The 57671-nt window shown below is 68.6% G+C and carries 51 protein-coding genes (2 of these 51 cut by a window edge); 40 read left to right on the forward strand and 11 right to left on the reverse strand.

Annotated elements, in window-relative coordinates; all coding sequences use genetic code 11:
- The 7 genes from AC6I9V_RS11450 to AC6I9V_RS11480 all read left to right on the forward strand — a co-directional run.
- On the forward strand, positions 1-201 hold the 3' end of the coding sequence (locus AC6I9V_RS11450; RefSeq protein WP_497899538.1) for an o-succinylbenzoate synthase. 852 nt of this gene lie to the left of the window's left edge; 201 of the gene's 1053 nt are visible here — the last part of the coding sequence; its start codon lies off the left edge, out of view; the stop codon is at positions 199-201.
- A gap of 77 nt (positions 202-278) precedes the next feature.
- A complete protein-coding gene (locus AC6I9V_RS11455; protein WP_497900307.1) occupies positions 279-728 on the forward strand; it encodes a DUF6993 domain-containing protein in 450 nt (149 codons plus the stop codon).
- Entirely contained in the window at positions 701-1534 is an 834-nt protein-coding gene (locus AC6I9V_RS11460) for a class E sortase (RefSeq protein WP_497899539.1), read from the forward strand. The genes AC6I9V_RS11455 and AC6I9V_RS11460 overlap by 28 nt, the downstream gene beginning before the upstream one ends.
- Positions 1535-1805: 271 nt before the next feature.
- Positions 1806-3884 (forward strand): PhoX family protein, encoded by a 2079-nt coding sequence (locus AC6I9V_RS11465; protein ID WP_497899540.1) that lies wholly within the window; start codon positions 1806-1808, stop codon positions 3882-3884.
- Positions 3885-4023: 139 nt separating this feature from the next.
- The gene (gene argS, locus AC6I9V_RS11470) at positions 4024-5775 is read left to right on the forward strand and encodes an arginine--tRNA ligase (RefSeq protein ID WP_497899541.1); all 1752 of its coding nucleotides are present in this window, start codon (positions 4024-4026) and stop codon (positions 5773-5775) included.
- 65 nt (positions 5776-5840) lie between these two features.
- A complete protein-coding gene (gene menD, locus AC6I9V_RS11475; protein WP_497900308.1) occupies positions 5841-7502 on the forward strand; it encodes a 2-succinyl-5-enolpyruvyl-6-hydroxy-3-cyclohexene-1-carboxylic-acid synthase in 1662 nt (553 codons plus the stop codon).
- A 115-nt stretch (positions 7503-7617) separates the two neighbouring features.
- Positions 7618-8148, forward strand: a complete 531-nt coding sequence (locus tag AC6I9V_RS11480) for a cation efflux transmembrane domain-containing protein (protein WP_497899542.1) — start codon at positions 7618-7620, stop codon at positions 8146-8148.
- An 87-nt stretch (positions 8149-8235) separates the two neighbouring features.
- On the opposite strand, the gene AC6I9V_RS11485 is transcribed toward AC6I9V_RS11480, so the two are convergent.
- The 4 genes from AC6I9V_RS11485 to AC6I9V_RS11500 form a co-directional block, all read right to left on the reverse strand.
- Positions 8236-9012: an amino acid ABC transporter ATP-binding protein gene (locus tag AC6I9V_RS11485; RefSeq protein WP_349412332.1), complete on the reverse strand. Its 777-nt coding sequence runs from the start codon at positions 9010-9012 to the stop codon at positions 8236-8238.
- Positions 9009-9968: an amino acid ABC transporter permease gene (locus AC6I9V_RS11490; protein ID WP_497899543.1), complete on the reverse strand. Its 960-nt coding sequence runs from the start codon at positions 9966-9968 to the stop codon at positions 9009-9011. Before AC6I9V_RS11490 ends, AC6I9V_RS11485 begins: the two co-directional genes overlap by 4 nt.
- A 35-nt stretch (positions 9969-10003) precedes the next feature.
- Positions 10004-10960, reverse strand: a complete 957-nt coding sequence (locus AC6I9V_RS11495; protein ID WP_349412330.1) for an ABC transporter substrate-binding protein — start codon at positions 10958-10960, stop codon at positions 10004-10006.
- 197 nt (positions 10961-11157) lie between these two features.
- Positions 11158-12516 carry an isochorismate synthase gene (locus AC6I9V_RS11500; RefSeq protein WP_497899544.1) on the reverse strand — a complete coding sequence of 453 codons (1359 nt, stop codon included), beginning with the start codon at positions 12514-12516 and terminating at the stop codon, positions 11158-11160.
- A gap of 87 nt (positions 12517-12603) precedes the next feature.
- On the opposite strand from AC6I9V_RS11500, the gene AC6I9V_RS11505 reads away from it, so the two are divergent.
- The 4 genes from AC6I9V_RS11505 (at position 12604) to AC6I9V_RS11520 (ending at position 17322) form a co-directional block, all read left to right on the forward strand.
- Positions 12604-13389, forward strand: a complete 786-nt coding sequence (locus AC6I9V_RS11505; RefSeq protein WP_497899545.1) for a demethylmenaquinone methyltransferase — start codon at positions 12604-12606, stop codon at positions 13387-13389.
- A gap of 12 nt (positions 13390-13401) precedes the next feature.
- The gene (locus AC6I9V_RS11510) at positions 13402-14742 is read left to right on the forward strand and encodes a geranylgeranyl reductase family protein (RefSeq protein ID WP_497899546.1); all 1341 of its coding nucleotides are present in this window, start codon (positions 13402-13404) and stop codon (positions 14740-14742) included.
- The gene (locus AC6I9V_RS11515; RefSeq protein ID WP_349412326.1) at positions 14739-15839 is read left to right on the forward strand and encodes a polyprenyl synthetase family protein; all 1101 of its coding nucleotides are present in this window, start codon (positions 14739-14741) and stop codon (positions 15837-15839) included. The genes AC6I9V_RS11510 and AC6I9V_RS11515 overlap by 4 nt, the downstream gene beginning before the upstream one ends.
- Positions 15840-16485: 646 nt before the next feature.
- Positions 16486-17322 (forward strand): type IV toxin-antitoxin system AbiEi family antitoxin domain-containing protein, encoded by an 837-nt coding sequence (locus AC6I9V_RS11520; protein WP_497899547.1) that lies wholly within the window; start codon positions 16486-16488, stop codon positions 17320-17322.
- Positions 17323-17821: 499 nt separating this feature from the next.
- Here AC6I9V_RS11520 and AC6I9V_RS11525 read toward each other — a convergent pair whose 3' ends face one another.
- Both AC6I9V_RS11525 and AC6I9V_RS11530 read right to left on the reverse strand, forming a co-directional pair.
- A complete protein-coding gene (locus AC6I9V_RS11525; RefSeq protein ID WP_349412324.1) occupies positions 17822-18250 on the reverse strand; it encodes a hypothetical protein in 429 nt (142 codons plus the stop codon).
- A 14-nt stretch (positions 18251-18264) separates the two neighbouring features.
- Positions 18265-18936, reverse strand: coding sequence for a trimeric intracellular cation channel family protein (locus AC6I9V_RS11530; protein WP_349412323.1), 672 nt, complete (start codon positions 18934-18936; stop codon positions 18265-18267).
- Between the two features lie 61 nt (positions 18937-18997).
- Here AC6I9V_RS11530 and AC6I9V_RS11535 point away from each other — a divergent pair, with 61 nt between their 5' ends.
- The 14 genes from AC6I9V_RS11535 (at position 18998) to AC6I9V_RS11600 (ending at position 34379) form a co-directional block, all read left to right on the forward strand.
- The gene (locus tag AC6I9V_RS11535; RefSeq protein ID WP_497899548.1) at positions 18998-19750 is read left to right on the forward strand and encodes a sirohydrochlorin chelatase; all 753 of its coding nucleotides are present in this window, start codon (positions 18998-19000) and stop codon (positions 19748-19750) included.
- Positions 19751-19808: 58 nt separating this feature from the next.
- Positions 19809-21554, forward strand: a complete 1746-nt coding sequence (locus AC6I9V_RS11540; protein ID WP_349412320.1) for a nitrite/sulfite reductase — start codon at positions 19809-19811, stop codon at positions 21552-21554.
- Positions 21551-22261, forward strand: coding sequence for a phosphoadenylyl-sulfate reductase (locus tag AC6I9V_RS11545; protein ID WP_349412319.1), 711 nt, complete (start codon positions 21551-21553; stop codon positions 22259-22261). Before AC6I9V_RS11540 ends, AC6I9V_RS11545 begins: the two co-directional genes overlap by 4 nt.
- Positions 22258-23406 (forward strand): sulfate adenylyltransferase subunit CysD, encoded by a 1149-nt coding sequence (cysD, locus tag AC6I9V_RS11550; RefSeq protein ID WP_349412318.1) that lies wholly within the window; start codon positions 22258-22260, stop codon positions 23404-23406. Before AC6I9V_RS11545 ends, cysD begins: the two co-directional genes overlap by 4 nt.
- Positions 23406-24833 (forward strand): sulfate adenylyltransferase subunit 1, encoded by a 1428-nt coding sequence (locus AC6I9V_RS11555; protein ID WP_349412317.1) that lies wholly within the window; start codon positions 23406-23408, stop codon positions 24831-24833. The genes cysD and AC6I9V_RS11555 overlap by 1 nt, the downstream gene beginning before the upstream one ends.
- A gap of 97 nt (positions 24834-24930) precedes the next feature.
- Entirely contained in the window at positions 24931-26097 is a 1167-nt protein-coding gene (locus AC6I9V_RS11560; RefSeq protein WP_349412316.1) for an RtcB family protein, read from the forward strand.
- Between the two features lie 221 nt (positions 26098-26318).
- On the forward strand, positions 26319-27485 hold the full coding sequence (locus AC6I9V_RS11565) for an ABC transporter substrate-binding protein (RefSeq protein ID WP_349412315.1): 1167 nt from the start codon (positions 26319-26321) through the stop codon (positions 27483-27485).
- A gap of 44 nt (positions 27486-27529) precedes the next feature.
- On the forward strand, positions 27530-28255 hold the full coding sequence (locus AC6I9V_RS11570) for an ABC transporter ATP-binding protein (RefSeq protein ID WP_146336777.1): 726 nt from the start codon (positions 27530-27532) through the stop codon (positions 28253-28255).
- Positions 28245-29183 carry an ABC transporter permease gene (locus AC6I9V_RS11575; protein ID WP_349412314.1) on the forward strand — a complete coding sequence of 313 codons (939 nt, stop codon included), beginning with the start codon at positions 28245-28247 and terminating at the stop codon, positions 29181-29183. The genes AC6I9V_RS11570 and AC6I9V_RS11575 overlap by 11 nt, the downstream gene beginning before the upstream one ends.
- Before the next feature lie 250 nt (positions 29184-29433).
- Positions 29434-29787 (forward strand): SRPBCC family protein, encoded by a 354-nt coding sequence (locus AC6I9V_RS11580; protein WP_497899549.1) that lies wholly within the window; start codon positions 29434-29436, stop codon positions 29785-29787.
- A gap of 42 nt (positions 29788-29829) precedes the next feature.
- Positions 29830-30126: a putative quinol monooxygenase gene (locus AC6I9V_RS11585; protein ID WP_349412312.1), complete on the forward strand. Its 297-nt coding sequence runs from the start codon at positions 29830-29832 to the stop codon at positions 30124-30126.
- A gap of 234 nt (positions 30127-30360) precedes the next feature.
- Positions 30361-31647, forward strand: a complete 1287-nt coding sequence (cobA, locus tag AC6I9V_RS11590) for a uroporphyrinogen-III C-methyltransferase (protein WP_349412311.1) — start codon at positions 30361-30363, stop codon at positions 31645-31647.
- A 95-nt stretch (positions 31648-31742) separates the two neighbouring features.
- Positions 31743-33221, forward strand: coding sequence for an FAD-dependent oxidoreductase (locus tag AC6I9V_RS11595; RefSeq protein ID WP_349412310.1), 1479 nt, complete (start codon positions 31743-31745; stop codon positions 33219-33221).
- Positions 33222-33389: 168 nt separating this feature from the next.
- On the forward strand, positions 33390-34379 hold the full coding sequence (locus AC6I9V_RS11600; protein WP_349412309.1) for a DNA topoisomerase IB: 990 nt from the start codon (positions 33390-33392) through the stop codon (positions 34377-34379).
- 4 nt (positions 34380-34383) lie between these two features.
- On the opposite strand, the gene AC6I9V_RS11605 is transcribed toward AC6I9V_RS11600, so the two are convergent.
- Positions 34384-35241 carry a DUF1206 domain-containing protein gene (locus tag AC6I9V_RS11605; protein ID WP_349412308.1) on the reverse strand — a complete coding sequence of 286 codons (858 nt, stop codon included), beginning with the start codon at positions 35239-35241 and terminating at the stop codon, positions 34384-34386.
- Between the two features lie 163 nt (positions 35242-35404).
- Here AC6I9V_RS11605 and AC6I9V_RS11610 point away from each other — a divergent pair, with 163 nt between their 5' ends.
- Entirely contained in the window at positions 35405-35941 is a 537-nt protein-coding gene (locus AC6I9V_RS11610) for a hypothetical protein (protein WP_497899550.1), read from the forward strand.
- Positions 35942-36038: 97 nt separating this feature from the next.
- Here the strand turns inward: AC6I9V_RS11610 and AC6I9V_RS11615 are convergent, their stop codons facing one another.
- Positions 36039-37481: a PucR family transcriptional regulator gene (locus tag AC6I9V_RS11615; RefSeq protein ID WP_349412306.1), complete on the reverse strand. Its 1443-nt coding sequence runs from the start codon at positions 37479-37481 to the stop codon at positions 36039-36041.
- A 159-nt stretch (positions 37482-37640) separates the two neighbouring features.
- Here AC6I9V_RS11615 and AC6I9V_RS11620 point away from each other — a divergent pair, with 159 nt between their 5' ends.
- From AC6I9V_RS11620 to AC6I9V_RS11630, 3 genes are all read left to right on the forward strand, one after another.
- A complete protein-coding gene (locus AC6I9V_RS11620; protein ID WP_349412305.1) occupies positions 37641-39071 on the forward strand; it encodes an aminobutyraldehyde dehydrogenase in 1431 nt (476 codons plus the stop codon).
- A gap of 61 nt (positions 39072-39132) precedes the next feature.
- The gene (gene gabT / locus AC6I9V_RS11625; RefSeq protein ID WP_497899551.1) at positions 39133-40488 is read left to right on the forward strand and encodes a 4-aminobutyrate--2-oxoglutarate transaminase; all 1356 of its coding nucleotides are present in this window, start codon (positions 39133-39135) and stop codon (positions 40486-40488) included.
- Between the two features lie 213 nt (positions 40489-40701).
- Positions 40702-41574, forward strand: coding sequence for a universal stress protein (locus AC6I9V_RS11630; protein ID WP_497899552.1), 873 nt, complete (start codon positions 40702-40704; stop codon positions 41572-41574).
- A 30-nt stretch (positions 41575-41604) separates the two neighbouring features.
- On the opposite strand, the gene rarD is transcribed toward AC6I9V_RS11630, so the two are convergent.
- Positions 41605-42663 carry an EamA family transporter RarD gene (gene rarD, locus AC6I9V_RS11635; RefSeq protein WP_497900309.1) on the reverse strand — a complete coding sequence of 353 codons (1059 nt, stop codon included), beginning with the start codon at positions 42661-42663 and terminating at the stop codon, positions 41605-41607.
- A 166-nt stretch (positions 42664-42829) separates the two neighbouring features.
- Here rarD and AC6I9V_RS11640 point away from each other — a divergent pair, with 166 nt between their 5' ends.
- The 9 genes from AC6I9V_RS11640 (at position 42830) to AC6I9V_RS11680 (ending at position 53449) form a co-directional block, all read left to right on the forward strand.
- Positions 42830-44266 (forward strand): FAD-dependent oxidoreductase, encoded by a 1437-nt coding sequence (locus AC6I9V_RS11640; protein WP_497899553.1) that lies wholly within the window; start codon positions 42830-42832, stop codon positions 44264-44266.
- Between the two features lie 110 nt (positions 44267-44376).
- Entirely contained in the window at positions 44377-45783 is a 1407-nt protein-coding gene (locus AC6I9V_RS11645; RefSeq protein WP_497899554.1) for a GAF domain-containing protein, read from the forward strand.
- A 167-nt stretch (positions 45784-45950) separates the two neighbouring features.
- Positions 45951-47474 (forward strand): acetaldehyde dehydrogenase ExaC, encoded by a 1524-nt coding sequence (gene exaC, locus AC6I9V_RS11650; RefSeq protein ID WP_497899555.1) that lies wholly within the window; start codon positions 45951-45953, stop codon positions 47472-47474.
- A gap of 96 nt (positions 47475-47570) precedes the next feature.
- Positions 47571-47978, forward strand: coding sequence for a DUF779 domain-containing protein (locus AC6I9V_RS11655; RefSeq protein WP_497899556.1), 408 nt, complete (start codon positions 47571-47573; stop codon positions 47976-47978).
- A 121-nt stretch (positions 47979-48099) separates the two neighbouring features.
- Positions 48100-49716, forward strand: a complete 1617-nt coding sequence (locus AC6I9V_RS11660; protein WP_497899557.1) for an amino acid permease — start codon at positions 48100-48102, stop codon at positions 49714-49716.
- Between the two features lie 251 nt (positions 49717-49967).
- Complete coding sequence (locus tag AC6I9V_RS11665; RefSeq protein WP_497899558.1) at positions 49968-50954, forward strand: ABC transporter substrate-binding protein; 987 nt, start codon at positions 49968-49970, stop codon at positions 50952-50954.
- On the forward strand, positions 50951-51793 hold the full coding sequence (locus AC6I9V_RS11670; protein WP_497899559.1) for an ABC transporter permease: 843 nt from the start codon (positions 50951-50953) through the stop codon (positions 51791-51793). The genes AC6I9V_RS11665 and AC6I9V_RS11670 overlap by 4 nt, the downstream gene beginning before the upstream one ends.
- On the forward strand, positions 51790-52563 hold the full coding sequence (locus tag AC6I9V_RS11675; RefSeq protein WP_497899560.1) for an ABC transporter permease: 774 nt from the start codon (positions 51790-51792) through the stop codon (positions 52561-52563). Before AC6I9V_RS11670 ends, AC6I9V_RS11675 begins: the two co-directional genes overlap by 4 nt.
- Positions 52553-53449 (forward strand): ABC transporter ATP-binding protein, encoded by an 897-nt coding sequence (locus AC6I9V_RS11680; protein ID WP_497899561.1) that lies wholly within the window; start codon positions 52553-52555, stop codon positions 53447-53449. Before AC6I9V_RS11675 ends, AC6I9V_RS11680 begins: the two co-directional genes overlap by 11 nt.
- A gap of 270 nt (positions 53450-53719) precedes the next feature.
- On the opposite strand, the gene AC6I9V_RS11685 is transcribed toward AC6I9V_RS11680, so the two are convergent.
- A complete protein-coding gene (locus AC6I9V_RS11685) occupies positions 53720-55225 on the reverse strand; it encodes a catalase (RefSeq protein WP_497899562.1) in 1506 nt (501 codons plus the stop codon).
- Between the two features lie 23 nt (positions 55226-55248).
- Positions 55249-55716, reverse strand: a complete 468-nt coding sequence (locus AC6I9V_RS11690) for a Fur family transcriptional regulator (RefSeq protein ID WP_349412292.1) — start codon at positions 55714-55716, stop codon at positions 55249-55251.
- 81 nt (positions 55717-55797) lie between these two features.
- Here AC6I9V_RS11690 and AC6I9V_RS11695 point away from each other — a divergent pair, with 81 nt between their 5' ends.
- Both AC6I9V_RS11695 and htpX read left to right on the forward strand, forming a co-directional pair.
- Entirely contained in the window at positions 55798-57069 is a 1272-nt protein-coding gene (locus tag AC6I9V_RS11695; protein WP_349412291.1) for an MFS transporter, read from the forward strand.
- A 57-nt stretch (positions 57070-57126) separates the two neighbouring features.
- Positions 57127-57671: the 5' portion of a zinc metalloprotease HtpX gene (htpX, locus tag AC6I9V_RS11700; protein WP_497899563.1), read on the forward strand. 328 nt of this gene lie beyond the right edge of the window; only the first 545 of its 873 coding nucleotides appear in the window; it begins with the start codon at positions 57127-57129; the stop codon falls past the right edge of the window.

Here is a 57671-nt window from a genome sequence, read left to right on the forward strand (position 1 = left end):
CTGCTCGCCGCCGACGTCAGCCGGGATTCCCTGGTCCTCGACGACGGCGCCATCCGGCTCCGGGACGTCGCGGTCGACGCCGGGCTGCTGGCCGAGTATGCGGCCCCGCCGGAGCGCGGGGACTGGTGGCTGGACCGGCTCAGGCGGGTTTACGCCGTCATGGCAGCAGGGCAGATCCGGTATGGGAAGATGAAGCCATGACTTCCCGCGGCCCCGTATGGCTTCCCAGGAGGGGTGGCCGTTGGTGCGGAGAGATGGGCGGCACCGCCCTCTTGATCATGATAAGCGTTGCCGGATGTTCGGTTCCCGGCGCACCGGCGTCCCCCGCCGCCTCGAGCGAGGCCGCAACGCCGGAAGTGACGGCGTCATCGTCGGCGTCAGGCCCAGCACAGGACATTTCGGGCACCGGAAACACGGCGTCCGCGGCTGCTTCAGCCCCAGACATCAAGGCCACCGTGCAGGCAGCCTTACGAACATTGGTCGGGTCGGCCCCGCAACCGAGCCGGGAGCAGATCCGGACGAGTCTGGCCGATGCCGGCTTCGCCCCCGCCACGGTAGAGGTTTCCGCCCCGCGCACTCCAACTGGCCTGGCCGTAGATGCAATGGACGTCGGCGTGTTGCGAGGCGGCCAGTGCGTGATGGCGCAGATCCGCTCCGGAAACGTGGAAGCCACTGTATTGCCGGCTCTGAAGAGCGGACGATGCTTTATCGGCAAGGCCAACGGGTAGTGGGGACTCTGCTGACCCGTCGTTCCGAAGTCCGGAAGCGATCGAAACCGGGCCCCCGTCGCCCCCTGCTGCCGATCGTGCAGGTGGTGGGTGAACTCCTCATCACACTGGGGGTGATAGCGCTTCTCTTTGTGGCCTGGGAATTGTGGTGGACCAACGTTGAAGCCGACGCCGCCCAGGGTGCCGCGGTGAAACAATTCGTCCAGGAAAATCCGGTGCCCTCCACCCCTACCGCCGGGACTTCTGCGGGAAGCGCAGCGGCCGCGGGAGGTACGGGGTCCCAGATCCCGGTGGTCGGAACGGCACCCGCCCACGGCAAGGCGATCGGGGTGATCTATATTCCCCGTCTCGGCGCCGACTACAGCCGCCCGATCATCGAGGGCACCAGCCCGGACGTCCTGGACACACTCGGCCTGGGCCACTACGGAGGAACGGCGATGCCGGGGGCCGTGGGGAACTTTGTGCTGGCCGGCCACCGTCAAACCCACGGCGCCGTGCTCGATGCCATCCATACGCTGGTGCCCGGGGATAACATCTACGTCCAGACCGCCGACGGGTTCTACACCTATGTCTTCCGCAACCAGGAAATTGTCTTGCCGGACCGCACCGATGTGCTGGCGCCGGTGCCGACTGAACCGGGCGTAAAACCGGAGCAGGGAATCCTGACTTTGACAAGCTGCAACCCGCGTTTCGGGTCGCAGGAGCGCATCATCGCCTACTCCGTTTTTGATTCGTGGCAGCCGCTCAGTGCCGGGCCGCCGGCCGCCATTGCGAAGCAGCTCGCTGAGCTGCAGGGAAAGGGATAGGCCATGTACGGTTGGATCTTTCGACACCTCCCCGGGCCCCTGTGGGCCCGGGTGGCACTGTCCCTGGTGCTACTTGCGGGGGCCCTGGTGGTGTTGGTTCAGTTTGCTTTCCCTTGGATCGCTGATGTTACAAATCTGACCGGGGCTACTGTCGGACAGAACTGAGAGTCGAGCCTGAGTTAACCGGAACTTCACCGACAGGACCGCTCCGCGTAGTCCGGCGCTGACAGGGTGGCGGGGACGCAACCCCCTGCCTTGGAAGGTCTCTCCCATGTCTGTCCCCACCGGACGCAAGTTCTCCCTGCTGCCCATGCTGGGCCACACGAAGGGCAAGCGCAGCCCCGTGACCTGCGCGCTCAAGTGTGACAACGCCTGCTCGGGCGAGGTCTGCAACAGCAGCTCCAACGACTACTTCCGCGACATTGCCTCCGCCACGATGTCCCGCCGCTCCGCCCTCGGCTTCGGCGCCGCCGGCGCGCTCGCCGTCGTCTTTGGCAACGCCGTGACCTCGGCGCAGCCGGCCACCGCAGGCGGCCCGGGCCTGGCCGCCGCCGCCAAGGACGGCTTTGGCAAGTCCAAGCTGACGTTCACCGCGATCGCGCCGGTTGACGCCGCCGTCGACGCGTTCACCGTCCCGGCAGGGTTCACGTGGCAGCCGATCATCCGCTGGGGAGACCCGCTCTTCAACGATTCGCCCGCCTTCGACGTCGACCGCCAGAGCGCCGCAGCGCAGGCCCGCCAGTTCGGCTACAACAACGACTACACGGACATCCTGCCCCTGGACGACAAGAACCGCCGGGCCGTGCTCTTCACGAACCACGAGTACACGAACGAGAACATCATGGTTCCGGCAGGCTTTGACGCCGCGGAGAAGCGGGCCATCGGCCGCGCCGCCCACGGGCTCACCGTCGTCGAGCTGGAACGCCAGAACAAAAATCAGCCGTGGAGCTACGTCAAGGGCGCGGAACTGAACCGGCGCTTCCTGACCGACACCAGCTACGAACTGACCGGCCCCGCCGCCGGCTCCGCGCTGGTCAGCACCGTGGCCGACCCTGCCGGGCGGACCATTAAGGGCACGCTGGGCAACTGCTCCGGCGGCACCACCCCCTGGGGCACCATCCTCTCCGGCGAGGAGAACTTCAACGGCTACTTCGTGTCCGCCGGCACGTCCGCCACGGACAAGCGCTACGGCCTCACCAGCAAGCCGACCGCCCGGCAGTGGGAGCTCGATGACCCGCGCTTCGATACGCGCAAGGAGGGCTACGCCAACGAAAGCAACCGCTTCGGCTGGATCGTGGAGGTGGACCCCCTCGACCCGAACTCGACGCCGAAGAAGCACTCCGCGATGGGCCGCTTCAAGCACGAGGGCGCCAACGTGATTGTGGCCGCTTCCGGGCACGTAGTTGCCTACATGGGCGACGACGAGCGCTTCGACTACCTCTACAAGTTCGTCTCCAAGGACAAGTACCGCGAAGGCGACCGCAAGCACAACCTGACCCTGCTCTCCGAGGGCGACCTCTACGTTGCCAAGTTCACCGGCGACTCCCCGGCTGCCGAAATCGACGGCTCGGGCAAGCTCCCCGCCGACGGCGCCTTCGACGGTTCAGGTGAATGGCTTCCGCTGGTCGTGGGAGGCAAGCCCATGGTTCCCGGCATGTCGGTCGAGGAGATCCTGGTCTACACCCGCGTTGCCGCGGACAAGGTCGGCCCCACCAAGATGGACCGCTGCGAGGACGTCCAGCCGAGCCCGCACACCGGCAAGGTCTACGTGGTCTGCACCAACAACTCGGACCGCGGCAAGACCGGCAAGGAGGGCGCCACCGAGGTCAACCCGCGCACGCTGAACCGTGACGGCCACATTGTGGAAATCACCGAAACCGGGGACCAGACCTCCACGAAGTTCAACTGGAACCTGCTGATGGTCTGCGGCGATCCGGCCAAGAACACCTCCGCCTACTTCGCCGGCTTCCCGGCCGACCAGGTTTCGCCGATTTCCTGCCCGGACAACGTGGCCTTCGACTCGGTCGGCAACATGTGGATCGCCACCGACGGCGCCCCCTCGAGCATCGGTTACGCGGACGGCCTGTTCAAGGTCACCCTCGACGGGCCGGAGCGCGGCCGCGTGGAGCAGTTCCTTGCCGTGCCGCGCGACGCCGAGACCTGCGGGCCGATCATCCACGACGAGGAACGGCATGTGTTCGTCGCCGTGCAGCACCCGGGCGAGGAGGGCTCGTTCGCGGCCCAGCACTCGGCGTTCCCGGACTACGTGCCCGCCGGCGCGGCGCCGAAGCCGGGCCAGGCCCGGATTCCCCGCCCGTCCGTAGTCCAGGTCTTCCGCACCGACGACTAAGTCCTGACTGCAACGCGGGGTCACTTCGCGTCCATACCGGGGGTCCGGATGGGCGCGAAGTGACCCCGCGTTGCTTTTGAGGGAGCGTCCGGGGCGGCGGGGAACTGATAATTTGAACAGTGTGAATAATCCGGCCGAAATGGTTGTCCCCAGAGTCCAGGCAGCTATTGCCCATGCCTTCGGCGAGGAGTTCCGCCAGACCGACCCGGTGATCCGGCCCTCGCAGTTCGCGGACATCCAGATCAACGCTGCCATGGCGCTGGCCAAGAAGGTCGGGCTGGCGCCGCGTGACGCCGCCGCCAGGATCGTGGAGGCCCTGGACCTCGACGGCGTCTGCAGCCTCGTAGAGATCTCCGGGCCGGGCTTCATCAACCTCACCTTCGACGGCACTTGGATCGAGGAACTGCTCAACACGCCTAAGTCGAAGGGCGGGCAGCCGGAGCCGCTGCACCGCGTCGTCGTCGACTATTCCTCCCCGAACGTGGCCAAGGAAATGCACGTCGGACACCTCCGCACCACCGTCGTCGGGGACAGCATTGTGCGCGTGCTCGAGGCGCTGGGCCACACGGTGATCCGGCAGAACCACATCGGCGACTGGGGCACACCGTTCGGCATGCTGATCGAGCACTGGCTCGAGGTGGGGGAGGACTCGCCGGAGGCCGCCCTGCTGGTCGATGACCCGAGCGCCTTCTACCAGGCCGCGCGGGCGAAGTTCGATGCCTCCGCCGCCGACCCCGACGGCTTCGCAACCCGTGCCCGGCTCCGTGTCGTGGCGCTGCAGGGCGGGGACGCGGACACCTTCGCCGTCTGGCAGCGGCTCGTGGCGCAGTCCAAACGCTACTTCAACGCGATCTACGCGATGCTCGGCATCAGCCTCACGGACGACCACATAGCCGGCGAAAGCTCCTACGACGCGCACCTGGCACAGCTGTGCCAGGAACTTGAGGAGCGCGGCATCGCCCGGATCAGCGAGGGCGCCCTCTGCACCTTCCCGGCCGGCTTTACCGGCCGCGACGGCGACCCGCTGCCACTGATCATCCGCAAGTCCGACGGCGGCTACGGCTACGGCACCACCGACCTCGCCACCATCCGGTACCGGGTCCGGGAGCTGGCCGCCGACCGCGTGCTCTACGTGGTGGGCGCCCCGCAGAACGTGCACCTGCGCATGGTGATGGCCACAGCCCGCGACGCCGGCTGGCTGCCGGACACCGTGGAGGCCACCCACGTCCAGATCGGCAACGTGCTCGGCGAGGACGGCAAGATCCTCAAGTCCCGCGCCGGCAACCCGGTCAAGCTGATGGCGCTGCTGCAGGAGGCCGTGGACCGCGCCCGCGCCGTCATCGACGCCAGCAGGCCCGAGCTCAGCGACGAGGAACGCGCCGTCACCGCCCGCCAGGTGGGCATCGGCGCGGTCAAGTACGCGGACCTCTCCACCGGCCACGACACCGAGTACGTCTTCGACTTCGACCGGATGCTCGCGCTGACCGGCAACACCGGCCCGTACGTCCAGTACGCCGCCGCCCGGATCCGCTCCATCCTGCGCAAGGCCGGCGCGCTGGAGCAGCACCTCGGCGCCGCGGGGGCTGGGGCCGCCGCGGCCGTGCCGGCGGCGACCATCGCCGTCGTCGAACCCGCCGAACGCGCGCTGGCCCTGCACCTGCTCGAATACGACGCCACGCTGCAAAAGGTCGGAGAACTGCTGGAACCGCACCGGCTCTGCGCCTACCTGTTCGAACTCGCGCAGCTGTTCACCTCCTTCTACGACCAGTGCCCCGTGCTCAAGGCCGAGGACACGGTCCGCGAATCCCGGCTGGCCTTGTGCGGACTCGTGCTGCGCCGGCTCTCCAGCGGCCTGGACCTGCTGGGCATCGAGACGCCGGAGAACATGTGAGCCCGGACGCGGCCGCGGCGGGCCCCTCAGGGTCCGGTCACCTGGCCTCGGTGGAGGCCGCGCGGATGGCCGTCGCCGCCCTGATCGGGTCAGGGGTGCGTTACGTCGTGGTGGCCCCGGGCTCCCGCTCCGCGCCGATGGCTTACGCCCTGGCCGAGGCCGACGCCGCGGGCCGGGTCGAACTGCTGGTCCGGATCGACGAACGCGACGCCGGCTTCACCGCTCTGGGCCTGGCCCTGGCCACCGGCGCCCCCGCCGCCGTCCTGACCACCTCGGGCACCGCCGTCGGTAACCTGCTGCCGGCCGTGATGGAAGCCAACCATGCCGCCGTGCCCCTGGTGGTCCTCTCGGCCGACCGTCCCGAGGAACTCCGCGGCACCGGGGCCAACCAGACCACCGTGCAGCCGGACCTGTTCGGCGAGCACGTCCGCTTCGCCGCCGACGTGCCGGCGGGCGCGAACCCGCTCCGGGCCGTCGAGACCGCGCTGAACGCCGCCACCGGCGCCTTCGAGGACATCCCGCCCGGCCCGGTGCAGCTGAACCTCGCATTCCGCGACCCGCTGGTCCCCGCCGCGCGCGACGGCCTGGGCGAGGGCTCCGACCGCCGGATTCACCAGGCCGCGCGGCACCCGCTGGCGCTGGACTTCCCGGCCGCCTCCCCGGCACTGCCCGAGCGGCGCACCGTGGTTCTCGCCGGGCACGACGCCGGACCGGTCGCCGAGGCGTTCGCCCGCGCCCACGGCCTGCCGCTGCTCGCCGAACCCTCCTCCAACGCCCGCTTCGGCCCGAACGCCGTGGGACCGTACCGGCTGCTGCTGGAGCACTTTGGCCCGGAGTCCGGACAGCCAATCGAACGGGTGGTGCTGTTCGGCCGGCCCACGCTATCCCGGCCCGTGTCAGCCCTCCTCGCCCGCGCCGACGTGCCGTCCGCCCTCTACCAGCCCGTTCCGGTGGCCTGGTACGAGCCCGGCCGGCGCACCGAACTGCCGCTCGAGACCCTTGCGGACCTGGCTGACTTTGCCGGCCGGGGCAGCGCGGCGTGGCTCGATGCCTGGCTGCTGGCCGGGGCGGCCGCCCAGCACGCCCTGGACCTGGTTCTCGCGGAGTCGGCCGCGTCCGGGCCTGCCGTGGGCGCCTTAGTTTGGGAGCACACGCGCGGGCAGTTGGTCTTGGGTTCCTCCAACGGGATCCGCGACGTCGATTTGGCCGGCACCCCGGCCCCGGAACCGCAGGCCACCGTCTTCGCCAACCGCGGACTGGCCGGGATCGACGGTACCGTCGCCACCGCCACCGGCATCGCCGTCGGCGGCCGGCAGGAAACCACGGTGCTGCTCGGCGACGTGACCTTCCTGCATGACGCCGGCGGGCTGCTGCTCGGCGCCGGCGAGACCGAACCGGCGCTGCGGATCGTGGTCCTCAACGACGCCGGCGGCGCCATCTTCGGGCTCCTGGAGCACGGCGCCGTCGAGCAGTCCGGCCGCTACGGCACCGCCGTCGAACGCCTCTTCGGCACTCCGCACTCCGTGGACATCTCCGCCCTCGCGGCGGCATACGGCGTCGCCCACCGCACGGTCAGCACGACGGCGGAGCTCGCCGCGGCGCTGGCGGACCCCGTGCAGGGCCGCACCATCATCGAGGTGCGGACCGGCCGCCACGGGCTCCGCGAACTGCACGGGCGAATCCGCGAGACGGTCTCCGCCGCCGTGGCAGGCGTCCTCGGGCGTTAGGCCGGACCAACCACCGTATTGTCCGGGAAAGGCAAGATTGATGCTGTCTGAAACGTCGAAGCGTACTGACGAGGCCCGCTTGAGACGTCGGGGTTTCCTCCTCGAAGGAATCACCTTGGGCTGGAACGTCATTGGCGTAGTCGTTCTGGCCGTTGCCTCGATCGCGGCCGGCTCGGTGGCGTTGGCTGGCTTCGGCCTGGATAGCCTGATCGAAATCGGCGCCAGCACCGTGGTCATTTGGGAGCTCTCCGGCGCCGGGGAACGGCGCCAGCGTATAGCGCTGACGTTGATCGCCGGGGCGTTCGTGGCACTGGCCCTCTACCTCACTATCCAGTCCGGCGTCGCGCTGAGGGCCGGGCACCGTGCGCAGCCCAGCACGGCCGGGATGATTTGGACGGCGGTGACGGCTGTGGTCATGTTTGTTCTCGCCGCGGGGAAAGCGCGCACGGGCAAAGCCCTGGGCAACCCCGTCCTGACCGCAGAGGGCAGGGTGACGTTTATCGATGGGCTTCTGGCCTCCGCCGTGTTGGCCGGGATCCTGCTGGATGCCCTCGCCGGGTGGTGGTGGGCTGACCCGGTGGCCGGCTTTGTGATCGTCTACTATGCGATCCGCGAAGCCGTTGCCATCTTCCGCCACGCACACTGACCATCGGCCGGAAAGGGCTACGAAGACGGACAGCCGCTACGTGGTTCCACGTAGCGGCTGTCCGAAATCAGCGCAGAAAGTTGCTCCTTAGAGCACCCGGCTCAGGAACTCCTTGGTGCGGGCGTGCTGCGGGTTCGCGAGCACCTCGCGCGGGTCGCCGGATTCGACGACGACGCCGCCGTCCATGAAGGTCAGCCGGTCGCCGACCTCCCGGGCGAAACCGATCTCGTGCGTCACCACGATCATGGTCATGCCCGACTTGGCGAGATCCTTCATGACGTTCAGCACGTCGCCCACAAGCTCCGGGTCCAGTGCGGACGTCGGCTCATCGAAGAGCATCAGTTCCGGGTCCATGGCCAGGGCCCGGGCGATGGCCACGCGCTGCTGCTGCCCGCCGGACAGCTGCGAGGGGTAGTGGCCGGCCCGGTCCGCGAGTCCAACCCGGTCCAGCAACTCCAGTGCCCGCTTCCGGGCGGCGTCCTTCGGCTGGCCCTTGACCTGGACCGGAGCCTCCATGACGTTCTGCAGCGCCGTCTTGTGCGGGAACAGGTTGAAGCGCTGGAAGACCATGCCGATCTCGCGGCGCTGGGCCGCGATTTCCTTGGTCTTCAGATCATGCAGGCGGCCGTTGACCTCGCGGTAGCCGATCAACTCACCGCCGACGGAAATCCGGCCGGCGCTGATGGTTTCAAGAAGGTTGACGCAGCGCAGCATGGTGGACTTGCCGGAGCCGGACGGGCCGATCACCACCGACACTTCGCCCTGGTTGACGGTCAGGTCGATGCCGCGCAGCACGTGATGCTGCCCGTAGAACTTGTGGAGGCCTTCGATCTTGACCAGCGGGTTCTCAGTGGTGATCGTCATCGTGCACTCTCCTCGGGGAAGTCCGTCTTCATCGAGCGCTGCGCGTCAGCACCGGCTCCTGCGGCCTTGGCGGCTGCGGGGTTCACCGCGGCAGGGGACAGGTTGTCCACGCCCTTGCCGTAGTAGGCCTCGATGAAGTGCTGGCCGACCATCAAAATGCTGGTGATGACGAGATACCAGATGGCCGCCACGATGAGCAGCGGCACCGGCAGGTACGTCCGGTTGGCCAGCGTGTTGGTGGCGAAGGTCAGGTCCAGGGTGAACGGGACCGCGAGCACCAACGAGGTGGTCTTCAGCATGCCGATGGTTTCATTGCCGGTCGGCGGCACGATCACGCGCATGGCCTGCGGCAGGATGATCCGCCACATGATCTTGGTCTTGCCCATGCCCAGGGCTTCGGCTGCTTCCATCTGGCCGCGGTCCACCGATTTCAGGCCGGCGCGGAAGATCTCGGCAAGGTAGGCCGATTCGTTGAGGCCCAGACCCAGGATCGCCGCAACCGTGGCCGTCACGATGGTGCTGGTGTCGACGCTGAAGAGCTCCGGTCCAAACGGGACGCCGGCGCTGATCTTCGGATAGAGCACGGAGATCAGACCCCAGAACACCAGCTGCGTGTAGACCGGAGTACCGCGGAAGAACCAGACCCAGACCCAGCTGGACCAGCGGAAGACCGGGTTGTCGGACTGCCTCATGAAAGCCAGCAGAATCGCGAGGATGATGGCCAGCACCATCGAGGCCACCGTCAGGAGCAGCGTCCAGCCGACACCCTGGACCACCTTGACGTCCAGGATGTACGTGCCGACGATGTCCCACCGGAAGTTGCGGTTGGTGACCAGGGACTGCAGGAACACGGCGAGGAAACCGAGGATGATTATCGCGCTGATCCAGCGGCCCGGGTGCCGCACGGGCACGGGCTTGTTCAGGACCGGTGCTGCGTGGTTGTGCTTACTTTCCATCCCTACCCCTGATGAGTGGTCGGTGGCGGGAAGACTCAAGACGCGGCCGCCGGGTTGACCTCGGACTTGGTGATGGCACCTTCAGCGTTGCCCCAGCCCTCGAGGATCTTCTTGTAGGAGCCGTCCTGGATCAGCTTGGTCATCGTCTTCTGGATGACGTCGGCGAGCGCAGTGTCAGACTTGGCAACGGCGATGCCCTGCGGAGCGGCGTCGTAGACGTCGCCGAGCTTCTCGAGCTGTCCGTTCGTCTGGGTCAGGGCGTAGCCGATGATGGGGGAGTCAGCAGCCATGGCGTCGATGCTGCCGTTGACCAGCCGGGTGGTCACGTCGGTCTGGTTCTTGAGCGTGACGATATCGATCGGCTTCTTGCCTTCCGCCGTGCACTTCTTGTTCCGGTCCGACAGATCCGGGTCTTCCTGCACGGTGCCGGTCTGGACGCCAATCGACTTGCCGCAGACGTCGTCAAGGGAGAACTTCTTCGGGTTGCCCTTCTGCACGGCCCAAGCGGTGCCGGCATTGAAGTAGCTGACCATGTTCACGGCGCCGAGGCGCTCCTTGTTGATGGTGAAGGAGGAAATGCCAAGGTCGTACTTCGGGCCCAGCGCGGGGAGGATCCCGGTGAACTCGGCGGTCTGCACCTGGACTTTGAGCCCCAGGGTGGCGCCAATAGCCTTCGCGATGTCGACGTCGTAACCAACCGCGGTCTGGCCGTCGTTGCCGAGGAACTCCGCCGGAGCGTAGCTCGTGTCAGCGCCGATGGTCAGGGTGCCCTTGGACTTGATGGCCGCCGGAACCATGGCCGCCAGCGCATCGTCCTTCTTGACCGTCGTGGGGTCGAAACTGGCCTTGGCGGCGCTGCCCGACGGCGTCGCCGCGCCGCCCGTACCGGTCTCGGAGGCGTTGGTGCAGGCCGAGAGCGCGAGGACGCCGACGGCGAGCACGGCGGCGGCCTTGACTTTGGAGTTGCTCAGGAGCGAACGGGAGATCTGCATTTTTCTTACCTTTTGTTGCAGGGGATGCGAAAACTAAGTCGGTGTATAGTGTATCGCCGAACAAGAGATGTGCGTCACAGAAAACTTAGTTTCACTATTGGATAACTAAATGCCGGCGGTTTTCAAGGGGTGCCGCGTGGCCAATGTCTGTAATGACGGATTCGCCTCGCCAGCCACAGAGGGGCCGGACTTCCCGGTCAGCTGCTGATGCCGAGGGATTCCAGCATCGGCCGGAACTTCGCCCAGGTCTCGGCCAGTTCCGCCTCGGGAACGGATCCCTCGACGACGCCGCAGCCGGCGTAGAGCCGGACCGTGTCCGGGGACTCGATGACCGCGCCGCGCAGTGCGATGCCCCACTCGCCGTTGCCCGCGGCGTCGAGCCAGCCGACCGGACCGGCATACGGGCCGCGGTCCAGGTGCTCGAGTTTGCGGATCAGGGCCCCGGCCACGGTGGTGGGGGTGCCGCAGACCGCGGCCGTGGGGTGCAGGGCGTTGATCAGGGCCAGGCAGGTAGGCACGTGGCCCTCGACCTCGGTCAGTTCGGCCTTGACGTCGGAGGCCAGGTGCCAGACATTCGGCAGTTCCAGGATGAACGGCTCGCTGTGGGCGTTCATGGCCTCGGAGAAGGGTGCCAGTTGGGTGGTGAGCGACGCGATGGCGATGTCGTGCTCGTGCCGCTGCTTCTCGGAGCCGGCCAGGACCCGCTCGGCGAATTCCATCGGCGAGCCGGCCATGCCCTCGGCGTCGCGGCGGTCCAGGGTGCCGGCGAGGACACGGGCCTGCGCGGTGCGGCCTTCCACCTGGATTAGCATTTCGGGGGTGGAGCCCACGAGGCCGTCGACGCCGTAGGTCCAGCATTCGCGGTAGCGGACGGCGAGCTGGCGCAGGATCTCGGCGGCGTTCACGCCGTCGGGCACGGTGGCGACAATGTCGCGCGCCAGCACCAGTTTCTCCAGTGCCCCGGTGCGGATTTCCGCGACGCCCTCGGCGACGGCGGCCATCCAGTCCGCCTCGGTGAGGGATCCGGTGCTGAGCTTCGCATCCCGCGACGGGGTCTCCGACGGCGACGACTGTTCCGCCGTCGCCGGGTCCGCCGTCGGCCCGTCGCCGTCCGCGTCCAGCCACCGGCGCAGGGCGGCGCGGGCGCCGCCCGCGGTGAGCTCGCCGTCGTCGAAGGTGAGCTGGGTGAGCCAGGCTTTGCCGTCGCGCAGCCCCACCACGATTTCGGGCACAATCAGCCGGGATTCGTGCGCTGACACCTTGGAGAAGGCGAAGGAGCCAAAGGCCACCGGGCCGGTTCCCGGGCAGTCGACGGCGTCGCTGATCTCCGCTTCCAGGACCAGGTGCCGCCACCAGATGTCCGCCTCGAGGAAGCGCTCCGGACCGGTGGCGGTGAAGCGGGCGACCTCGCCGAAGCCGACCAGGCCGGCCTCGCGACGGGTCCAGCACAGCACGTCATCACGGACCAGAAACGACGGCAGCCCCCCGGGGAACGAATCTGCATCGAGGGGGACTGTCAGTGTCCTGATAATTCTGGTAGGGAGGGCGCTCGTCATGATGAGACAACACTACTCCCGCCGCACGCCGCGCCCCGGCCGGGCCCGTGGTTAGGGGGTGCGTCGAAGATTTGAGACAATAACGGGGTGAACCGAGCATCCTTGGATAAGCGTCCGGACGAAGTAGCCACGATGTTTGACGACGTCGCCCCTAAATACGACGTCGTCAACGATGTCCTGTCGATGGGACAGACGCGCCGCTGGCGCCGGATCGTCGTCGAAGCCATGGACGTGAAGCCCGGCCAGCGTGTGCTGGACCTCGCCGCGGGAACCGGCACTTCCAGCGAACCGTACGCCGACGCCGGGATCGACGTCGTTGCCTGCGACTTCTCCCTGGGCATGCTCAAGGTGGGCAAGCGTCGCCGCCCGGACATCAACTTCGTCGCCGGTGACGCCACCCGTCTTCCGTTCGCGGACAACACCTTCGATGCCAGCACCATCTCCTTCGGCCTGCGCAACGTCAATGAGCCCAAGAAGGCCCTCGCCGAGATGCTCCGGGTCACCAAGCCCGGCGGCCGGCTGGTCATCGCCGAGTTCTCCCAGCCGGTGGTGCCGCTCTGGCGCACCATGTACACCGAATACCTGATGCGTGCCCTGCCCGCGATCGCCGTCAAGGTCTCCTCCAACCCGGACGCCTACGTGTACCTCGCCGAGTCCATCCGCGCCTGGCCGGACCAGGACCACCTCGCCGCCTGGCTGCAGGAGGCCGGCTGGGAATCCGTCACATACCGGAACCTCAGCGGCGGCATCGTCGCCGTGCACCGCGCCCAGAAGCCGGCCGGCACCGACCCTGCCGCGGTCGCCAGGGCTCTGGCGAACCACAGCGGGCCCGTGGCCAAGCTGCGGCGCAACATCACCCGGCCCGAGCGTTAGCTGATCGTTGCCGTGAAAGTACTGATCGTCGGGGCGGGGCCGGCCGGATCCACCGCCGCGTTCTACCTTGCCCAGGCCGGCATCGACGTCACGGTGCTGGAAAAGACCAGCTTCCCGCGTGAGAAGGTCTGCGGCGACGGACTGACCCCGCGAGCAGTCCGGGAGATCCAGAAGCTTGGCCTGCCGCACCCGGAAGCCGACGGCTGGCGACGCAACAAGGGCCTGCGCCTGATCGCCGGCGGCCACACCATTGAACTGCCCTGGCCCGAGGTCTCCGACTTCCCGCAGTACGGCCTGATCCGCACCCGCCTCGGCTTCGATGAAGAACTGGCCCGGCACGCCCAGTCCGCGGGCGCCGTCGTACTGGAACGCCACAGTGTCACCGAAGCGCTGCGCGCCGAGGACGGCCGCGTCACCGGCGTCCGCGCCGCACTGCTGGACGACGCCGGCCGGAAGACCGGCGAAACTCAGGACTTCAGCGCCGACGTAGTGCTCGCCGCCGACGGAAACTCCACCCGCACCGCCGTCTCGCTGGGCATCCAGAAGCGCGACGACCGTCCGCTCGGCGTGGCCGTGCGCACCTACTTCACCAGCCCGCGGCACGACGACGACTGGATGGAAGGCTGGCTGGAGCTTCCGGGCCGCGACGGCAAGCTGCTGCCCGGTTACGGGTGGGTGTTCGGCGTCGGGGACGGCACCTCCAACGTGGGCCTGGGCATCCTGAACTCGTCCAAGGAATTCGGCAAGCTGGACTACAAGCAGGTCCTGCGCGAATGGACCGCCGGCATGCCCGCGGACTGGGGCTTCACCCCGGAAAACCAGGTGGGCGAGATCCGCGGCGCCGCGCTGCCCATGGGCTTCAACCGCACCCCGCACTACTCGCCGGGCCTGCTGCTGCTCGGCGACGCCGGCGGCATGGTCTCCCCGTTCAACGGCGAAGGCATCTCCTACGCCATGGAATCCGCCCGCTTCGCGGCCGAGTTCATCATCGACACCGCCGCGCGGTCGGCTTCGGCGGCCTGGAGCACGGCCGACGCCGATGCCCGGCTCGCCGGCTACGCGGACTTCGTCCGGGACCAGTGGGGCTCGCACTTCACCCTGGGCCGCGCCTTCGCCGCCGTGATCGGCAAGCCGGCCGTGATGAAACTGGCGCTCCGGACGGGCATGCCCATCCTTCTGCTGATGAAGTTTGTGGTCCGGCTGCTGGCCAACCTGACCGACCCCTCGGCCAAGGGCATCGAGGACCGGATGATCCGCGTCCTGGAAGCCCTGGTCCCGGCCACTTCCAATACCCGGCCCGTTTCAGACTCAACCCCGCGGATTCCGCAACAAAAAGTTAGGGTTAACCCGTGACCAACTCTGCAGACCAAAGCTGGACGCACGCCGGGCACGGCCTGCCGAGCGCTGAACCGGACCTGAACACCACCGCCATCGCCACCGGGCTCCAGCTGCCGGCCGGTTTCGCGGCGATCGCGGGGGACCCGGAACTCGGCCCGGCCATCACCACCAACCTGGCCCGGGTGGAGAAGAAGCTGCGCGAGGCCATCGCCAACTCGGATCCGCTGGCCGACGCCACCTCGCGCCACCTGGTGGAAGCCGGCGGCAAGCGCATCCGGCCGCTGCTGACCCTGCTCTGCGCCCACCTTGGCGACGCCTCGCTGCCGGCCGTGGTGCAGGCCGCCGTCGTCGTCGAACTGACGCACTTGGCCACGCTGTACCACGACGACGTGATGGACTCCGCCCCGTTCCGCCGCGGCGCCCCCACCGCGCACGAGGTCTGGGGCAATTCCGTGGCCGTCCTGACCGGGGACCTGATCTTCGCCCGCGCCTCCATCCTGGTCTCCGAACTCGGGTCCCGCGCGCTCGGCATCCAGGCCCGGACCTTCGAGCGGCTCTGCCTCGGCCAGTTGCACGAGACCGTGGGCCCGCGCCCGGATGAGGATCCGGTGGCGCACTACCTGTCCGTGATCGCGGACAAGACCGGCTCGCTGGTGGCCGCGTCCGGCCAGCTCGGCGCGATCTTCGCCAACGCCGATCCGGCCTACGAGTCGCTGCTGGTGGAGTACGGCGAGAAGGTCGGCGTCGCCTTCCAGCTCGCCGACGACGTCATTGACGTCACCGGCGTCAAGGTCAAGTCCGGCAAGTCCCCGGGCACCGACCTGCGCGAAGGTGTGCCCACCCTGCCCGTGCTGCTGCTGCGCAAGGCGGCGGACGACGGCGACCAGTCCGCGGCCGAACTGTTGAAACTGATCGACGGCGACCTCAGCTCGGACGAGGCCCTCGCGGCCGCCGTCGCCGGTCTGCGCGAGCACCCGGTGACCGCCGAGTCCTGGACGGTGGCGCGCGCCTGGGCCGATGAGGCGATTGCTGCCCTCGCGCCGCTGCCGGAGGGTGTGGTCAAGGATTCGCTGACCAGCTTCGCCCACGCTGTGGTGGACCGCAGCAGCTAGTTTCTGCGGGCCTGCCGGGGGCCCGGCCGCGGCTGGGGCCGCTTGGGAGGGTAGTCGCCGTCGGGCGCTTTGCCGCGTCTGTTGCGCCAGAGTCTCTTAAACCGGAATGGCCCCGGTTCCTCACAACGTTACGAGTCGTCCGTTGTGCGGAACCGGGGCCATTTCTCCGTTCGCATCAGATTCACCGGAGGCATTTGGTGAACCCATGAATGAGCCTATGACAGTTGTGTCATGCTGTCTAGCGCATTTGTAAATTTGTTGTCACGGATTTGCGGACTGCGTTCCGGGCCGGGCGGGGGCACTTTGAGCCTCCATCGCTGAACCCCGGGCTGCCCGCCGGCGTGTCCGTGTCAATGTGCCCCCGGGCGGTGTTGGGGTTGTGGGGCGCGCAGTGGGTGTGTCGCGCCGGAGTTGTCTGCCGCTAGGCCGGCGGGCCTGTCAGTGGGTCAGCCTGGCGGTGCCGGGGCACATCGTCGTGATGTGGGCTGCGTTCCGGGCCGGGCGGGGTACTTTGAGGCCTCCTTCGCTTAACCCGGGGCTGCGCGGCGGCGTGTCCGAGTCAATGTGCCCCCGGGCGGCGACGAAGTCATCCACATAGCGCAGGAGGGGCGGTCTCCGCTGGCTCCTGATACAGCACAGTGGCGCCATGAATGTTGCCATGTTTCTGAGCTCCAGGGGCGGTACGGCCAGCACAGCTGACCTTGCCCGCGCGGGGTTCAGCCGCAGCCAGCTGACCAGGGCCGTGGCCGAGGGCGTCATAGCGAGGATTCGCCGGGGGCATTACGGCCTGCCCCAGGGCGCCAGCGCCCACCGTGCCGCGCGTGAGCTGGGGGCCAAACTCACATGTCTCTCTGCCGCGCCGAGCTACGGTTTGTGGACGCTGCTGCCCGCCCAGCGCCTGCATCTCTGTGTCGGGCACCGGGCAACGCCGTCCGGCTCCGTGGCACATGGACGCTGCCGGCATCCCAGGCATCCGTGGCTTCCTGTCGTCGGACTGGCCGACGTCCTGATGCACGCACTGCACTGCCTGCCGGAGCTGGAAGCCCTCGTCATGGTCCAGTGCGCTGTGGGGCGCGGGGACATCAGCCTGCCGTTCCTCCGGGGCAAACTCGCAGGCAACCGGAACGCCCGTGCCAGGTCAGTGCTGGATCTGGTTATTCCCCGGGCCGACTCGCTGCTGGAAATTCTCGCCAACACCTGGTTCCGCCGGGCCGGGCTACAGATGCGGAGGCATGTGGAGATTCCGGGCGTCGGGGAGGTGGACTTCCTGGTCGAGGACTGCCTCATTGTTGAGACGGATGGTGAAGCGCATCTGGAGCCTCGGCAGGTCAAGAAGGACCGGCGGCGGAACAATGCGTCCGTTGTCGGAGGCTATCTGGTGCTCAGGTTCGGCTACGACGACGTCGTCCATCACCCGGAGCGGATGCTCGCCCAGGTCCTCGCGGTGTTGGAGGTGCGGCGCCGGGGTGGCTTCCGGCCGTGAGTGCCGGGCCGTGCAGGCGTTCCGGGGCTACTTTGACGTCGTAGCGCGGCGATCCGTGGCCGGGCGGCGGCGCGCCCGTGTCAAAGTGCCCCTGACGGCCGAGGCCCAGGTTGGGGCTCTTGGCTTGTGGTCCTGGCGGTGCAGAGCAACGGCGTCGGGGTGGCTTCCGGCCGTGAGTGCCGGGCCGTGCAGGCGTTCCGGGGCTACTTTGACGTCGTAGCGCGGCGATCCGTGGCCGGGCGGCGGCGCGCCCGTGTCAATGTGCCCCCGGACGGCCCGTACAGCCGGGGCAGGCGGTGCAGAGCCGCGGCGTCGGGGTGGCTTCCGGCCGTGAGTGCCGGGCCGTGCCAGCGTTCCGGGGCTACTTTGAGCCCTCAAAACGAAAATCCCGGGCTGGGCGGCGGCGTGTCCGTGTCAAAGTGCCCCCGGACGACGCATGCCATTCGGGCGAGGCAGGCAACCGCAAACCCAGGGACCGGGGTGAGCGGCCGAAGGGGCCCTAGTCCTCGTCGTCGTCGTTGAAGGCCCACTCGAACATGTCGAAGACAAATTCGGAGAAGGTGCCTTCCTCGCTCTTCCACTGGCCGCGGGCGTTGTTGCGGCGGTACACGATCGGGTCCGGGATGCTGAGGTCGCCCACGCGGAAGCCCCAGGTGAACTGCTCCTCTTCGTCCTCGAGGAACATCAGGAAGCCCTCATCGTCGACTTCGAGCTCTTCGGGGTCCCAGAAGTAGTGGTAGGCCTCCATCAGGTCCTCGCAGCCGCCGAGGGCCAAGTAGAACTCGCGCAGGACCAGCGGGACCTGGAACTGGTGCTCGGCGAGGGCCGCATCCAGCTCGTCGGCAGGCAGTCCATCTTCTTCCTGCCATTCGTCCTCGAGATACTTCGGAACAAGCGCGCGGAACTTCTCGAGGAACATGTCAGTCATGCCTCTTATCCTAGCTAATCCTTAGGGCCTCGTTCGGCCGTGTTCAGGCCCAGCCGGTGCCAGCCCCGGACGGCCAGCGGCACGTACCAGTGGCGCCGCCAGGCAGTGACGCGGAAGGCGAAAACGACGGCGGCCACCGCACTGGCCGTCAGCGCGGTGAAGACCCCGGTGACGGATAGCGCCACCGTCAGCGCGGCCCCGGCGAACGCCGGCAGGGCGTAGATGTCCTTGGGGTCGAAGAGCTGCGGCACCTCGTTCGCGGTGATGTCCCGCAGCAGCCCGCCGCCCACCGCCGTCGTGACCCCCAGCAATACCGCAGCCACCGGGTGCATGCCCGCGGCCAAGGCCTTGAGGCTGCCCGTAATGCAGAACAAAGCCAGGCCACCGGCGTCGAACAGCACCAGCAAGGAGGTGAAGCGCTGGACGCTGGAGAACAGGAAATAGACCAGGACCGTGGCCAGCAACGGGGGAGCGAGGTACGCCGGGTTGGTGAAGGCCGCCGGCGGGCCCGCGTTGATGATGATGTCGCGGATCACGCCGCCGCCCAGGCTCACCACCGAGGCCAGCAGGAGGGAACCGACAATGTCGAACTGCTTCCGCGCCGCGAGCAGCGAACCGGAGACGGCGAAGAAGAACACGCCCGCCAGGTCCAGCCAGACCATCACGAGGCTAAAGGAGAAAGTCATGGGGCGTCCCGGTCGGTAGCAGGGCGGCGGATAGGGCGGCTCCAAGGTTACGCTAACGGCTATGAATAGCCCCATCCTGATCGCCTGCGCCCACGGCACCTCCAGCCCCCGGGGTGCGGCGGAGGTCAACGCCCTACGGGCCGGGATCGCCGCGCTGCGTCCCGGCCTCGACGTCCGCGAGGCCTACGTCGACGTGCAGGAGCCCGAGCTGCCCGCCGTCGTGGCGGGGCTCCCGGCCGGGGTCACCGCCGTCGTCGTCCCGCTGCTGCTGAGCGTGGGCTACCACGTCAAGGTGGACATCGCCCGGGCCGTGAAGAGCCGGCCGAGCACGCTCGCCGCAGCGCCACTCGGCCCGGATCCGCGGCTCGCCGCCCTGCTGGACGTCCGGCTGCGCGAGGCCGGGGTGACCGACAACGACGCCGTGATCCTCGCCGCCGCGGGCTCCTCGGACCCCACCGCCGCGGAGAACGTGGAGGAACTTGCCGGGCAGCTGCGGGCCCTCCGCTCCAACCGGATCGTGGCCGCCTACGGCGCCTCGGCGACGCCCTCGGTGCCCGAGGCGGTGGCCATGCTGCGGGAGGAGGCCGCGGGAGGCGCCGGCGCGGGCCTCTCGGCCGGGGCCGTGGACCTGGGCGGCCGCGTGGTCATCGCCTCCTACCTGCTGGCCCCGGGCTTCTTCCACGACCAGCTCGCCAAGGCCGGCGCAGACCTGGTCACCGCGCCCCTGCTGCCTTCCCCGGTGCTCGCCGAGATCGCGCTGGCACGGTACGACGCGGCGGTCGCCGGCAAGGGTTATGACGAAATGTTGCCCTAGGTGACCCCGCGTTTCTGAGCCATTGTGACGCCGATACGGCCGCTCCTACAGTCGATCCATGACTGAAACAGCTCTAGCCGGAGCGTCCCCGGACCAGGCTGCCGCAGGCCGCGCCAAACGACCCGCCCGCCCCGCGGCCAAGCCGCACGGGCAGTGGAAGGTGGACGGCACCGCCCCGCTGAACGCCAACGAAACCTGGAAACAGGAAGACAACGGCCTGAACGTCCGCGAGCGCATCGAATCGGTCTACTCCAAGCACGGCTTCGACTCGATCGACGGCACCGACCTGCACGGCCGCTTCCGCTGGTGGGGCCTCTATACCCAGCGCAAGCCCGGGATCGACGGCGGCAAGACCGCCACGCTCGAACCGCACGAGCTCGAGGACAAGTACTTTATGCTCCGGGTCCGGATCGACGGCGGCGCCCTGACCACCGAGCAGCTGCGCGTCATCGGGCAGATCTCCGTGGACTTCGCCCGCGGCTCCGCCGATCTCACCGACCGGCAGAACATCCAGCTGCACTGGATCAGGGTCGAGGACGTGCCGGAGATCTGGCGCCGCCTTGAGGCCGTGGGCCTCTCCACCACCGAAGCCTGCGGCGACGTCCCCCGCGTCATCCTCGGCTCCCCGGTGGCCGGCATCGCCAAGGACGAGATCATCGACCCCACCCCGCTGATCCACGAGCTCGCCGAACGCTTCATCGGCGACCCGGAACTGGCCAACCTGCCGCGCAAGTTCAAGACCGCCATCACCGGCCACCCCAGCCAGGACGTGGTCCACGAGATCAACGACGTCGCCCTGGTGGGCCTGGTCCACCCCGAGCTGGGCATCGGCTACGACCTCTGGGTGGGCGGCGCGCTCTCCACCAACCCCATGCTGGGCAAGCGCCTGGGCGCCTTCGTTCGCCCGGACCAGGCCGCCGACGTCTGGCTCGGCGTCACCAGCATCTTCCGCGACTACGGCTACCGGCGCATGCGCACGAAGGCCCGCCTGAAGTTCCTGCTGGCCGACTGGGGCCCGGTGAAGTTCCGCCAGGTCCTCGAGGACGAATACCTCGGCTACCAGCTCGACGACGGTCCGGCGGCGCCCAAGCCGTCCGCGCCCGGAGACCACATCGGTGTGCACGAGCAGAAGGACGGCAGGTTCTTCATCGGCGCCACCCCGCTGGCCGGCCGCCTTTCCGGCAGCCAGCTCGTCAAGCTCGCGGACACCCTGGAGGCCCGCGGCTCACAGCGGCTGCGCACCACCCCGCACCAGAAGCTCGTGGTCCTCGACGTGCCCAAGGATGAGGTTGAACCGCTTGTGGCCGAACTCGACGCCCTGGGCCTGTCCGCACGGCCGTCGGTGTTCCGCCGCGGGACCATTGCCTGCACCGGCATCGAATTCTGCAAACTCGCCATCGTGGAAACCAAGGTCACGGCCGCCACGGCGGTCGCCGAGCTGGAACGCCGCCTCGCCGACCTCGTCGAAACCAAGCAGCTCCCGCAAGCCCTGTCGCTGCACATCAACGGCTGCCCCAACTCCTGCGCCCGGATCCAGACCGCGGACATCGGACTCAAAGGCATGATGCTCCCAACCCCCGACGGCGACCCCACCCCGGGCTTCCAGGTCCACCTCGGCGGCGGGCTCGCGTCCGACAGCCGCGAGGAGGCAGGCCTGGGCCGCACCGTCCGCGGCCTCAAGGTCACCGCCGAAGAGCTGTCCGACTATGTGGAGCGCGTGGTCCGGAAGTTCGTGGCCAGCCACACCGAGGGCCAGACCTTCGCCGAATGGGCCTTCGCCGCCGAGGAAGGTGATCTGCAGTGACCGCCGCACTCCGCTCCCACGAGGAGCTCAAGGTCCTCGCCGAAGCCGGCGCCGCCGAGCTCGGCGGGGACGCCCCGGCGCAGGAGGTTATCGCCTGGGTGGCGCGCAACTTCGAGCTGCCCGCCGTGGCCGTCGCCTGCTCCATGGCCGACGCCGTCCTCCCGGCGCTCGTCGCGGACCAGCTCCCCGGCGTCGACGTGCTCTTCCTCGAGACCGGCTACCACTTCCCGGAAACCCACACGACCCGCGACGAGGTGGCCGCGAACCTGCGGGTCAACGTCGTCGACGTGCTGCCGGAGACCACCGTGGAGCAGCAGGACCGGCTGCTCGGCAAGGACCTCTTCGCCCGAGACCCCACCCAGTGCTGCGCGCTGCGCAAGGTGGCCCCGCTGCGCCGCACCCTCGCCGGCTACGAGCTCTGGTTCACCGGCGTCCGCCGCGACGAGGCGCCCACCCGCACCAACACGCCGCTGGTCACCTGGGACGAGGCCAACGGGCTGGTCAAGGTCAACCCGGTCGCGGCCTGGAGCTTCGATGAGCTGGTGCAGTACTCCGAGGACAACCTCCTGCCCGTCAACCCGCTGCTTTCACAGGGCTACCCGTCCATTGGCTGCCAGCCCTGCACCCGCAAGGTGGCGCCCGGCGATGACCCCCGCGCCGGACGCTGGGCAGGAACCGACAAGACAGAATGCGGACTACACGTATGAGCAATGTTGAGACTTTCGTGGCCGTCGACGCCGTCACCACCGCCTCCGCGGCAGATGCCGCCCCCGCCCCTTCGCTGGACGGCAATGCTGCAAGCAGCATGCCGTCCAGCTCCGACAGCGGCAGCGGCCTTCCCAACGCTCGCAAGCTCGCGTCGGGTCCCTCGGCCGATGCCTTAGATGCCACTCCCGGGGCGGCATCTGCCGCTGCGGCTCAGGGGTCGGGTCACCTGAGTTCCGCTGCTCCGCGGGCTGGCCGCCTTTCGTCTTTGGACACCCTCGAGTCGGAGGCCATCCACATCATCCGCGAGGTTGTTGCCGAGTTTGAGAAGCCGGCGCTGCTGTTTTCCGGCGGCAAGGATTCTGTGGTGATGCTGCACCTGGCTACTAAGGCGTTTTGGCCTGGGAAGGTGCCCTTTCCGGTGCTGCATGTGGATACCGGGCACAACTTTCCGGAGGTGATCGAGTTCCGCGACCGGACCGTGGAGCGGCTGGGGCTTAAGCTCGTCGTCGGCTCTGTGCAGGAGTTCATTGATTCCGGGGAGCTGGCCGAACGGTCCGACGGCACCCGCAACCCGCTGCAGACCGTGCCGTTGCTGGACGCGATCGGGCGCAACAAGTTCGACGCCGTCTTCGGCGGCGGCCGCCGGGACGAGGACAAGGCCCGCGCCAAGGAACGCATCCTGAGCCTGCGCGACGAATTCGGCCAGTGGGACCCCCGCAACCAGCGGCCCGAACTGTGGAACCTCTACAACGGCCGGCACACCGTGGGCCAGCACGTCCGCGCGTTCCCGATCAGCAACTGGACCGAACTCGACGTCTGGCGTTACATCGAACGCGAAGGCATCGAACTGCCCGGCCTCTACTACGCCCACGAGCGCGAGGTCTTTGCCCGCGACGGCATGTGGCGCGCGGTCGGCGACGTCTCCCAGCCGCGCGAGAACGAGCAGGTCATCACCAAGACCGTCCGGTACCGGACCGTTGGCGACATGTCCTGCACCGGCGCCGTCGAATCGGCCGCCGCAACCGTGCGCGACGTCGTAATCGAAGTTGCCGCCTCCACCATTACCGAACGTGGCGCCACCCGGGCGGACGACCGCATTTCCGAGGCCGCCATGGAAGACCGCAAGAAGGACGGCTATTTCTAATGAGCACCACCGCAACCCTGCCCGAGGCCGGCGCAGAGACCCTGGGGCTCTCGTCCGCCTCGCTGTTCCGCTTCGCGACCGCCGGATCGGTCGACGACGGCAAGTCCACCCTGGTGGGCCGGCTCCTCCACGACTCCAAGGCGATCCTCGCGGACCAGCTCGACGCCGTCGCCCGCACCTCCGCGGACCGCGGCTTCGGCGGCGCCGGTGCGGCCGGTGTTCAAGCCATTGACCTGGCCCTGCTGACCGACGGCCTGCGCGCCGAGCGCGAGCAGGGCATCACCATCGACGTCGCCTACCGCTACTTCGCCACGGACCGGCGCAGCTTCATCCTCGCGGACTGCCCCGGGCACGTGCAGTACACCAAAAACACGGTCACCGGCGCGTCCACCGCGGACGCCGTCGTCGTGCTCATCGACGCGCGCAAGGGTGTCCTGGAACAGACCCGCCGGCACCTCTCGGTGTTACATCTGCTGCGCGTCGCGCACGTAATTGTCGCCGTGAACAAGATCGACCTCGTGGACTTCAGCGAGGACGTGTTCCGTGGGATCGAGGCCGACGTGCAGCAAGTGGGCCGCGAACTGGGGCTCGGCCGTGACGGCATTGCCGATCTGCTGGTCATCCCGGTTTCCGCGCTCGACGGCGACAACGTGGTGGACCGCTCGGACCGCACACCCTGGTACGACGGCCCGGCGCTGCTCGAAGTCCTCGAGACGCTGCCGGCCGCGGACGAACTCGAAAGTCATTTGGAGAGCTTCCGCTTCCCGGTCCAGCTGGTGGTCCGGCCGCAGGGCGCACTGGCGCCCGACGCCGTCGCCGCCGGACTCGACGTCGCCGGTTACCGCGACTACCGGGCCTATGCCGGGCAGATCACCGAGGGCTCCGTGAAGGTGGGAGACACGGTCAGTGTCCTCACCCCAGGCCAGGCGCCGCGCACCACCACGGTGACCGGCATCGACTTCGCCGGGCGCTCGCTGTCCGAGGCTGTGGCCCCGCAATCGGTGGCGCTGCGCCTCGCGGACGAGTTCGACGTCGCCCGCGGGGACACCATCGCCGCGGCCGGGACGTTCACCGAGCCCACGGCAGACCTTTACGCGGCGCTGTGCTGGCTGTCGCCGAAGCCGCTGCGCGAAGGCGCCAAGGTGCTCATCAAGCACGGCACCCGCACGGTCCAGGCCCTGGTCCGGAACGTGACCGGCAAGCTTGACCTGGCCAGCTTCCGGCTTGAACCCGCGTCAGGGCTGGAGCTCAACGACATCGGCCACGCCCAGCTCCGGCTCGCGGCGCCGCTGCCGCTGGAGAACTACCTGCACCACCGCCGCACCGGGGCCTTTCTGGTGATCGACCCGCAGGACGGCAACACCCTCGCCGCGGGCCTGGTCAAGGACCACCCCGGCGACCACGAGGACGAGCGCTACTCGATCTAGGCCCTGCCGAAACAGCCCTGCCGACTCCGGGTCGCCGCCGGCCGGCTCTTGCCACCCGTCTCCCGGGACACGATCATCGTCGTGGGAGGGCAGATCGTTGGAGAGACTCAGCAGCAGGCTGATCAGCTGGGCCTCCATCCTCGATGACGGGACCCGCCGGCAGGCGTTGGCTACCGCGACGCTGCCGATCATCTACCCGCACCTGGCGCTGATGCCGGACGCGCACCTCGGCAAGGGCGCGACCGTGGGATCCGTCATCCCCACCGTGGGCGCCATTATCCCGGCGGCCGTGGGCGTGGACATCGGCTGCGGGATGATCGCCGTACGCACCCAGTACGTGCGGGCTGACCTGCCCAGGGACCTGCCCCGGCTGCGCGAGGGGATCGAACGTGCCATTCCCTTGTCGGCCGGGCACTTCAACCGCCGGATCTCCGCCACCGCGGGACCCCGGCTGGCCGAACTGCGGAGGATGGCGGCCAGGGCCGGCTTCGACCCGAGCCGGTACGCGGCGAACTGGGAGCTGCAACTCGGGTCGCTGGGCTCGGGCAACCACTTCATCGAGGTCTGCGTCGACGAGGACGGCGCGGTGTGGCTGTTCCTGCATTCCGGCTCCCGCGGTGTCGGCAACAAAATCGCGCAGCGCCACATCGCCGAGGCCCGGAGCGTGGCCCTGCGCCGGAACATCCCCCTGCCGGACCGGGACCTCGCCTACCTGCTGGAAGGCACCCCCGAATTCGAGCGCTACATCCAGGAACTGCGGTGGGCGCAGCACTTCGCCCTGCTCAACCGGGAGGAAATGATGGACCGGGTCGTCCAGCAGTTCGAAGCCTGGATCGGCGGCCCGGTCCGGGAACTCGAACGGATCAACTGCCACCACAACTTCACCGCGCAGGAAGCGCACTACGGCAAGTCCGTCTGGGTTTCGCGCAAAGGCGCCATCAGGGCCCGGGCCGGAGACCCGGGCCTGATTCCCGGGTCCATGGGCACCGCGTCCTACGTCGTCGTCGGCCTGGGGAACGCCCTGGCCCTGGACTCCTCGCCGCACGGCGCCGGCAGGGAGTACTCCCGCACCGCCGCGCGCAAGGCGTTCACGCTGGCCCAGCTGAAAACTGCCATGCAGGGCATCGAATTCCGGCCCCGCGAAGCCTTCATCGACGAAATCCCCGCAGCCTACAAGCCCATAGACATCGTGATGCGCGACTCGGCGGACCTCGTCCGGGTCCGGCACACGCTCCGCCAGCTCGTCAACGTCAAGGGCGACTAACCGCTGGCCCGGGCACGGGCTCCGCATGTGACGCCGCATGAACTAGCGTGACCCCCGGTTTCCGCACCATTGAACCCGGTTCGTGACCCTCCCTAGGGTGAAGCCATGACTCCACCCGATTGGTTCGACGGCCCCTCCCTCGGGGCACCCCGGGGGCGATGTCGCCGGCGCTGACCATCCGCCCGGCCCACCGCCCACTCTCCACGAACCAGGATTCCGCCATGTCATCCACCCCCGAAAACCCCGCCCCCGGCACCACCCGGATCGTCGCCGGCGAAACGGCAAAGCCGAAGCGCAAGCGCACCGTTGAAATCGCCGTCGCCGCCGGACTGGCCCTGCTGATCGGCGCCGGCGCTGCCGTCGCCTCCACGGTGTCCCGCAACAACGACGCCGCCGCTGCCCCGGCCGTCGGCACTGCCCCGGCCGCGGAACTCCGGCTCGGCTACTTCGGCAACATCACCCACGGAGCCGCCCTGGTGGGCGTGAGCAAGGGGTTCATCGCCCAGGAACTGGGCCAGACCAAGCTCAGCACCCAGGTCTTCAACGCCGGACCCGCAGCCATCGAGGCCCTCAACGCCGGCGCTATTGATGCCACCTACATCGGCCCCAACCCGGCGATCAACTCCTTCGTCAAGAGCAAGGGTGACTCCGTCAGCATCATCGCCGGTGCAGCCTCCGGCGGGGCGCAGCTTGTGGTCCGGCCGGACATCACCTCGCCGGCCGACCTCAGGGGCAAGAAGCTCGCAACACCCCAGCTCGGCGGCACCCAGGACGTGGCCCTGCGCGCCTGGCTCGGCAAGCACGGCTACCGGACCTCCCCGGACGGCGGCGGCGACGTCACCATCAACCCCACCGAGAACGCCCAGACCCTGAAGCTGTTCCAGGACGGCAAGCTCGACGGCGCCTGGCTGCCGGAGCCGTGGGCATCCCGGCTGGTGCTGCAGGCCAGCGCGAAGGTCCTCGTCGATGAAAAGGACCTCTGGGATGGTGCGCTCTCCGGCAAACCGGGCGAGTTCCCCACCACCGTGCTGATCGTCAACAAGAAATTCGCCGCAGAGCATCCGGACACCGTCAAGGCCCTGCTGAAGGGCCATGTCGAGTCCGTGAATTGGCTCACCAAGGCACCGGCGGCCGAGAAGGCCGCAGTCCTCAACGCCGCGCTGAAGGAGTCCGGCGGCGCCGCGCTGCCCGCCGACGTCGTCGACCGGTCGCTGAAAAACATCCTCTTCACGGTGGACCCGCTCGCCGGGACGTACCAAAAACTGCAGCAGGACGGGGTGGACGCCGGCACCACCAAACAGGCGGACATCAACGGCCTGTTTGACCTGACCGCCCTGAACTCGGTGGCGGCAACGAAGACCTCGGCTCACGGGCTGGGCAAGGACTAGCTCCTTTCCCCGCCCCTCCCGTCACCACAACCAAGGACGTGACCATGCCAGTCGTACTGGAAAACCTGGGGAAGCGCTTCGGCGACGGCGCCCCGGTGCTGGACGGCGTCAACGCCAGCATCGGGCAGGGCGAATTCGTCGCCCTGCTCGGAGCCTCCGGCTGCGGCAAATCCACGTTGCTGAACATCATGGCCGGGCTGGAGGCCCCGACGTCGGGCGCCCTCGAGGTGCCGAGCGACGGCGCCGCGTTTATGTTCCAGGACGCGGCACTGTTCCCGTGGCTCACCGCCCGGGAAAACGTTGAGCTTGCCCTCAAGCTGCGCGGCGTGGCCAAGGCCGAGCGCCGGGTGCAGGCCGGGGAGCTCCTGGACCTGGTGCACCTGGGCGGCGCCGGGGACAAGCGCCCGCACGAGCTCTCCGGCGGCATGCGCCAGCGCGTGGCACTGGCCAGGTCCCTGGCCCAGGACCGGCAGCTGCTCCTGATGGACGAGCCGTTCGCCGCGCTCGACGCCATCACCCGCGACCTGCTGCACGACGAGCTGGAGCGGATCTGGAAGGAGACCGGCCGCACCATCGTCTTTGTCACGCACAACGTCCGGGAAGCCGTCCGGCTGGGCCAGCGTGTGCTGCTGCTCTCCTCGCGGCCCGGCCGCGTGGTCCAGGAATGGCACGTCTCCGAGGAACACCGCACCGACGCCGGCCTGGCCGGCCAGCTGACCGGCACCATCACCGCCCGGCTACGCGAGGAGATCCGCCGCCATGCCCAATAGCCCCCTTCCCGTGGCCGAAGCCCACACCGAGACCCACAAGGTGCACGCTGCCCTGACCCGGACTTCCACCGGCTCGGCCGACCTCCGCGAGCTTGAGGCCGGGCTGGATTCACTGCAGTCCGACGCCGTCCGCAAGGCCCGGATCGACTGGAGCCGGATCCTGCTGCCGGTCGCCGCGCTCGCCGTGCTCCTGGTGGCATGGCAGGTGTACGTCTGGCTCGGCATCAAACGCCGCGACCTGGTGCCCGGTCCGCTGGACGTCGTCGGCCAGCTCGGCACCCTCTGGGGCGAGGCCAAGCTGCAGGAGGCCGTTTGGACCTCGCTGCAGCGCGGCATCGCCGGCTTCCTGGTCAGCGTTGCCATTGCGACGCCGGTGGGCCTGCTGCTGGCCCAGGTCGCCCCGCTCCGCCGCGCCTTCGGCCCGCTGATTTCCGGCCTCCAGGTGCTGCCCTCCGTGGCGTGGGTGCCTGCCGCCATCATCTGGTTCGGCCTGAGCGACGCCACCGTGTACTTTGTGGTGCTGATGGGCGCGATCCCCTCGATCATCAACGGCCTGATCTCCGGCGTCGACCAGATCCCGCCGCAGTACCGCCGGGTGGCGACGGTGCTGGGCGCGTCCCGGCTCCAGCTCGCACTGCAGATCGTCCTCCCGGCCGCGCTGCCCGGATACCTGAGCGGCCTCAAACAGGGCTGGGCCTTCTCCTGGCGCTCGCTCATGGCCGCGGAAATCATCACCGTGGGCGGCAGCATGGGCTTCGGCCTCGGCTCCATGCTGAACCAGGGCCGCGACCTGGCCGACATGACCATTGTGCTGGCAGCAATCCTGCTGATCCTCGCCGTCGGCATCCTGATTGAGCTCCTGGTCTTCGCCCCGATCGAAAAGCGCCTGCTGCGCCGCCGCGGCCTCCTTACCGGCAGCACCCGCTAGGGGCGACGGCTAACCACCCCGGCACGCGCCCCTGAAGGTGACTACCGCCGTCGGGGCCAGCCCAAAGGACTGCGCAATTCCGGGGAGGCAGCCGGCGGGTCCCGCAGTGTCTGGCAGACTGACGGCATGACCGTGAGCTTCGTCTGCCGCACCGAATCCGTCCTGCCCGGAACAGTTGTTCGACCGGGCGCGCAGCATCGACGCCCATGTTGAGACGATGGCGGCCTCGGGAGAGCGTGCCGTTGCCGGGGTGACCGCAGGACTCATCGGTGCCGGTGAGGAAGTGACCTGGCGGGGACGGCACTTCGGTGTCCCCCTGACCATGACCAGCCGCGTGACCCGCTTCGACTATCCGGCCTCTTTCGTGGACGAACAAGCGCAGGGCCCCTTCAAAGCGTTCCGCCATGTCCACGAGTTCGCGGCAACCGACGCTGGCTCCGTGATGACGGACCGGATTGAGTTCACAGCACCCTTTGGGCCCGTGGGCTGGTTGGTCGAGCGAGTCATCCTGCACCGCTATCTGGAACGTCTTATTGCCCGGCGCGGGGCCCTCCTCGCGACGCCTTGTCCGGACCCCGGGACGGGCCTACACTCGCGGCTATAGGCCGGTTTCCGGCCGATCCAGTCCAAATCTGAGGAGACAGCCGTGGCGCCAAAATACGGAGTGCTGGCACTGGTCGAAGCCAAACTGGGGAAGGAACAGGAGGTCTGGAACTTCCTCAACGGCGGCCGGGAGATCGTGCTTAAAGAACCCGGGACACGGACCTGGTACGCCTTCCGAATCAACGATTACACGTTCGGCATCTTCGACACCTTTGACAGCGAGGAAGACCGGCAGGCCCACCTCAACGGGGCCATCCCCGCGGCGCTCGGCGAACACGGGCCCGCGCTGCTGTCCAAGGACCCGGACATCAAACTGATCGAGCTCATTGCCGTGAAGTAGTGCCCGCGGCGCCAGGCAACTCGCCTGCCGAACGGGGGCACATTGGCACGGACACGCCGTCCTGTGTGCGCGAATCGGCTGCTCCGGCCGGCAAAGTGCCCCCGGACCGCTGACAGGTGGGCCGGTGTGCCCACGAAACCCCGAAACCCCGGCTTTGTGACCCAGCGTTACCCCGCGTGAACGGGTGTTTCCGCACCGTTGTTCCGCCGGATGACGCCGCCCTATCGTCGATGCATGGCAATTCAGGACATTTACCCCACGGCCCTGCGCCTGCTCGGCCGCCGGGTGCTGGTGGTCGGCGGCGGCCCCGTCGCCGCGCGCCGCGCCAAGGGACTGCTCGACGCCGGCGCCCGGGTCACGGTCGTCGCACCCGCGGCCTGCCCCGCCCTGGACGACCTCGCCGCCGCCGGTCTGCTGGACTGGCAGCCGCGCCCCTACCGGTCCTCCGACGTCGACGGCGCCTGGTTCGTCCAGACGGCCACCGGCGACGCCGCCGTGGATGCGCAGGTCGCCGCCGACGCCGAGGAGCAGCGGATCTGGTGCGTCAACGCCTCCGACCACGAAGCCTCCGCAGCCTGGACCCCCGCCGTCGCGGTCGTGGACGACGTCAAGATCGCCGTCAACGCCGGGGGAGACCCGCGCCGCGCCATGGCCCTGCGCGACGCCGTCGCCACGGCCCTGGAAACCGGGGACCTGCCGCTGCGCCGGCACCGCGCCCGGGCGGACGCATCTGCCGGCACCGTTGCCCTCGTGGGCGGCGGGCCCGGCGGCTCCGGGCTGATCACCGTCCGCGGCCGGCGGCTCCTGGGCCAGGCCGACGTCGTCGTCGCGGACCGGCTTGGTCCTCGGGACCTGTTGGCAGAGCTGGCGCCCGACGTCCGCGTGATCGAGGTCGGCAAGACCCCCGGCCACCACCCCGTCCCGCAGGCCGACATCAGCCGGATCCTCGTGGACGAGGCCCTCGCCGGCCACCGGGTGGTCCGGCTCAAGGGCGGCGACCCGTACGTCCTGGGCCGCGGCGGCGAGGAGGCCGAGTTCTGCCGGCAGCACGGCGTCGAGGTCGAAGTGGTGCCCGGCGTGACCTCGGCGGTCTCGGTACCGGCCGCCGCCGGCATCCCGGTCACACACCGCGGGCTCGCCAAGGGCTTCAGCGTGGTCACCGGCCACGAGGAACTCGCCGAAGTCCCGGCCCGCGCCGACCACACCGTGATCCTGCTCATGGGGGTGGGCCAGCTGCGCGCCTCCGCGGCCTCCCTGGCCCGGGCCGGTTTGCCAGCGGAGACGCCGGTTGGCATCGTAGAGAATGGTTATTTGCCGAACCAGCGGGTGACCATCGGAACGCTCGGGACCATCGCGGACCAGGCGGAAGCCGCGTCCGTCGCGAATCCCGCCGTGATCGTGATCGGCGACGTGGTCCGCGTCAGCCCGTTTGCGCCGTCGCACTTCAAGACGGCGGACTACGGCACCACAACCCCGAACGCCCCGCGCGTCGCCGCCCAGAACCGAGTACCGACCCCGTAGCCTCCCAACTAACTCGCAGATCAGGCCGTTTTGAGCCCTCAAAACGGCCCCAAGTGCCAGTCAGTTGGGTCAGTGACAGAAAAAGGAACATCGCCGTGTCAACGAACACCCCCGTAGGAACCGCCGTCCGCCCGTTGCGCGTCGCCGTCGTCGGCTCCGGCCCTGCCGGCGTCTACGCCGCGGACATCTTGACCAAGAGCGAGGCCGTCAAGAGCGGCGAACTGACGGTCAGCATCGACCTCTTCGACCGCTACCCGGCGCCCTACGGCCTGATCCGCTACGGGGTGGCCCCCGACCACCCGCGCATCAAGGGGATAGTCAATGCCCTGCATAAGGTCCTGGACCGCGGCGACATCCGCTTCTTCGGCAACGTGGACTACGGCACGGACCTCACCCTGGAGGACCTCCGCACCCACTACGACGCCGTCATTTTCGCCACCGGGGCCATCAAGGACGCGGACCTGAACATCCCCGGCATCGAACTCGAGGGTTCCTTCGGCGGCGCCGACTTCGTCTCGTGGTACGACGGCCACCCCGACGTGCCCCGGGACTGGCCGCTGGACGCGAAGGAAATCGCCGTGATCGGCAACGGCAACGTCGCCCTCGACGTCGCCCGGATGCTCTCCAAGCACGCGGATGATCTCCTCGTCTCCGAAATCCCGGACAACGTCTACGCCGGCCTGAAGGCCTCCCCGGTCACCGACGTGCACGTCTTCGGCCGCCGCGGCCCGGCCCAGGTGAAGTTCACCCCGCTGGAACTGCGCGAACTCTCCCACTCCAAGGACGTCGACATCATCCTCTACGCCGAGGACTTCGAGTTCGACGCCGAATCGGACCGCCAGATCCAGAGCAACAACCAGACCAAGACCATGGTGGGCACGCTGACCAACTGGATCGCCGAGCAGCCCGAGGACCTCTCCGAGCTCACGGCCTCCCGCCGCCTGCACCTGCACTTCCTGCACAACCCGGTGGAGGTCTACGGGGACAATACCGGCGACGCCGGCACCCCCGGCCGCGTCGCCGGCATCAAGTTCGAACGCACCGAGCTCGACGGCACCGGCAACGCCCGCGGCACCGGCGAGTTCGTCGACTACCCGGTCCAGGCCGTCTACCGCGCGGTCGGCTACTTCGGCTCCGCCCTGCCCGAGGTCGAATTCGACCACAGCAAGGGCGTCGTCCCCAACGACGGCGGCCGCGTCCTGGACGCCGCCGGGACTCACGTGCCGGGCATCTACGCGACCGGCTGGATCAAGCGCGGCCCCGTCGGGTTGATCGGCCACACCAAGGGCGACGCCCTGGAGACCGTGACGCACCTGCTCGAGGACCGCGGGGACCTGCCGCTGGCCGCGGCACCCGAGCCGGAGGCGATCGCGGAGCTTCTGGCGGGCCGCGGCGTCGAGTACACCAGCTGGGAAGGCTGGCTGGCCCTGGACGCGCATGAACGCTCCCTCGGCGAGCAGGCCAGTGCGGCCGGCGAGTCGCACGGCGTCGCCGTCCAGCGCGAGCGCATCAAGGTGGTCCCGCGCGAGGACATGGTGGAAATCTCCCGCGGCGGGGTGGCCGCAGAGGTCTGATCCCCGAACAAAAAGCAACGCGGGGTCACTTCGCGCCCATTCCGCCGGGAATTATGGGCCGTAAGTGACCCCGCGTTGTTCGTAAAGACGCGAAATCCTGCCGGTAATCAGTAGGCTTACCGTCATGGATGAGCAGCGCACGCAAACCGCCGGTCAGGGTGTCCGCCGATGAGGCTCCGTCACAGCAACGCGTCCGGCCGCGGGTACCGCCGGGTCGCGGCTGGCGCCGGCTTCAGCTACAAGGACCTGGACGGCTCCACCCTCCCACCCGGCCCGGTGCGGGACCGGCTGGAAAGCATCGGGATCCCGCCGGCCTGGACCGATGTCTGGATCGCGCCCTACGAGAACGGCCACATCCAGGCCACCGGGGTCGACGCGGTCGGCCGGCGCCAGTACATCTACCACCCCAGCTGGCGGGAGCGGAAGGACCGGCTGAAGTTCGACCGTTCGCTGCAGCTCGCCGAGACCCTGCCGTCCGCGCGGCGGCTCGTGACCTTGGACCTGCGCTCCGAAGGGCTCACGCGGGAGCGTGTGCTCGCGGCCGGGTTCCGGATGCTGGACAGCGGATCGCTGCGCGTGGGCTCCGAGCGGTACACCAACGAGAACGGCAGCCACGGCCTGGCCACCCTGCTCTGCGCGCATGTGAAGGTGCGCAAGGACGAGCTCCGGCTCAGCTTCCCGGCTAAAAGCGGCAAGACCTGGGAGTCCCGGATCGACGACGCCGACCTGGCCGACGTCGTCCGCTCGCTCAAGCGCCGCGGCGGCAACGCGCGCCTGCTCGCCTACAAAAACGGACGCAGCTGGCATCCGGTCACCAGCGCGGAGATCAACGACTACGTCAAGGAGCGCACCGGCGGGGACTTCACCGCCAAGGACTTCCGCACCCTGCGCGGGACGGTCGCCGCGGCCGTGAGCCTGGCCCGGAGCGGACCGCAAGCTAAGGTCTCGGCCCGGAAACGCGCCGTGAGCCGTGCCATGGTGGATGCGGCAGCGGTGCTGGGGAACACGCCGTCGATCGCCCGGAAGAGCTACGTGGATCCCCGGCTGCTGGACCACTTCGCAGCGGGGGAGACCATCGACCCGCAGCGGCCGGACTCAGCCGAGTCGGAGATCCGGGCACTGCTGTACCAGGAAGGCTCGGTCGTCCCGCTGGGCTGAGCGGCTACATCCGCCCGAACCTCGCACGGATCAGGGCGAACACGCCGTAGGCGATGAACCCGGCGCCGATCGCCAGGAGCAGGAAGGGCCCGAACGGGTGGTGCTGCAGCGCCTTGAGGCTGCCGTCCAGCCCGGTGGACGAGCCCGGGTCGTTGGTGGCCGCGGCGATCACGAACAGCAGCCCGGTGAGGACCAGCGCCAGCCCCTTGGCGACGTGGCCGGCAACCCCCAGGGCACTGACGAGGTGGCCGCGGTGGGTTCCCTCGAAGTGCCGCAGTTCCTCCTTGAACTTCTTGCCCAGGCCCTTCACCACAAAAAAGACGCCGATCCCGCTCACCGTCAGGCCCAGGCCGATCAGCAGCGGCGCACCCAGTGGCCGGTTCATCAGGGCCTGGCTGAAGGCGGCGGTGGAATCCCCTGAGTCGCTGCGGACCCCGACGGCGAAACTGGCGAAGGTGAAACCGACGCTGCCGTAGGCAATGGCCAGGAAACCAGAGGAAACCAGTTTGCCCAGCCGTTGGCCGCGCGGCAGGTGCCGGGCCCGCAGGGTTGCCTCGCTCAGCTGCCACAGGGCGAGCCCGGCGCAGCCGATGCAGCCGGACCACGTCACCGCGGGGCCCCAGGGGTTGGCGGCGAGCTGTTCAATGGCGCCGGTGGGCTCGGCCTGGCCCGGCGCGCCCAGCACCAGCGCGACGGCGATCGCCCCGATGACGACGTGGAGCAGTGCCATCACGGCGAATCCCCAGCGCGCGACGACGTCCAGCACCCTGCTGTTGGAGGCGGCCTCCGCGGCATCGGCGGCATCGCCCAGGACGGCGTCCCGGTCCGGCTTCGCTGGCCAGCCCGGCAGTTTTCCGGTCAACCGTCTTCTTCCATGGCTACGAGCTTACGTGCCGCGCCGCCGGAACCCCGCCGGAAAGCCCGGGCTACCAACTTTTTGGTAAGTGTGCTTACCATATGCGCGGTGCGACCACGCAGCTGGCCGCACCAATCCGGATTCGCAAACACACGATAGGACGCTCATCATGGCAGGTAATCTTGTTGCCCGATCCATCCACGACCTGACCGCCGGCGCGTGGTTCGGCGGTTCACTGATGGGAGCCATCGGGCTGAACGGCGCGACGGCGGAGGCCAAGGACCCCACCGAGCGCACCCGGCTCTCCAGCCTCGGCTGGAAGAAGTGGGCCCCATACCAGACCGCGGCTTTCGGCGCGCACTTCCTCTCCGGCCTGGCCATCATGTGGGAGAACAAGGGCCGGATGGCCAAGCAGGACGGCGTGACGCGGCTGAGCGTCTACAAGTCCGTCGTCACCCTGGCCGGTGCCGCCGTGACGCTGTACGCCGGCCTGCAGGGCGCGAAGGTGGACAAGCTCGCGGCCGAAGGCGGCAAGGGCGCCACGGAGCCCAAGCCCGGGGCCTCGGAGGAGCTCCGGTCCGCCCAGCGGCAGTTGAAGGTCCTGCAGTGGGCCATCCCGGTCTTCGCCGGCTGGGTGATTGTCCTCGGTGCCAAGCAGGGTGAGATGCAGCGGCCCAAGAACGTCTTCAAGGGCCTCGCCCGCTAGGACAACGCAACGCGGGGTCACTTCGCGCCCATGCCGGAGCTCCGGATGGGCCGTAGGTGACCCCGCGTTTCCTGTGTCTGCAGGCGCGGAAGGCGCGTCAGCGGGGGTGGCGGGCGCTGAGCCGTTGGACGGCCAGCGCCAGCCACAGCTGCACCCGGTCCGCGGTCTGGGCCGGGTCGTAGCCGGTCAGCTCGGTGATCTGGGCCAGCCGGTAGCGGACCGTGTTCCGGTGCAGCGTCAGCTCTTCGGCGACGGCGGCCACCGAACCGTTGTTGGACAGGTAGCTCTCCAGCGTGGTCATCAGTTCGGCGCCGTGGGCGGCGTCGAACGTCCGGAGCGGGTTCAGCGACTCGTTGGCCATGTCCGCCAGCGGAACGTCCTCGCTGGCCAGCAGCAGCGAGGTCAGGCTCAGCCGCTCCGGTTCGTTGACGGGCAGTCCGTGGCTGGCCGCGTCGCGGGCCTCGAAGTAGCTCCAGCGCAGCCCGTTCGGTTTGGTGTAGGCGCCGCCAATGCCGATCGTGGCATGAATACCCGCCTCGGCGAGGTGGTCGATGAGGCTCCGCGCCAGCGCGCTGGCGCCGCTGCCGTCGTCGTGCACCAGCACCACCAGGTCCTTGCCGACGACGGCGGTCACCGCCGCAGCGAGGGGCTGCGGCAGCGAGGAGCTCCCCAGCTGCTTGGCGTGGGCGGCCGATTCGGCCAGCAGCACCACGTTCTTGCGGGTGCTGTTGACGCCGATGCCGGCCAGACGCCGGGTGGCCTCGGTGGGCTCCAGCGTCCCGTGGATAACGTCCTCGAGCACCTGCCCGGCCAGGGCCCGCTGCGCCTGGCGCTGCTTGACCATGTTGTTCAGTTCCACGCTGATCAGGTTCTGCGCGTAGCCGATGATCCCCGAGTCCTCGAACGGGTGCCGCACCCACAGCGTGCAGGCGTCCCGGCGGCCGGTCGGGATCGGGTAGGAGGCCCAGCCGTCCGCGGTGGGGGAGGGGCCGCCGGCTGCGCTGTTGTAGAGCTGGGCGGTGAACTGCGTCAGGACAATGTCGGTGCGCAGCATGGAGCCCAGGTGCTTGAGCAGTTCGGCCAGCCCGCCGCCGGTCAGCAGGGCGCGGGCCAGGACCTGGTGCCCGGCGATCAGGCGCTCCAGCTTGGCGTAGTGGTCCGCGGACTGGGCGTCGGCGACGAGCTTGCCGATCGCGATGAAGGGCGTTTCGTAGGGCACTTCGACCACCGGCAGGCCCCAGCGGTTGGCCTCCGCGACCAGGGCCGGGGGCACCGCCTCGTGGGTGAGGCCGATCCCGAAGCCGATGCCGACCGCGCCGGCGCGCTGGACCTGGCGCACAAAGCGGCGCTGCTCGGGCGCGCTCCGCAGCCGCATCCCGGTGGTGAGAACCAGCTCCCCGCCGTTGAGGAAGCGCTGCGGGTCCTCCTGCTCGGTCACCGCGACCCAGTGGATGTCCTGGTGCCAGGTGGTCTCCGCGAGACCTGCCTTGGTCAGCTTGAGGGACGGCACCCCCACCAGGGCCGCGAGCGAAATTGCCATGGAATCAGGATAGCCGGGCGCTGGTCAAGCGCACTAAATCACTGCGACTTCGGTGTGCAGCTGCCTATTCCACGGCTTGCGCGCCTCGCATAGGCTCGGAGCAGTCGCAGATCCCTTCCCCCTGCCTTCGCCAGGCCAGCACGAAAGAGGTTGTACACCGTGGTTCAAACCTTGCAGAACTTCATCAACGGCGAGTTCGTCACCCCCGCCGGGACCGCCCTGCTGGACATCGTCAACCCCACCAACGGCGAGGTGGTGGCCAAGTCGCCGGTCTCGGTGCAGGCCGACGTCGACGCCGCCATGGCCGCCGCGAAGGACGCCTTCGCCAGCTGGAAGCACGTCACCCCCGGCCAGCGCCAGCTGATGCTGCTCAAGCTCGCCGACGCCGTGGAGGCCAACAGCGACGAACTCGTCGAAGCCCAGCACCGCAACACCGGCCAGGTCCGGTCCCTGATCGCCGCGGAGGAAGTAGCCGCCGGCGCGGACCAGCTGCGCTTCTTCGCCGGAGCCGCCCGCCTCCTGGAAGGCAAGTCCGCAGGCGAATACCTCGAGGGCCACACCTCCTACGTGCGGCGCGAACCGATCGGCGTCGTCGCGCAGGTCGCCCCGTGGAACTACCCGTTCCTGATGGCGATCTGGAAGATCGGCCCCGCGCTCGCCGCCGGCAACACCGTGGTGCTCAAGCCCTCCGACACCACGCCCGAATCCACCCTGGTCCTGGCCCGCCTCGCCGGCGAGATCCTCCCGGCCGGCGTGCTCAACGTCGTCCTCGGCACCGGCGAGACCGGTTCCCTGATGGTCGAGCACAAGATCCCGGGCCTGGTCTCGATCACCGGGTCCGTGCGGGCCGGCATCGCCGTCGCCTCCGGAGCCGCCAAGGGCCTCAAGCGCGCCCACCTGGAACTCGGCGGCAAGGCCCCCGCGATCGTGTTCAAGGACGCTGACATCAAAAAGAGCGCCGCCGCCATCGCCGAGTTCGCCTTCTTCAACGCCGGCCAGGACTGCACCGCCATCACCCGGGTCCTGGTCCAGGACTCCGTGCACGACGACGTCGTGGCCGCCATGGTGGAGCACACCAAGACCCTGCACACCGGCTCGCAGAACGACGAGGACAACTACTTCGGCCCGCTGAACAACGTCAACCACTTCAACGCGGTCACCTCCGTCGTGGAGCACCTGCCGGCGAACTGCAGGATCGAGACCGGCGGCCACCGCGCGGGGGAGAAGGGCTTCTTCTTCGAGCCCACCATTGTCACCGGCGCCAAGCAGACGGACGACATCGTGCAGAAGGAAACGTTCGGCCCGGTCATCACCGTGCAGAAGTTCAGCACCGAAGCCGAGGCGATCGAGCTGGCCAACGACGTCGACTACGCCCTCGCTTCCAGCGTCTGGACGACGGACCACGGCACCGCCATGCGGGTCAGCCGCGACCTGGATTTCGGCGCCGTCTGGATCAACACCCATATCCTGCTCACCGCCGAGATGCCCCACGGCGGCTTCAAGCAGTCCGGCTACGGCAAGGACCTCTCGATGTACGGCGTCGAGGACTACACCCGCATCAAGCACGTCATGAGCGCGCTGGACGCCTGAGTCGTTTCACGACCCAGAAGCACGGCTCCGCGCACAACCAGCACGCAAGAAAGGCTCTCCCATGACCACCACAGCAAACGACATCACCTACCGCCTCGAGCAGAAGCGCCGTGTCCAGGCCGACTTCCCGGGCCCCAAGTCCGCCGCCCTGACCGAGCGCCGCAAGGCCGTCGTCGCGTCCGGCGTCGCCTCCAGCGTCCCGGTCTACGTCGCCGACGCCGACGGCGGCATCATCCACGACGTCGACGGCAACTCGTTCATCGACCTTGGCTCCGGCATCGCCGTGACGAGCGTCGGCGCCTCGGATCCCGCCGTCGTCGGCGCCGTCAAGGAGGCCGTGGAGCACTTCACCCACACCTGCTTTATGGTCACCCCCTACGAGGGCTATGTCGCCGTCGCCGAGCAGCTGAACCGCCTCACCCCGGGCGACCACGAGAAGCGCACCGTGCTCTTCAACTCCGGCGCCGAGGCCGTGGAAAACGCCGTCAAGGTGGCCCGCCTCGCCACCGGCCGGGACGCCGTTGTCGCGTTCGACCACGCCTACCACGGCCGCACCAACCTGACCATGGCGCTGACCGCCAAGGCCATGCCGTACAAAACCAACTTCGGCCCGTTCGCGCCCGAGGTGTACCGGATGCCGATGAGCTACCCGTACCGCGAGGAAAACCCGGAGATCACCGGTGCCGAGGCCGCCAAGCGCGCCATCACCATGATCGAGAAGCAGATCGGCGGCGAGTCGGTGGCCGCGATCATCATCGAGCCGATCCAGGGCGAGGGCGGCTTTATCGTCCCGGCCGAGGGCTTCCTGCCGGCCCTGGCGGCCTGGGCCAAGGACAAGGGCATCGTCTTCATCGCCGACGAGGTCCAGTCAGGCTTCTGCCGCACCGGTGAATGGTTCGCCGTGAACCACGAGGGTGTTGTCCCGGACATCATCACGATGGCCAAGGGCATCGCCGGCGGCATGCCGCTCTCGGCCATCACCGGCCGCGCCGAGTTGCTCGACGCCGTCCACCCCGGCGGCCTCGGCGGCACCTACGGCGGCAACCCGGTCGCCTGCGCCGCCGCGCTGGCCTCGATCGGCTCGATGGAGCAGTACGACCTCAACGCCCGTGCCCGCCACATCGAGGAAATCGCGCTCGGCAAGCTGCGCGAGCTCGCCATCGAGCTCCCCGTGATCGGGGACGTCCGAGGCCGCGGTGCCATGCTCGCCGTCGAACTGGTCGAGGCCGGCTCCAAGGAACCGAACCCGGAGCTGACCAAGGCCGTCGCCGCCGCCTGCCTCAAGGAGGGCGTCATCATCCTCACCTGCGGCACCTACGGCAACGTCATCCGGCTGCTGCCGCCGCTGGTGATCAGCGACGAACTGCTGCTGGACGGCCTCGACGTCCTCGCCGCGGCGGTCCGCGCCCACGCCTAGCAGCGCGCCCGGCGCCGGCCGGACAAAGGAGCCGCGGACCGCAGGGTCCGCGGCTCCTTTGTTGTCTCCGCGGAGTGCCACAAAGTTCCGCCCTAATCCCGGCGCCGCTGGGCTAGAGTCGTTCCTACCACTGCAGGAACGCAGACCGGCCGACGTCGCCCGGAGACCCGGAGCCAAGCTGGATTCTGCCCCAGACCCGTAAGGGGTTCTTAGATGCGATACGTAGTTGGCTACACATCCAACGACCGCGGCGCCGACGCCGTCGCGCTGGCTTCGGCCATGGCCCGGGCACAGGGCGCCCACCTGGACCTGGTCCACGTCGTGGACCGGAACACCCCGTATGTCGCGCTGAACCCGCAAGGGAACCGGGTCAGCGCGGCGGAGCAGGCCGTCCTCACCGCCGAACGGCAGGGTCTCGCCCTGGTTCCGGAGGGCCTGGACGCCAGATTTCACGTACGCCAGGCGGACTCCTTCGCCGCGGGCCTGATCGATGCCGCCCTCGAGTACCGCGCCGGCCTGATTGTGGTGGGCGCCGCGAGCAACGGCCTGTTCAAGCGGTACAGCGTCGGCAGCGTGGCCAACGCCCTGCTGCATGCCTCGCCGGTGCCGGTGGCCCTGGCTCCGCGCGGCTACCGTCGCACGGAGCCGATCAGCAGGCTGACGCTTGCCGTCGGCCGGCGCACCGGAGCCGAGGCCGCGATCGACGTCGCGATTGAATCCGCCGAACGCCGCGGCGTGCCGCTTCGCCTGGTCTCGCTGGTCGAGCTGGATGCCGAGGGCGACGGCGGCGAAAACGTCAACGCCGCGCACGTCCATGCCAACACCGTGCTCAAGGCCGCGGCCGAGCGGCTGCCGGCCGGGCACCACGTCAGCGTGGAGGTCGCCCACGGCCGGACCATCGAAGAGGCCATCGACGACCTCGAATGGGACGACGCGGAGATCATGATCGTCGGATCGTCCCGGCTGGCGGAGAAGAACAAGCTGTTCATCGGGAGCACGGCCAACAAGGTGCTCCGCGCCCTGCCGGTTCCCATGGTTGTGGTGCCGCGCGACTACGTCCGCATCGACAGCAGCCCGGAGGACTGAGGGCCGGCGCCGCCGCTACCGGGTTACCGGCTAGGCGGCGGCGCGGGCCAGCCGGCGGGTCACGGCGTTCTTCCGGGTGGTGAGCAGCATGTCCGCCGTCAACACCAGCAGGGCCAGCCAGACGACGCCGAAGCCGATCCAGCGCTCCGGCGTCATGGCCTCCTGGAACACCACCAGGGCCACGATGAACTGCAACACCGGGGCGAAGTACTGCAGCAGCCCGATTGTCGTCATGGGCAGCCGGCGCGCGGAGGCGCCGAAGAACAACAGCGGAACCGCAGTAATGACGCCCGAGGCGGCGAGCAGCCAGAAGTGCCCGGCGCCGTTGCTGGTCAGGGTCGCGGCCCCGGTCGTGGCCAGGACGATCATGGTCACCCCGGCGAGCGGGGACAGCACAATGGTCTCCACCGAAAGGCTGGTGATCGCGTCCGCCCGCGGGCCCACGCGTTTCTTGACGAAACCGTAGAGGCCGAAGCTGAAGGCCAGGGTCAGGGCGATCCACGGCAGCTTCCCGTAGGAGTACGTCAGTACGCCCACGGCAACGAAGCCGATCCCGACGGCGGCCCACTGCAGCGGCCGCAGTTTCTCCTTCAGGACGAAAACGCCCAGCAGCACGGACACCAGCGGGTTGATGAAGTAGCCCAGGGACGTTTCGACGGCCTGGCCGGTAGTCACGCCGTAGGTGTAGGTCAGCCAGTTGACCGCGATCAGCGCGGCCGCCAGTGCGAGCGGGCCGATCACCGTGCGGTTCCGGAACGCGGCGCCGATCACCCGCCAGGAGCGGGTGACGGTGATTAGCAGGGTGCAGAACAACAAGGACCACACCACCCGGTTGGCCACGATTTCGACGGCACCGGCCGGGTGCAGCACAAAGAAGTACAGCGGCAGCAGCCCCCAGAGCCCGTAGGCGCCGACGCCGAACAGGATTCCCGCCGTCGTATCCTTGTCCACGGCCTTAAGCTCGCCCGGCTTCGCGGCGGCGGCTCCGGCGGCGGCTCCCGTGGCGGGAACGTCGGCGGGGGCCACGGCGCCCGGCGACGTCAGGGCGGCGGGGGCAGGGGATCGGTCCGAGATAGGCACAAGATCAATAACACCACCCCCGGTGCGCCTATTCCTGCCGGCAGGCACGGCAGGGCGCAGCCGGAGCCTGCGATTTCGGTCACGCGCGGAGCGATGAAACCGCCGGGGACATTTAGAATGGGGGACTGTGCGCTCTAACATACCGGCGCACCCGCCAAGACTCAGAAGGGCTCCCGTGTCCAACTCGGCCGAATCTTCGTCCAAACGTCCACTCCGCGTCGCGATCGTCGGCGCCGGACCGGCCGGTGTCTACGCCGCGGACATCCTCACCAAGTCCAACGAGGTCAAGGACGGCGACTTCGAGGTCAGCATCGACCTGTTCGAGGCCTACCCGGCGCCCTACGGCCTGATCCGCTACGGCGTGGCCCCCGACCACCCGCGGATCAAGGGCATCGTCAACGCCCTGCACAAGGTCCTGGACCGCGGCGACATCCGCTTCCTCGGCAACGTCAGCTACGGCAGGGACCTGACCCTGCACGACTTCCGCGCCTTCTACGACGCCGTGATCTTCTCCACCGGCGCCATCAAGGACGCGGACCTGCACATCCCCGGCATCGAGCTCGAGGGCTCGTTCGGCGGGGCCGACTTCGTCTCCTGGTACGACGGCCACCCCGACGTCCCGCGGGACTGGCCGCTGGAGGCCAAGGAGATCGCCGTGATCGGCAACGGCAACGTGGCCCTGGACGTGGCCCGGATGCTGGTCAAGCACGCGGATGACCTGCTCGTCACGGAGATTCCGGACAACGTGTACCGCGCCCTCAAGGATTCCCCGGTCACGGACGTGCACGTCTTCGGCCGCCGCGGCCCGGCGCAGGTGAAATTCACCCCGCTGGAGCTGCGCGAACTGTCCCACGCCAACGACGTGGACATTGTGCTCTACCCCGAGGATTTCGAGTTCGACGAAGCCTCCGACGAGGCGATCCGCACGAACAACCAGATCAAGACCATGGTCAACACCCTCGGCAACTGGCTCGTCGAGGAGCACGCCGAGTCCGAGGAACCGTCCTCCCGGCGCCTGCACCTGCACTTCCTGCACAACCCGGTCGAGATCTACGACGACGCCGCGCATCCGGGCAAGGTGGCGGGGATCAAGTTCGAGCGGATGCGGCTGGACGGCACCGGAAACGTCAAAGGCACCGGGGAGTTCGTCGACTACCCGGTGCAGGCCGTCTACCGCGCCATCGGCTACCACGGCTCGCCGCTGGAGGAACTCGAATACGATGCCCGGCGCGGGGTCATCCCGAACGAGGGAGGCCGGGTTCTCGACGCCGAGGGCAACCCCGTGCCCGGCATCTACGCCACCGGCTGGATCAAGCGCGGCCCGGTGGGCCTGATCGGCCACACCAAGGGCGACGCGCTGGAGACGATCGGGTTCCTGCTCGAGGACCGGCTCACCCTCCCGCCGGCCCAGAACCCCGATCCGCAGGCCATCATCGACCTGCTCCAGGAGCGCGGCATCGAATACACCACCTGGGAAGGCTGGAACCGGCTGGACGCGCACGAACTCGCCCTCGGCGCGGCGTGGACCGACGCGAACGGGGCCGACGGCGTCGTGCGTGAACGCATCAAGATAGTGCCGCGCGAGGAAATGATTAAGATTTCCCGGGGCTGAGGCCGACGTCGGGGCCTCCTCTGGCGGCGGCCCGGCGCGCCCCGTAGACTCGACCGGACGCGGCTGCATGCCGTCGCGCACCGACGACGGTGCCAGCAGGTGGGAGTTCAATGAGGAATCCGGTCGAGCAGGCCATCCCGCGCGGCCCCGGCCTGAGCCCGGAGCTCCGCCAGCGGTACGCCCGCGCGGGGCATGAGCAGCTGGGGTCCCTGGACCCGGGGACCGAACAGCTGCCCGGGCTGCGCAGTCTGATCCGGGAATCCTGGCAGCGTTCCGCCCAGCTGCACGCGAACCCGGACAACCCCGAAGCCCCGCTGGCCATGGACCGCGAGGAGCTCGAGGAGTACCGCCGGCAGCACCCGCTGGCCGCGATCATGCCCGTGATCCACAAACTGCTGGTCCTGCCCAGCCACGACAGCGGCATGCTGGTGGCGGTAGGCGACGAGGTGGGCCGGCTGCTCTGGGTCGAGGGGGACCCCGCCATGCAGCGCCGCGCCGAGGGCATGATGTTCGTTCCCGGCGCCGACTGGTCCGAGGCCACCGTGGGCACCAGCGCGCCCGGCACCGCGCTCGCGCTGGGCCGCGGCATCCAGATCGCCGGCGCCGAACACTACAAACGCTCGGTGCACCCCTGGAGCTGCACGGCCGTCCCGTTCCACGACCCGGATTCCGGCGCCCTGCTGGGCGTCGTGGACATCACCGGCACCGAGTCCGCCGTCGCGCCGCACACCCTGTCCCTCGTGGAGGCGACGGTCGCCGCGGCGCAGGCGCACCTCCGGGTGGAGCGGCTCCAGCTGGCCGCTGCGCGCCAGTCCACGCCGGCCCGACGCCGGTCCTCCGGTGCCGCGTCCTCGACCGCATCGGCCCCGCGGCCAGCCTCGCGGGCCGCCGGCGCGCGTGCCAGGGCCTCCGGCAGCCTGTACCGCAACAGCCTGCAGCTTCTCGGCCGCGACCAGGCGGTGCTGAGCATCGACGGCCGCACGGTCACGCTTTCCGCCCGGCACAGCGAAATCCTCGCCCTGCTCAGCACGCACCCGGAAGGCCTGAACGCGGAGGAACTGAGCGCGCGGCTCTACCCGGACGGCGGCTCCACCATGACACTGCGCGCCGAGATGGTGCGCCTGCGCAAGGTCCTCCAGCAGCTCAGCGCCGACGCCGTCCCGGAGTCCCGGCCCTACCGGCTGCCGATGGACCTCATGCCGGATTCCGCCCAGGTCCTCAGCTGCCTGCAGCGCGGCGCCCACCGGATTGCGCTGGAAATCTACCGCGGTGCGCTCCTGCCGCGCTCCGAGGCACCGGGGGTCGGCGAGCTCCGCGGCCGCGTCTCCGCCCTGCTCCGCGAGGCCGTGATGACCGACGGCAGCGCCGAGTCGCTGCTGAAGTATGCGGAGCTGCCTGAGGCGCGCGACGACGTCGGCGTCCGCACCGCGGCGCTGAAGCTGCTGCCGCCGCGCTCGCCGAAGCGGGCCGCCGTCGTCGCGGATCTGGAACGGCTGGAAGCGGAGCTCAGCGCCTGAGCCCGCCGCCGCGGGCGGCTCCAGCGGCCCGTACCCGCGCCGACGTGACCCGGCTCACATGGTTGCAACCTAGCTGCAACCTCCCCGCTCCTAAGCTGATGCCAGCGGCGGCCCGCAGGACCCCTGGCCGCCTCCGCCAACCATCTTGCACAGCAAAGGAGCTAGCAATGACTGTCTACGCACAGCCCGGTACCGAGGGCTCGAAGGTCACCTTCAAGGACCGCTACGAGAACTGGATCGGCGGGGAGTGGGTTGCCCCGGTCAAAGGCCAGTACTTCGAAAACATCACCCCGGTGACTGGTAAAGCGTTCTGCGAGGTCGCCCGCGGCACCGCCGAGGACATCGAACTGGCCCTGGACGCCGCGCACAAGGTCGCCCCGTCCTGGGGCAAGACCTCCGTCGCCGAGCGCGCCGCCATCCTGAACAAGATCGCCGACCGGATCGACGAGAACACCGAGATGCTCGCCGTCGCCGAATCCTGGGACAACGGCAAGCCGATCCGCGAGACCCTCAACGCTGACATCCCGCTCGCCGCGGACCACTTCCGCTACTTTGCCTCCGCCGTCCGCGCCCAGGAAGGCCGGCTGTCCCAGCTCGACGACGACACCACCGCCTACCACTACCACGAGCCGCTCGGCGTCGTCGGCCAGATCATCCCCTGGAACTTCCCGATCCTGATGGCCGTCTGGAAGCTCGCCCCCGCCCTCGCCGCCGGCAACGCCGTCGTCCTCAAGCCGGCCGAGCAGACCCCGTCCTCGATCCTGGTGCTGATGGAACTCATCAGCGACCTCCTGCCGGCCGGCGTCGTCAACGTTGTCAACGGCTTCGGTGTGGAGGCTGGCAAGCCGCTCGCCTCCAGCCCGCGGATCCGCAAGATCGCCTTCACCGGCGAGACCACCACCGGCCGCCTGATCAGCCAGTACGCCTCCCAGAACCTGATCCCGGTCACCCTGGAACTGGGCGGCAAGAGCCCCAACATCTTCTTCAACGACGTCGCCGACAACAACGACGCCTTCTACGACAAGGCCCTCGAAGGCTTCACCCTCTTCGCTTTCAACCAGGGCGAAGTCTGCACCTGCCCGTCCCGCGCCCTGGTCCAGGAAGGCATCTACGACTCCTTTATGGCCGACGCGCTGGCCCGCACCCAGAAGATCATCCAGGGCAACCCGCTGGACACCGACACCCAGCTCGGCGCCCAGGCCTCCAACGACCAGCTCGAGAAGATCCTCTCCTACATCGACATCGGAAAGCAGGAGGGCGCCAAGGCACTCACCGGCGGCGCCCGCGCGGAGCTCTCCGGCGACCTCGCCGGCGGGTACTACGTCCAGCCGACGATCTTCGAGGGCCACAACAAGATGCGGATCTTCCAGGAGGAGATCTTCGGCCCGGTGGTCTCCGTGACCCGGTTCAGCGACTACAGCGACGCCATGGGCATCGCGAACGACACCCTCTACGGCCTCGGCGCCGGCGTCTGGTCCCGCAACGGCAACGTCGCCTACCGTGCCGGCCGCGAGATCCAGGCGGGCCGGGTGTGGGTCAACAACTACCACGCCTACCCCGCCGGCGCCGCGTTCGGCGGGTACAAGTCCTCCGGCATCGGCCGCGAGAACCACGCCATGATGCTGGACCACTACCAGCAGACCAAGAACCTGCTGGTCAGCTACAACGAGAACAAGCTCGGCTTCTTCTAGGCCGGCGCGGCGGGGCGGACCTTGGCGGTCCGCCCCGCCCCCTTCCCGGCGCCGGGATCCCCGGCGCCGGCCGTTCCACCGAACCAGGAGAAGACCATGACCCAGGCCAGGCTCGAAGCCGCCCCGACGCGGACCGGCGAGGACTTCTCCCGCGTGGCCCTCACCCCCGAGGCCGTGGAGCTGCTCCGCAAGCTCTGGCTCCAGCACGGGCCCCTGATGTTCCACCAGTCCGGCGGCTGCTGTGACGGGTCCTCGCCCATGTGCTATCCGGCCGGGGAGTTCCTCACCGGCGACTCCGACGTGCTGCTGGGCCTGTTCGACATTTCGGATGGCCTGCAACCGCAGCCGCTGGAATTCTGGATGTCCAGGGAACAGTTCAACTACTGGAGCCACACGCACCTGACGGTCGACGTCGTCTCGGGCCGGGGCAGCGGGTTCAGCGTCGAGGCGCCCGAAGGGAAGCGGTTCCTGATCCGCTCGACCCTGATGGACTGGCCCGTCTGAGCCTCCGCGGACGCGCACCCTGGCGTCTCACATTGTGGGACAAAAGCGGCCGTCCAGTGGATGGACACTACTATGGATAGGTCCGTTTCCAACCCAGCTACCGAAATTTTTGGACCTTCCTATGAATCTTTTCCGGACCAAATCCATTGAGCAGTCGATTGCCGACGCCGATGAGCCCGGACGCAAGCTGAAGCGCTCGCTCAGCACCTGGGACCTGATGATCATGGGCGTCGCCGTTGCCGTCGGCGCCGGAATCTTCTCGGTCGGGGCCAAGGCCGCCGCCAACTTCGCCGGCCCCGCCGTGACCATCTCCTTCGCCATCGCGGCCGTCACCTGCGCCCTCGCGATCATGTGCTACGCCGAATTCGCCACCGCCATCCCGGTGGCAGGCTCCGCCTACGTCTTCACCTACGCCACCATGGGCGAGGTGCTGGCCTGGATCATCGGCTGGAACCTCATCCTCGAGCTCTTCACCGCCGCGGCCGTGATCGCCAAGTACTGGGGTATCTACCTCAGCAAGGTCTTCGCGCTGATGGGGCTGGACGTTCCGCCGTCGATCTCCGTGGCCGGCGTCGACCTGTTCTGGGGCGCCTTCCTGATTGTCGCCGTGTTCACAGTGCTGCTGGTCCTCGGGACCAAGCTCTCCGCCCGCGTCGGCAACGTCTTCACCCTGATCAAGATCGCCGTGGTGCTCTTTGTGATCGTGGTCGGCTTCAGCTACGTGAAGTTCGAGAACTACGCGCCGTTCGTCCCGGCCTCCGAACCCACCGGCGGCACCGGCGCCACGGACGTGCTCAAGCAGTCCTTCTTCGGCTTCCTCACCGGCGCGGCCCCCGCACAGTACGGCACCCTCGGCATCTTCGCCGGGGCGGCCCTGGTGTTCTTCGCGTTCATCGGCTTCGACGTCGTCGCCACCTCCGCCGAGGAGGTCAAGAACCCGCAGAAGACGCTGCCCCGCGGCATCTTCGGCGGCCTCGCGATCGTCACCGTGCTCTACATCCTGGTCTCACTCGCCCTGACCGGCATGGTCTCCTACACCAAGCTGGCCGAGGCGAAGAACCCCACCCTGACCACCGCCTTCGAGGCCGTCGGCAACACCGACGCGGCCAAGGTGATCGCGTTCGGCTCGCTGGTCGGCCTGACCACGGTGATTATGGTCCTGCTGATGGGTCTCTCGCGGGTGGTCCTGGCGATGAGCCGCGACGGCCTGCTGCCCCGCTCGCTGTCCAAGACCAGCACCATCCGCGCGACGCCGGCCCGCCTGCAGATCATCTGCGGCACCGCCGTGGCCCTCGTGGCCGGGCTGACCAACGTGGACCTGCTCGAGGAAATGATCAACATCGGCACGCTCTCCGCGTTCGTGATGGTCAGCCTCGGCATCCTGGTGCTGCGCAAGAAGCGTCCGGACCTCAAGCCGGCGTTCCGCGTGCCGTTCGGGAAGGTGCTGCCGGTCGTGTCGGCCGTACTGTGCCTGTACCTGATGACCAACCTGGCCGTGGAGACCTGGATCTTCTTCGCCATCTGGCTGGCCATCGGCATCGCGATCTACTTCGCTTACGGCCAGCGCCACTCCCGCCTCAACGAGAAGTTCGCTGAGGCCCGGGCGGCTGTCAGCGGCGCCGGGTCCGCCGGCACGCCGGCCGCGCACACGAACGACACCGCCAACGCTGCCGCCAGCGGCGGGGAGCGCCCTGACGAGAACTCTGACCAGAACGCGGAGACGCTCTCCCGCTCCTAGCCGCACCGCCGCAATCCAACGCGGGGTCGCTTTCGGCCCGTCCGGCCTGTCCGGATGGGCCGAAAGCGACCCCGCGTGTTTTGTGTGCGCAGCATCTTCCACACTCGTCTCAGAGGTGTAACAATGCGCCCAATGTGGTTGACCTCACACTAGCCTTGGGACAGACTTCTTTTTGAACGTTTGTTCGAAAAGCGAACAACTGGGGCTTGGGGGCTAGTCACTTCCACGCCAATGCGCACATAGGAGTGAACATGAAACGTCGTATCATCACCGTGCTGGCGACCGCATCGGTCCTCGCACTCTCGGCCTGCGGCAGCGGATCGCCGAGTTCCACCGGCGGCGGTGCCGCATCCGGTGGCGCCTCCGGCGGCGGCGAGTTGACCAAGGTCAGCGTTGGTGTGATCCCGATCGTCGACTGCGCCCCCATCTACCTCGGCAACAAGCAGGGCTTCTTCAAGGACGAAGGAATCCAGCTGGACATCCAGACGGCCACCGGCGGCGCGGCGATCGTCCCCGGCGTGGTGAGCGGCAGCTTCGACTTCGCCTTCTCCAACCTGATCTCGGTCATGGTCGCGAAGGACAAGGGCCTTGACCTGAAGTTCGTCGCCAACGGCGCCTCGACCACGGGGGAGAAGGGCAAGGACATCGGCGGCGTCGTCATTCCGGCCGGTTCCAGCATCCAGTCCCCGAAGGACCTCGCCGGCAAGACCGTCTCGGTGAACAACCTCTCCAACATCGGTGACACCACCATCAAGTCCATCATCGAAAAGGACGGCGGGGACCCCTCGAGCGTGAAGTTCGTGGAAGTCGCCTTCCCGGATGCCCCGGCCGCACTGGCGAACAAGCAGGTGGACGCCGCCTGGATCCTGGAGCCCTTCCTGTCCAAGGCGGTGGCCAACGGCGGCAAGATCATCTCCTCCAACTTCGCGGACATGAGCCCCGAGCTGGATATTGCCGGCTACTTCACCAAGGCGGACACCATCAAGGGCAAGGCCGAGCTGACCCAGAAGTTCACCCGGGCCATGAACAAGTCCCTCGAATACGCCCAGGCGCACCCGCAGGAGGTCCGCGACATCGTGGGCACCTACACCAAGATTGACGAAGCCACCCGCGCCAAGATGATCCTGCCGCGCTACCGGGTGGAGTTCAACAAGGACGCTTTCAAGACCCTCGGCGACGCCGCCGCCAAGTACGGCACGCTGTCCAAGGCACCGAACGCCGGCGATCTCCTCCCGTGAGTTCCAACGCTGCGGTCCCCGCCGGTCCCGCCCCCATCGCGGGGCGCGACCGGCGGTCCGCCCGCAAACTTCCGGTAAAACAGCTCCTCGGCGTCGCCGGGATCGTAGGCTTCCTGGCCACCTGGGAGCTAATTCCCCGGCTGGGCATCATCGACGAACGCTACCTGCCCCCGGCCAGCGAGGTTATGGTGGCGCTGGTCCGCGACTTCGGCCTGACCGCCTTCTGGGTCTCGGTCGGCGAAACGATGAAGGCCTGGTTCCTCGGCCTCATCATCGCGGTCGCCCTCGCCGTGCTGCTGGGCTTCATCATCGGCTCCAGCACGGTCCTGCGCAAAGCGACCAACTCCACCATCGAATTCCTGCGCCCCATCCCGTCCGTGGCACTGATTCCGCTGGCGGTGCTGCTCTTCGGTGTGAAGATCGAGTCATCCCTCATGCTGATCACCTACGCCGCCTTCTGGCAGGTGCTGATCCAGGTCCTCTACGGTGTGGCCGACGTCGACATGGTCGCCAACAACACCGCCAAAACCTACGGGCTGGGAGCCATGGCACGGATCCGCTACGTCGTGTTCCCCACCGCCCTGCCGTACCTGATGACCGGAGTCCGGCTCGCCGCCACCGTTGCCCTGGTGCTGGCCATCACGGCGGAACTGGTGATCGGCTCGCCCGGGCTCGGCCGTGAAATCGCTCTCGCCCAGTCCGGCGGCGCCATCTCCGGGATGTACGCCCTGGTCCTCGCGACGGGCCTGATCGGGGTCCTGATCAACGTCCTGATGCGGTTCATCGAAAAGAAAACCCTGTCCTGGCACTCCTCCGTCCGTTCCGAGGCGATCGTATGAAAGCTGTGAAAACCGCGGGCTACGTGCTGGCGCTGCCCGTCCTGTTGGTTCTGGCCTGGTGGGCCGCCACTTTGGGCTCGGTCAATTTCTTCGTCCCCACCCCCGCCGCCCTGGTCAGCAAGTTCGGCCAGGTGTGGTTCGGCCCCCGCTTCTTCACGGACGTGTTGCCCAGCATCGGCAGGCTCCTGGTCGGCGTTGTCGCGGCGATCGCGATCGGCGTCGTCGGCGGTGTGTTGATCGGTTCGGTCAAATGGCTCCGCGCGCTGCTGGAACCCACCCTGGAATTCTTCCGCGCGATCCCGCCGCCGGTGCTGGTTCCGGTGCTGATGCTCCTGCTGGGAGGCACGGATTCCATGAAGGTCGTGGTCATCATCTCCGGCTGTGTCTGGCCGGTCCTGCTGAACACGATCGAAGGCGTCCGGGCCGTGGACTCGGTGCTCTCCGACTCCAGCCACACCTACGGGATCGACGGCTGGGCCCGGGTCCGGTACCTCGTCCTGCCGTCGGCCAGCCCGCAGATCATGGCCGGCGTGCGCCAGTCGCTGTCCCTGGGGCTGATCCTGATGGTCATCTCCGAAATGTTCGCCTCGTCCTCAGGGCTGGGCTTCACCATTGTCCAGTTCCAGCGCTCCTTCGCCATCCCGGAAATGTGGTCCGGCATTGTGGTGCTGGGGCTCCTGGGCGTGGCCATGTCATTCATCTTCCAGTGGGCCGAGCGGAACATCCTGCGCTGGTACCACGGCCAGAAAGAGGTAGAAAATGCAGCCTAGTGCAGCCCCGGCGGTCCCGGAAGCGATGCTTTCGGTCCGCGGATTGAAGAAGGTCTACCAGACCGACGGCGGCGACATCGAGGCGGTGCGGAACCTCACCTTCGACCTCCGCGCCGGGGAGCTGGCCTGCCTCGTGGGACCCTCAGGATCCGGCAAGACCACCCTGCTCAAGTGCATCTCCGGCCTGATGGCGCCCACCGAGGGCGAAGTGCTCCTGGACGGCAAACGGGTGTCCGGACCGCCGAAGAAGATGGCCGTGGTGTTCCAGGAGTACGGCCGCTCGCTGTTTCCCTGGATGCGGGTCCGGGACAACGTGGAGCTGCCGCTGAAGAACCAGCGTGTGCCCAAGGCCGAACGTGACCGGCTCGTCGACGAGGCCCTCGAAGCTGTGGGCCTTGCGCACGTGCCGCGTTCCTACCCCTGGCAGCTTTCCGGCGGCATGCAGCAGCGGGTGGCGATTGCCCGGGCCATCGCGTACCAGCCCGAGGTGCTGCTGATGGACGAACCCTTCGCCGCCGTGGACGCGCAGACCCGGGCGGACCTGGAGGACCTGATCCGCGCTATCTGGAAGAAGTTCGGCGTGACGGTGCTCTTCGTGACCCACGACATCGACGAATCCGTCTACCTGGGCGAGCGGGTCATCATCCTCTCCAGCTCCCCGACTGTGGTGCAGGAGGACATCGTGATCGACCTCCCGGTGGAGCGCGACCAGTTGGAGACCCGGTCCCTGCCGCGCTTCACGGAGCTCCGGCACCACGTCTACGAGCAGATCCAGCTCGCAAAGAAGGGCCACCGGCCGGCGGCGGCCGGCGCACCGGCGTCGGATCTCCCGGCAACGGCCACTCCGGTCAGCCCGACGGCGGCCTCCGGGACCGCCGGCGCCTAGCGGCCCTGCCGGCCACGGATTTCCGCTGCAGAACGGGATTTCCGCTACGGAAGCGGACCAGCGCATCCCGGATCCGGGGGGCACTGGTCCGCCAGCGGCGCGGGTGTCCGGAAGTGCCGCGAAAATGTACCCCTACGGCCGCTTCGACACTGGGAGTGCGACGCTGGCCACACCATGGGGTGCCGCCAGGGGACCGGCGCCCGCGCCTTAAAGTCAAGAACACCCCGCCGCGGATCTCCGCGTCGGGGTGTTCTTTGGTGCTGGGGGCAGCTAGCCGACCTTGTTGGCCGCCTCGGCGTCCGAGGTACCGGCAGCGGCGGCGCCCAGGTTGGCGCGCAGCTTCGCGCCGAGCTCGGCGTCGACGTTGGTCCAGTACTGGATGGCGCGTTCCTTGATGGCTGGGCTCTTTACGCCGCCCACGGCGCCCGTGATGGTGTCCAGCAGGCGCGCCTTGGCGCCGTCGTCGAACACCTCGCGGTACAGCGTGCCGGCCTGGCCGAAGTCGCCGTCCTCAGCGTGCAGGGAGTGCGCGGAGAGCGTCAGCTCGCCGTCGTTCTCCCAGCCGCCGGCCGGGCTCTGCGGCTCCACGGCAGCCGGGCCGCCGACGGAGTTCGGGGCGTACACCGGAACCGAGGGCGCGTTGAAGTGGTAGCGTCCCGCGCCGTCCTGGCTGTAGTTGTTGACCTGGCTCTTGGGCAGGTTCACCGGGAGCTGGGCGTGGTTGGTGCCCACGCGGTAGCGGTGTGCGTCGGCGTAGGAGAAGATGCGGGCCTGCAGCATCTTGTCCGGCGACGCGGCGATGCCCGGCACGAAGTTCGACGGCGCGAAGGTGGCCTGCTCGATCTGCGCGAAGTAGTTCTCCGGGTTCTTGGTCAGCTCCATGGTGCCGACCTTGACCAGTGGGTAGTCGCTGTGCGGCCAGACCTTGGTGAGGTCGAACGGGTTGAAGCGGTAGGTCTTGGCGTCCTCGTAGGGCATAACCTGCACGTGCAGGTCCCAGGACGGGAAGTTGCCGGCGGCGATGTTTTCCTGCAGGTCGCGGATGTAGAAGTCCGCGTCCGAGCCGGCCAGCGACTCGGCCTCGTCGCCGGTCAGGGACTTGACGCCCTGGTTGGACTTGAAGTGGTACTTGACCCAGAACCGCTCGCCCGCGGCGTTGATCCACTGGTAGGTGTGCGAGCCGTAGCCCTGCATTTCACGCCAGGAGGCCGGCAGGCCGCGGTCGCCCATCAGCCAGGTGACCTGGTGCGCGGACTCGGGGGAGAGGGTCCAGAAGTCCCACTGCATGTCCGCGTCGCGCAGGTGGGTGCCCGGCAGGCGCTTCTGCGAGTGGATGAAGTCCGGGAACTTGATGCCGTCGCGGATGAAGAACACCGGGGTGTTGTTGCCGACCAGGTCGTAGTTGCCCTCGGTGGTGTAGAACTTCACGGCGAAGCCGCGGGGGTCACGCCAGGTGTCCGGGGAGCCGTTCTCGCCGGCGACGGAGGAGAAGCGGATGAGCATGTCCGTCTCGGTGCCCGGCTGGAACAGCGCGGCCTTGGTGTACTGCGAGACGTCGCCGGTGGTCTTGAAGGTACCGAACGCGCCGCCGCCCTTGGCGTGCACCACACGCTCCGGCACGCGCTCGCGGTTGAACTGGGCCAGCTTCTCGATCAGGTAGTGATCGGTGAGGATGATCGCGCCGTCGGCACCGACGGACTGCGAGTGGGCGTCGGACGTGACGGGGGCACCGGACTGGGTCGTGGACACTGCGGGCGCAGAGATGTTCTGAGTCATCGTTCTCCTATTTCTGTTTCTAACTAGTTACGGTCGGCGGGAAGTGTTTGGGTGCGCTGGCAGTCCTCGCAGATGCCCTGGTACAGGACGTCCGCGATCTGGATGGTCATCGGCTTGGCGCCGGCATCCCAATGCGGGGTCAGGCACGGCGCGTGGCCGACGGCGCACTCGACGTCCTCGACGCGGCCGCAGCTGATGCACACGGCGTGGTGGTGGTTGTCGCCCACCCGGGTCTCGTACAGCGCCGGGGAGTGCGGTGGTTCGAAGCGGCGCAGCATCTGCAGCCCGGTCAGGTCGCCGAGGACCACGTAAACGGATTGCGCCGTCAGCTCCGGCAGTTCCTCGCGGGCGGCGGCGAGGATCCCCTCCGCCGGCGAGTGCGGGTGGCGTTCGACGGCGGCCAGCACGGCCAGCCGCTGTTTGGTCACCCGGCGGCCGTGGGCGCGCAGGGCGGCTGCCCATGCTTCGCTGCTGCCCGCGGAATCCGTCATGGCCCCATTCAAGCACTTATTTTTAGCTGTTCACAATAAGGTTCGGCTTATTTCGCATTTGCGTCCCACTAGAGTTGCCGGGTGGGGAAATTCTTGGCGGACATCACGCCGTTGCGCGAAAGCCCGGCGTTCCGCCGCCTGTGGCTGGGATCCGCCGCCTCGGCGCTGGGCAGCCAGCTCACACTCGTGGCCGTGAGCCTCGAGGTCTACCGGCTCACCCAGGACAGCCTCTACGTGGGCCTGCTAAGCATCTTCGCCCTGGTGCCGCTGGTTATCGGCGGACTCCTCGGCGGATCCATCGCGGACGCCCACGACCGCCGCAAGGTCGCGCTCCTCGCCTCCGCGGTGCTCTGGCTGACCACCGGCGCCCTGGCGCTGCAGGCCTGGCTGCAGCTGGGAAATGTGTGGCTGCTGTATGCCCTGGTGGCAGTGCAGAGCGGCGCGCAGGCCATCAACCAGCCGGCCCGCAGTGCCATCATCCCCGTGTTGGTGCGCAAGGAACTGCTGCCGGCGGCCAACGCCCTGAGCATGATGATCTTCGGCCTGACCATGACCGCCGGGCCGCTGCTGGCCGGGGTGCTGGTCGCAGCGGTCGGCTTCGCCTGGACCTACACGATCGACGTGGCCAGCTTCGCGTTTGTGGTCTGGGCCCTGATCAAGCTGCCGCCGATGCCGCCGGGGCAGGCTTCGCACCGGGCGGGCCTGCGCTCCGTTGTGGAAGGCTTCCGCTTCCTCGGTACACGGCCCAACCTGCGCATGACCTTCGTGATTGACCTCGTCGCGATGATCCTGGCCCAGCCGCGGGCCCTGCTGCCCGCCGTCGGCGCGCTGATGATCGGCGGCGGCGAGGCCACGGTCGGCATCCTCCTTGCGTCCACCGCCGTCGGCGCCTTCCTGGCCGGGCTGTTCTCCGGCCCACTGGGGGCCGTCCGGGCCCAGGGCGCCGCCGTGGTCTGGTCCGTGATGGGCTGGGGCGCCTCGATCGCCGGCCTGGGCCTTGTGGTGGTGCTCGCCGGCCGCTCCGGTGCCGGGGGTGTGACCCTGTGGCTGCTGCCGGCCGCCGTGTGCTGCGCGCTCGCCGGCATTGCCGATTCCGTCAGCGCCGTGTTCCGCACCACCATCCTGCAGTCGGCCACGCCGGACCACCTGCGTGGCCGGTTGCAGGGGGTCTTTGTGGTGGTGGTGGCGGGCGGGCCGCGGGTGGGCGACATGCTGGCGGGTGGCGCGACTAAGCTGCTCAGTGAGGGCTGGGTCCTGCTCGCGGGCGGTGTGTTGTGCGCGGTGGTGGCCTGGCTGGTGGCCCGCTGGCAGTCCGGCTTCCTGGCGTACGATGCGCGGAACCCGGTCCCGTAGCGGTTCGTTTCTCAAATGGGTGATCTGTTGGGGACACCCGGGCATGCGGGAGGATCAGTGCACAACCATCACAACGGACTGAAGACGGCGGCCCTGTTCGGCGTGCTCTGGGCGGTGCTGCTGGGCCTGGGCGCGCTGATCGGGTCGGGCACACGCAGCGCGGCGCCCATCTGGATCATGGCGCTGATCGGCGTCGGCACCACCGCCTACGGCTACTGGAACAGCGATAAGATCGCCATCCGTTCCATGCAGGCCTACCCGGTGACGGAGGCCGAGGCGCCCCAGTTGTACCAGATTGTCCGGGAGCTCTCGGCCCGCGCCAACCAGCCGGTGCCCCGGATCTACATCTCACCGACCATGGCGCCCAACGCATTCGCCACCGGCCGGAACCCGCAGAACGCCGCGGTCTGCTGCACCCAGGGCATCCTGCAACTGCTGGACGCCCGCGAACTCCGCGGCGTGCTCGGCCACGAGCTGATGCACGTCTACAACCGGGACATCCTGACGTCCTCGGTGGCGGCCGCCGTCGCCGGCGTGATCACCTCGGTGGGCCAGATGCTGCTCTTCTTCGGCGGCGGAGGCGACCGCCGCAACGGCAACCC

The sequence above is a fragment of the Arthrobacter sp. SlRoot2-15 genome, from assembly GCF_059739345.1.

Excerpts from the sequence above, each read along its gene's own strand:
- AC6I9V_RS11655 (WP_497899556.1), top strand. The coding sequence starts at position 47,571 with ATGACCCAGGCCAGGCTCGAAGCCGCCCCGACGCGGACCGGCGAGGAC.
- argS (WP_497899541.1), top strand. The coding sequence starts at position 4,024 with ATGGTTGTCCCCAGAGTCCAGGCAGCTATTGCCCATGCCTTCGGCGAG.
- AC6I9V_RS11465 (WP_497899540.1), top strand. The coding sequence starts at position 1,806 with ATGTCTGTCCCCACCGGACGCAAGTTCTCCCTGCTGCCCATGCTGGGC.
- AC6I9V_RS11680 (WP_497899561.1), top strand. The coding sequence starts at position 52,553 with ATGCAGCCTAGTGCAGCCCCGGCGGTCCCGGAAGCGATGCTTTCGGTC.
- AC6I9V_RS11530 (WP_349412323.1), bottom strand. The coding sequence starts at position 18,936 with ATGACTTTCTCCTTTAGCCTCGTGATGGTCTGGCTGGACCTGGCGGGC.
- gabT (WP_497899551.1), top strand. The coding sequence starts at position 39,133 with ATGACCACCACAGCAAACGACATCACCTACCGCCTCGAGCAGAAGCGC.
- AC6I9V_RS11460 (WP_497899539.1), top strand. The coding sequence starts at position 701 with ATGCTTTATCGGCAAGGCCAACGGGTAGTGGGGACTCTGCTGACCCGT.
- cobA (WP_349412311.1), top strand. The coding sequence starts at position 30,361 with ATGGCAATTCAGGACATTTACCCCACGGCCCTGCGCCTGCTCGGCCGC.
- AC6I9V_RS11660 (WP_497899557.1), top strand. The coding sequence starts at position 48,100 with ATGAATCTTTTCCGGACCAAATCCATTGAGCAGTCGATTGCCGACGCC.
- AC6I9V_RS11525 (WP_349412324.1), bottom strand. The coding sequence starts at position 18,250 with ATGACTGACATGTTCCTCGAGAAGTTCCGCGCGCTTGTTCCGAAGTAT.
- AC6I9V_RS11675 (WP_497899560.1), top strand. The coding sequence starts at position 51,790 with ATGAAAGCTGTGAAAACCGCGGGCTACGTGCTGGCGCTGCCCGTCCTG.
- AC6I9V_RS11575 (WP_349412314.1), top strand. The coding sequence starts at position 28,245 with ATGCCCAATAGCCCCCTTCCCGTGGCCGAAGCCCACACCGAGACCCAC.
- AC6I9V_RS11495 (WP_349412330.1), bottom strand. The coding sequence starts at position 10,960 with ATGCAGATCTCCCGTTCGCTCCTGAGCAACTCCAAAGTCAAGGCCGCC.
- exaC (WP_497899555.1), top strand. The coding sequence starts at position 45,951 with ATGACTGTCTACGCACAGCCCGGTACCGAGGGCTCGAAGGTCACCTTC.
- AC6I9V_RS11645 (WP_497899554.1), top strand. The coding sequence starts at position 44,377 with ATGAGGAATCCGGTCGAGCAGGCCATCCCGCGCGGCCCCGGCCTGAGC.
- AC6I9V_RS11615 (WP_349412306.1), bottom strand. The coding sequence starts at position 37,481 with ATGGCAATTTCGCTCGCGGCCCTGGTGGGGGTGCCGTCCCTCAAGCTG.
- menD (WP_497900308.1), top strand. The coding sequence starts at position 5,841 with ATGGCCGTCGCCGCCCTGATCGGGTCAGGGGTGCGTTACGTCGTGGTG.
- AC6I9V_RS11520 (WP_497899547.1), top strand. The coding sequence starts at position 16,486 with ATGAATGTTGCCATGTTTCTGAGCTCCAGGGGCGGTACGGCCAGCACA.
- AC6I9V_RS11630 (WP_497899552.1), top strand. The coding sequence starts at position 40,702 with ATGCGATACGTAGTTGGCTACACATCCAACGACCGCGGCGCCGACGCC.
- cysD (WP_349412318.1), top strand. The coding sequence starts at position 22,258 with ATGAGCAATGTTGAGACTTTCGTGGCCGTCGACGCCGTCACCACCGCC.
- AC6I9V_RS11665 (WP_497899558.1), top strand. The coding sequence starts at position 49,968 with ATGAAACGTCGTATCATCACCGTGCTGGCGACCGCATCGGTCCTCGCA.
- AC6I9V_RS11610 (WP_497899550.1), top strand. The coding sequence starts at position 35,405 with ATGGCAGGTAATCTTGTTGCCCGATCCATCCACGACCTGACCGCCGGC.
- AC6I9V_RS11570 (WP_146336777.1), top strand. The coding sequence starts at position 27,530 with ATGCCAGTCGTACTGGAAAACCTGGGGAAGCGCTTCGGCGACGGCGCC.
- AC6I9V_RS11500 (WP_497899544.1), bottom strand. The coding sequence starts at position 12,516 with ATGACGAGCGCCCTCCCTACCAGAATTATCAGGACACTGACAGTCCCC.
- AC6I9V_RS11690 (WP_349412292.1), bottom strand. The coding sequence starts at position 55,716 with ATGACGGATTCCGCGGGCAGCAGCGAAGCATGGGCAGCCGCCCTGCGC.
- AC6I9V_RS11555 (WP_349412317.1), top strand. The coding sequence starts at position 23,406 with ATGAGCACCACCGCAACCCTGCCCGAGGCCGGCGCAGAGACCCTGGGG.
- AC6I9V_RS11490 (WP_497899543.1), bottom strand. The coding sequence starts at position 9,968 with ATGGAAAGTAAGCACAACCACGCAGCACCGGTCCTGAACAAGCCCGTG.
- AC6I9V_RS11485 (WP_349412332.1), bottom strand. The coding sequence starts at position 9,012 with ATGACGATCACCACTGAGAACCCGCTGGTCAAGATCGAAGGCCTCCAC.
- AC6I9V_RS11685 (WP_497899562.1), bottom strand. The coding sequence starts at position 55,225 with ATGACTCAGAACATCTCTGCGCCCGCAGTGTCCACGACCCAGTCCGGT.
- AC6I9V_RS11600 (WP_349412309.1), top strand. The coding sequence starts at position 33,390 with ATGAGGCTCCGTCACAGCAACGCGTCCGGCCGCGGGTACCGCCGGGTC.
- AC6I9V_RS11540 (WP_349412320.1), top strand. The coding sequence starts at position 19,809 with ATGACTGAAACAGCTCTAGCCGGAGCGTCCCCGGACCAGGCTGCCGCA.
- AC6I9V_RS11565 (WP_349412315.1), top strand. The coding sequence starts at position 26,319 with ATGTCATCCACCCCCGAAAACCCCGCCCCCGGCACCACCCGGATCGTC.
- AC6I9V_RS11535 (WP_497899548.1), top strand. The coding sequence starts at position 18,998 with ATGAATAGCCCCATCCTGATCGCCTGCGCCCACGGCACCTCCAGCCCC.
- AC6I9V_RS11455 (WP_497900307.1), top strand. The coding sequence starts at position 279 with ATGATAAGCGTTGCCGGATGTTCGGTTCCCGGCGCACCGGCGTCCCCC.